Annotated in this window: 25 protein-coding genes and 2 pseudogenes; 1 reads left to right on the forward strand and 26 read right to left on the reverse strand. The window is 43.3% G+C overall.

Features of this window, described 5'->3' with window-relative positions:
• Positions 1-757: 757 nt before the first annotated feature.
• The 16 genes from DXA15_RS12065 to DXA15_RS12130 all read right to left on the reverse strand — a co-directional run bounded on the left by DXA15_RS12065 (position 758) and on the right by DXA15_RS12130 (position 27,737).
• Entirely contained in the window at positions 758-2,362 is a 1,605-nt protein-coding gene (locus tag DXA15_RS12065) for a RagB/SusD family nutrient uptake outer membrane protein (protein WP_128134182.1), read from the reverse strand.
• Between the two features lie 12 nt (positions 2,363-2,374).
• Positions 2,375-5,452 carry a TonB-dependent receptor gene (locus DXA15_RS12070; RefSeq protein ID WP_128134183.1) on the reverse strand — a complete coding sequence of 1,026 codons (3,078 nt, stop codon included), beginning with the start codon at positions 5,450-5,452 and terminating at the stop codon, positions 2,375-2,377.
• A 257-nt stretch (positions 5,453-5,709) separates the two neighbouring features.
• Positions 5,710-5,928, reverse strand: coding sequence for a DUF2007 domain-containing protein (locus DXA15_RS12075; protein ID WP_128134184.1), 219 nt, complete (start codon positions 5,926-5,928; stop codon positions 5,710-5,712).
• A gap of 444 nt (positions 5,929-6,372) precedes the next feature.
• Complete coding sequence (locus tag DXA15_RS12080) at positions 6,373-8,715, reverse strand: glycoside hydrolase family 3 N-terminal domain-containing protein (RefSeq protein WP_128134185.1); 2,343 nt, start codon at positions 8,713-8,715, stop codon at positions 6,373-6,375.
• 22 nt (positions 8,716-8,737) lie between these two features.
• Positions 8,738-10,123 (reverse strand): alpha-L-fucosidase, encoded by a 1,386-nt coding sequence (locus DXA15_RS12085; RefSeq protein WP_128134186.1) that lies wholly within the window; start codon positions 10,121-10,123, stop codon positions 8,738-8,740.
• A 212-nt stretch (positions 10,124-10,335) separates the two neighbouring features.
• Positions 10,336-12,291 (reverse strand): glycoside hydrolase N-terminal domain-containing protein, encoded by a 1,956-nt coding sequence (locus DXA15_RS12090; protein ID WP_158579656.1) that lies wholly within the window; start codon positions 12,289-12,291, stop codon positions 10,336-10,338.
• Positions 12,292-12,301: 10 nt separating this feature from the next.
• Positions 12,302-12,727, reverse strand: a complete 426-nt coding sequence (locus DXA15_RS27625) for a glycoside hydrolase N-terminal domain-containing protein (protein ID WP_128134188.1) — start codon at positions 12,725-12,727, stop codon at positions 12,302-12,304.
• Positions 12,728-12,812: 85 nt separating this feature from the next.
• Positions 12,813-15,101, reverse strand: coding sequence for a glycoside hydrolase family 95-like protein (locus DXA15_RS12100; RefSeq protein ID WP_128134189.1), 2,289 nt, complete (start codon positions 15,099-15,101; stop codon positions 12,813-12,815).
• A gap of 23 nt (positions 15,102-15,124) precedes the next feature.
• On the reverse strand, positions 15,125-15,532 hold the full coding sequence (locus DXA15_RS12105; RefSeq protein WP_128134190.1) for a hypothetical protein: 408 nt from the start codon (positions 15,530-15,532) through the stop codon (positions 15,125-15,127).
• Positions 15,430-18,288: an endo-alpha-N-acetylgalactosaminidase family protein gene (locus DXA15_RS12110; RefSeq protein WP_128134191.1), complete on the reverse strand. Its 2,859-nt coding sequence runs from the start codon at positions 18,286-18,288 to the stop codon at positions 15,430-15,432. The genes DXA15_RS12105 and DXA15_RS12110 overlap by 103 nt, the downstream gene beginning before the upstream one ends.
• Before the next feature lie 8 nt (positions 18,289-18,296).
• Positions 18,297-18,503 (reverse strand): hypothetical protein, encoded by a 207-nt coding sequence (locus tag DXA15_RS12115; RefSeq protein ID WP_128134192.1) that lies wholly within the window; start codon positions 18,501-18,503, stop codon positions 18,297-18,299.
• 170 nt (positions 18,504-18,673) lie between these two features.
• Entirely contained in the window at positions 18,674-19,570 is an 897-nt protein-coding gene (locus tag DXA15_RS26425; protein WP_233567218.1) for a hypothetical protein, read from the reverse strand.
• On the reverse strand, positions 19,462-20,025 hold the full coding sequence (locus DXA15_RS26430; protein WP_233567220.1) for a hypothetical protein: 564 nt from the start codon (positions 20,023-20,025) through the stop codon (positions 19,462-19,464). Before DXA15_RS26430 ends, DXA15_RS26425 begins: the two co-directional genes overlap by 109 nt.
• Positions 20,022-21,842: a sugar-binding domain-containing protein gene (locus DXA15_RS26435; protein ID WP_233567223.1), complete on the reverse strand. Its 1,821-nt coding sequence runs from the start codon at positions 21,840-21,842 to the stop codon at positions 20,022-20,024. Before DXA15_RS26435 ends, DXA15_RS26430 begins: the two co-directional genes overlap by 4 nt.
• A 188-nt stretch (positions 21,843-22,030) precedes the next feature.
• Positions 22,031-24,175, reverse strand: coding sequence for a TIM-barrel domain-containing protein (locus tag DXA15_RS12125; RefSeq protein WP_233567224.1), 2,145 nt, complete (start codon positions 24,173-24,175; stop codon positions 22,031-22,033).
• A 142-nt stretch (positions 24,176-24,317) separates the two neighbouring features.
• Entirely contained in the window at positions 24,318-27,737 is a 3,420-nt protein-coding gene (locus DXA15_RS12130) for a glycoside hydrolase family 2 protein (RefSeq protein WP_128134194.1), read from the reverse strand.
• A gap of 368 nt (positions 27,738-28,105) precedes the next feature.
• Between DXA15_RS12130 and DXA15_RS12135 the strand changes: the two genes are divergently transcribed.
• The gene (locus tag DXA15_RS12135; RefSeq protein ID WP_007653338.1) at positions 28,106-28,351 is read left to right on the forward strand and encodes an RNA-binding protein; all 246 of its coding nucleotides are present in this window, start codon (positions 28,106-28,108) and stop codon (positions 28,349-28,351) included.
• A gap of 679 nt (positions 28,352-29,030) precedes the next feature.
• On the opposite strand, the gene DXA15_RS12140 is transcribed toward DXA15_RS12135, so the two are convergent.
• The 10 genes and pseudogenes from DXA15_RS12140 to DXA15_RS26440 all read right to left on the reverse strand — a co-directional run.
• A complete protein-coding gene (locus tag DXA15_RS12140; protein WP_128134195.1) occupies positions 29,031-31,388 on the reverse strand; it encodes an ABC transporter permease in 2,358 nt (785 codons plus the stop codon).
• Between the two features lie 159 nt (positions 31,389-31,547).
• Positions 31,548-33,920: an ABC transporter permease gene (locus DXA15_RS12145; protein ID WP_128134196.1), complete on the reverse strand. Its 2,373-nt coding sequence runs from the start codon at positions 33,918-33,920 to the stop codon at positions 31,548-31,550.
• A gap of 37 nt (positions 33,921-33,957) precedes the next feature.
• Positions 33,958-36,329 (reverse strand): annotated as a pseudogene (locus DXA15_RS12150) (ABC transporter permease).
• A gap of 156 nt (positions 36,330-36,485) precedes the next feature.
• Positions 36,486-38,860: pseudogene (locus tag DXA15_RS12155) on the reverse strand (ABC transporter permease).
• Between the two features lie 88 nt (positions 38,861-38,948).
• Positions 38,949-41,303 (reverse strand): ABC transporter permease, encoded by a 2,355-nt coding sequence (locus DXA15_RS12160; protein WP_128134197.1) that lies wholly within the window; start codon positions 41,301-41,303, stop codon positions 38,949-38,951.
• A gap of 42 nt (positions 41,304-41,345) precedes the next feature.
• Complete coding sequence (locus DXA15_RS12165; RefSeq protein WP_128134198.1) at positions 41,346-43,733, reverse strand: ABC transporter permease; 2,388 nt, start codon at positions 43,731-43,733, stop codon at positions 41,346-41,348.
• A gap of 162 nt (positions 43,734-43,895) precedes the next feature.
• On the reverse strand, positions 43,896-46,226 hold the full coding sequence (locus tag DXA15_RS12170; RefSeq protein ID WP_128134199.1) for an ABC transporter permease: 2,331 nt from the start codon (positions 46,224-46,226) through the stop codon (positions 43,896-43,898).
• A gap of 200 nt (positions 46,227-46,426) precedes the next feature.
• Complete coding sequence (locus DXA15_RS12175; protein ID WP_128134200.1) at positions 46,427-48,769, reverse strand: ABC transporter permease; 2,343 nt, start codon at positions 48,767-48,769, stop codon at positions 46,427-46,429.
• Positions 48,770-48,792: 23 nt separating this feature from the next.
• Positions 48,793-51,165 carry an ABC transporter permease gene (locus tag DXA15_RS12180; RefSeq protein ID WP_128134201.1) on the reverse strand — a complete coding sequence of 791 codons (2,373 nt, stop codon included), beginning with the start codon at positions 51,163-51,165 and terminating at the stop codon, positions 48,793-48,795.
• A gap of 194 nt (positions 51,166-51,359) precedes the next feature.
• The coding region (locus DXA15_RS26440) for a hypothetical protein (RefSeq protein WP_233567230.1) at positions 51,360-51,567 on the reverse strand (208 nt) is incomplete at its 5' end.

A 51,567-nucleotide genomic window follows, 5' to 3' on the forward strand; every position in this document is an offset into this window, starting at 1 on the left:
TAATATAAGCTTACAGATAATAAACAATATATCGAATAAGGTTTTAGGACTCTGATTTTTCAATTGCCCTGTTCCTTATTCTGTATAAACTCTAATATTTACTAATAATTGTCACGATTATTATAAAAAAGGCTGTAGTTCTACTAAGACTCTAGTTGTTTCTTTCCCGGTTAAAGCATAAAAATCACATTGCTTTATTATGCAATTAACTAGATTTTCCTATATAACAATTTGTAAATACTTACCTGAATCAAGTAAAAACTAAGTTTTAACACTTTACTCTACCGTATCCGAGTAGCTTTAGACTTCGTTTTATATTGCAAACTCATCCTACAGCATAAGTCTTATATGATGTTCGTGTTCCTCAAACTGGGATTTTACGTACGATTTCTGATTCCACTTCACAATAATACCCCTTGCTGTTCAACTAACGGTTAGTTGCTACCGCCCCCATACTAAACTTATACCACCAAATAAAAATTATGCAAGGCATATAATAAAAAAGAAATCACTTCACAAGGAAATGATTTCTTTTTTTGATATTACTTCTCTTTTCTACAATTATAATGCAGCACTTTACCACCAAATTATATTCTTCAAAATCATCATTTTCACCCATCGATCTCCTTATTCATTTATATTCTCTGTTGACGCTCCTAGTGGCTTCCACACCTGCCACTAGAAACCCAACAGTGTTTATTCACCTTTCCAAGTACTACATATACTTCCGAATAGAATGTTCTTTTACCAACTAACTTTAGTAACCAGGATTTTGTTTCATATTCGGATTCCTATCCAATTCTGTCTGAGGTATCGGTAATAAATAATTCCGTTGAACTTGAAAAATACGCTCTTCCAATTTTATATGACCATCTCCCCAAGTGACTTTTCCTGTTTTGGAATCAATTGTTCCGTTCCGACTTCCAATAGCCCATCCATTTAATAAAGTCGGTCCAAGATCCCAACGCTTCAAATCAAAATAACGTAATCCTTCAAAAGCTAATTCTACACGTCTTTCATAACGAACCAACCTTTCTGTAAGTTCTGTTGCATCCGGCATGCCTACACGATTACGAATTTTATTAATATAATTCAAAGCTTTACCCTTATCTTTTCCAGTCTGTAAAGCACATTCTGCAAATGTGATATACATTTCTGGCAGACGTATCACAATAGCATTGCCATCATGATTGTTAGCATCCACTACAGACATAGGATACGTATATTTTTTGACAAGTAATCCACCACGAGACGCTGCAGCTTCCTCATGATAATCAAGATTTTTACGATCTGATTGTCCATCAATAAATTTATCTAAAGGATTATAGAAACGTCCATTATATTCTTCTCCTGGACATAATACTATTTTAGTCAAACGTGGATCTCTATGCTTAAACGGTTCATCTGGATTATATCCGGAATTAGGTTCATCTATAAATTTACCATTATCTACTTGAAAAGCATCTACAAAAGACCAAAGAGCATTTAAAGCAGACCAGCCACCTTCTGTTGCCGGAAGAGTTAATTGCGGCAACATACTACTATAATCATTTTTCATATATTGAACTTCCAAGATAGATTCCTTATTCGATGATTCTGCTGACGGCCAAAACAGTTCTTCATAATCTGGATATAATTCATAACACGACATATTAATAACTGTTTCCGCTGAATTTTGCGCCTGTTCATATTTTCCGAGATAAAGTTCCAATCGAGCTTTTAAAGCCAAAGCTGCCCCTTTTGTTATATGCCCACTTGATTCTAGCATATTTTGTACAGGTAATATAGCTGCAACTGCTTCCAATTCTTTTAAAATAAAATCTTCTACTTCCGCTTTTGGCGTACGAGACAAATTCGCTTCCTCCGCAGAAGTTATTACTTTATCTATCAAAGGTATATCCCCATAAAACATTACTTTATTAAAATAGTCATATGCTCGTAGAAAACGGACTTCAGCTTTATATTGTTCCTTTTTACTTTCATCCATTTCCACATTTTCTATTTTCTCCAGGAAATTATTATACTTTCGAATACGATCGTATCTAAACCAAGTAGTCGCATTTCCATCTACCCAAGTAGCATATAATCCGGGTGAAGATGTCGGTAAAATCTGTCCATTACCTATCTCCTGAAAGTTATAATTAAACTGCTCATAACCATTATCCGAGGCAGCGTCCAAAAAAACGATATTAGTTATAGCCTCCCAACCTTTATAACAACCGTTCAACGCCATATCTACATCTTTTTCACTTTGCCAAAATGTAGCATCAGATAATTTATCTTTTGGTGTAACATCCAAAAAACTATCACCACATGACACCAACCCCATCGCCAGTGTTAATCCTAATATAATCTTTTTCATAATGTATACGTATTAAAATGTAATATCCAAACCTATAGAATAAATTGCGACCTGCGGATATGAATATCCACCATTACCACTTTTAACTTCGGGATCAAAGTCATTTGGGAATTTAGTAAATGTCAATAAATTTTGCCCACTCACATATAATCGTGCTCGATTCAAATGTATACTTTTCAAAAGACTTTGAGGCAAATTATATCCGATTTGAAGATTTTTCAAACGCAAATAACTGGCATTCATCACAAGAAAAGAACTCATGACACGGTTGTGAGACTGATTGATCAATATACGCGGATAATGGCCTAACTGCGTTACCAGTCCGTTCTCTACGATCGTACGATCGAGGTGTTTTTCCTGCGCATTCGCTCCATCAATAAATCCCCACATCGACTCACGATCGACAGTACGATAAACGTCCGCCGCTCCCTGGAAAGAAGCCAGAAAATCGAAATCACGATATTTCATATTCAGATTAAATCCGTAAGTAATGTTCGGAATCGTATTTCCTAAAACGACACGATCTTCTGCATCTATCTTTCCATCATCATTTTGGTCTTTAAATTTCAAATCGCCAGCTTTAGAGTAGACAGAATGAACCGGACTATTTTTAGCTTCTTCGTCCGACATAAATATACCAGTACATTCATATCCATAAAAAGAATCCCAGGAATAACCTTCCATTTTAACATTATCCCCTTTCTCTGGGTTTGGATATTTATCAACCTTATTCTTATTATATGCCATATAACCATTGATATCATATTCTACATTTCCTATTTTATAAGAATGTCCCAACGATACCTCTACTCCTCTGTTTCTCATGGCTCCGGCATTAGATACGGGAGCATCCAGTCCAAAAATCAATGATACAGGTACTACTGCCAAAATATTATCGGTATACCGGTCATAATAATCGAAAGAAACATTGATCAGGTTATTCTTAAAACCGGCATCAAAACCTAAATCCAGTTCTTTAGTCGTTTCCCAGGTTATATTGCCGTTATTCGCTTTTGTTTGTACGGCACCATCAGCCACGACATTATTAAAATTATAGTTCTGTCCTAAAGCGATAATTGCAATATATTGATAATCATCCGTACGATGGTTACCCAGCTTACCCCATGAACCTCGAATCTTCAGATTATCCAACCAATGGATATTTTTCATGAAAGCCTCTTCGGAAATACGCCATCCGGCAGAGAAAGAAGGAAATGTTCCCCAACGATGTCCTTTTGCAAACTTGGAAGAACCGTCGCTTCGCAGATTAAATTCCAACAAATATTTGCCTGCATAATCATAGTTGATTCGTCCGAAATAAGAACCTATATTTGTTTCAAGTGCACTACCGTTATTACTCCATCCATTTGTTGAACCACCATCCAACTCAGTCAACTCATTACTTGGAAAATTCTTACGGTATGCTTTCGTCAGATTCTTTTTATAAGATTCCCTCGATACTCCCAACATTCCTTTAAATGAATGCTTACCTATTTGTTTCTGATAGTTCAACAATCCCTGGAGAGTGACTGTCATCCAACGATCCAGATAATCTTCTACACTGTTAGGACCTTGTACGGAACCATCCCCATAAGTAATTTCTTTAATATGTGTTTTTCCATCATCAAAATTGTAATCAATACCGGCAATACCTTTTAAGGTCAGCCCATCAATGATCTTAAGTTCACCGAACGCACTACCTAATGCATGAGTATAAACCGATGTTGCTTTTCCTCCGGCTTCGATCCAGGCGATCGGATTACCATCGATATGACGCCCGTAAGTTCCGTCGGAATATTGATTGACAAAAGTATTAGGAATACGATTGGCCTGACGGAAGAACTGACCCATACTATTCGAAAATGGATTTGTCGGTGCTACAATCTCCCTGCGGGACAAACTTGAATTTATCCCGAACGTCAACCATTCAGTCACTTTGCTATCCAAATTGATACGGACATTATATCGCTCATGTGAAGTATTTTTCGTTAAACCATCCTGACTATAATAAGCCAAAGATACGGCATAACGAGTATCTTCTGTTCCTCCATTTAAACTTATATTGTGATTATGAGTAAATCCACTACCTTGCAAAAGCAAGTCCATCCATTTGGTATTTGGATAATTATCCGGATCAGAACCATTTCTATATTTTTCAATATCTTCTGCTGTATATGCGGGAGCGGCACCTTCATTTATTCTTCCTTCATTATACAATTCAGCATATTGGGCAGAAGATAAATGATGAGGTTTTCTAACAGCTTTTTGCCAACCTACATATCCATTATAAGTCAATATGGGTTTTCCTACTTTTCCTCGTTTAGTAGTTATAAGAATCACACCATTTGCAGCTCTAGTCCCATAAATTGAAGCCGCTGCAGCATCCTTTAAAACACTTATATTTTCAATATCATTGGGGGTAACATCATTCATTGAACTTTCCAGCCCATCAACCAAAATCATAGGATCAGAATTATTCATCGTCCCAACACCACGAATACGAATAGAAGTTCCTTCACGACCAGGCTGACCGGTTTCTGCAGTAATTGAAACACCTGGCAATTTCCCTTGCAACATATTAGCTACATTAGTTGCAGGTAATCCGCTTAGTTGTTCTCCGGAGACAGCAGAAACAGCTCCCGTCAAATTAACCTTCTTCTGTGTACCAAAACCAACAACTACAACTTCATCTAGTTTTTGAGTATCCTCCCGAAGAGTAATCTGAAAAGAAGATTTATTTCCTACTGGCATAGACTGAGTTAAATAGCCGATATAGGAAACTTCCAAAATGGCATCTTCTGGAATATCCAAAGAAAAACGTCCATCTATATCTGTAATGATCCCGTTTGTGGTCCCTTTTTGTACAACATTCGCTCCAATAACCGGAAGCCCTGTTTCATCAACAACTGTACCGGATATTTTCTTTGTTTTTTGCTGGCTTACATCATTGTTCAACTCGGTGTCTGCCGAGTTGAACTGATTATAATCAGTTCCGGATTTTGCATAACTGGAGAAAGAACCCGCACCTAATAAAGTTGCGAGAAATAGATATCTTCCTCTTTTCCAAACATACATTTTCTTGTTTTTCATAATAACAATGTTTAATAAAAACGCCTTTATACTCAAATTGAATTTGATAAAGATTCACAATTGCAAAGTAAGTTATGATTTCATTCACGGCTGGTATCACATTGATAGCAAGATGTTTTAAATACGGAACAGATCTTTTAATAATGTATCAGATTGGGAACTAAACAATATATCTGTAGTCGTGGTAAAAATAGATAAAAAAAGTCGGATGTAACTTACTCACACCCGACTTTTAATTTACCACACAAAACTCTGCCCTATTCTTCTCCGACCAATTCAGGGAACTCCTGTTTCAGTATTTCTTTTGCCTTCTCGTAATCTTCTTCCATGACATATATCTCTCTTTGGAAACCTGGGAGCACGGAAGAAACGATCTCATTTTTCAGAAAAGACTCAATACCATCATTTCTCAACAGATCCTGCAACAAGGCTACAGGGAATCCATCATTTAATGTTGCCAAATAAATTGTTTCCATACCTTTACGAATTTAGAGGTTCTTATTTCCCAAAGGTATGTCTTTTTATTCTGAATTCCACCTTCACACAGAAAATATTTTTCCCCTTCCATATCCGGATTCAAAAAGTCTGGCACTATCAAACCATGGTGATTCCGAACCTTCATTGAATCATAACCGCATAAGTCGCATGCGGATAACGGCAAGAATAATGTCTTTGCATTCCTTAGTGCAAGGTTTTGCATTAAGGAATGCAAACTTCTGCACTACCGAATGCAAAGACTTGCACTACCGATTGCAATTGTATAAGCAGTGGGATACAATACAGCTTACAGCTTATGCCATTCGTAACAGTCAAAAACCGATATCTCTTTTCCAATCCACATCGTATTAAATACAAAAAAGCTGGACTCTCCTTGTATAACAAGAGAATCCAGCCTTTTCTTTTAGATATAGAAACTTCTATTACAATGTAAACTCTCCTTCCAACCGGATATCGTCCGAAGCTGCTCCAACCATGACTTTGAAGTCTCCCGGTTCTACCACCTGTTTCATTTCCATATTATAAAGAGACAGTTCTTCTTCACCCAATGTGAAAGTAACTTTCTTGCTTTCGCCTTTCTTCAGGGAGATACGTTCGAAAGCCTTTAACAGGATTGGGGACTGAGAAACAGAGGCTACTTTGTCACAGACGTAAAGCTGGACAACTTCTTCCCCATCACAGTCTCCGGTATTGCTAACCGTACAACTGACTGTTTGCAAGACATCTTTTCCATTACCTTTCTGTAGCTCCAATTGACTGTAATCAAACTTAGTATAGCTCAATCCATAGCCAAATGCATAAAGAGGCGTTCCTTCTTCTTCGACATAGGCACGCTGTTTTCCCTGTGAATAGAATAAGGGTAACTGACCTTCGCTGCGGGGTACGGATACTGGCAAACGTCCGGCAGGATTATAATCGCCAAACAAAACATCTGCTATAGCTGTCCCACCCTGTTCACCCGGATACCAAGCAGTAAGCAACGCCTGTGCCTTTTCCGAAGCCAGGTTCATATTTAATGTACGTCCCTGGATATAAATAACAACTAATGGTTTGCCTGTGGCAGCTACCGCCTCCAGGAGTTTTTCCTGATCGCCCAGTAAACGCAATGTGCTACGGTCATATCCTTCGCCACAATCCATATCCGACAGGAGTTGGTTTCCATCATTAGAAACATCCGCTGCACCTGTACCTATATATTTTGTCTTGAAATCGCGGGCACTCGAACCACCGACAACCAAAACAACTGCATCGGCAGCACGGGCAGCTTCCACCGCTGCCGGGATATTACTGGTCGTTACATCACGGATTGCACAGCCTTTTACATAATTCACTTTCGTTGAAGGAGAAACGGCTTTTCGTATACCATCCAGTACTGTAACAATCTCTTCACGTTCCTGAGGAGCCGTGTAGTCACCCAACTGGTTATACATCATATCCGCATTCGGACCGATTACAGCTATACTTTCAATATTTTTTTTCAGAGGCAATACACCTTCATTTTTTAGTAAAACAATCCCTTCACGGGCAACTTCGCGAGCCAGTTCTTTGTGAGTTTTTGAACGTACCACCTGTTTAGCCTGTTCCGGTGAAACATACGGATTCTCAAACAACCCCATGCGGAATTTCAGACGAAGGACATTAGCGACCGCTCTGTTGAGGTCATCCATGGTAATAGCACCTTCTTCCAAAGCTTTCTGAAGATTCTTTCCATAAGCATTTCCTCCCAGGTCCATATCAAGACCGGCTTTCAAAGCCAGAACGGCAGCTTCCTTATTATTTTTCGCCACTCTTGCCCCGACAATGCCTTCGATACTTGTCAAATCCGAATAAACGAACCCTTTAAAACCCCATTGATCACGGAGAACATCCGTCAATAAATATTTATTAGAAGTACAGGGAATACCATCGATAGAATTATAGGAAGTCATAATCGTTCCAACCCCTTCTTCCACTGCTTTCTTGAAAGGAGGCAGATAATCGGAAAATAACTGACGCATACCGACATTGGCACGTGCACCGTTATGTCCGGCTTCAGGAATGCCATAAGCGGCAAAATGTTTCAAGGTAGAATACAAATGCTTTCCGTCATTCTGCGATTTCCCCTGCATACCTTTCATAAAGGCAACCCCCAGATGAGTTGTCAGCACAGGATCTTCACCGAAAGTCTCTTCCATACGTGACCAACGTGGTTCACGGGCAATATCCAGCACCGGACCATAACCGATGTTGGCCCCCTGTGAACGTGCTTCCAGGGCAATAGCTTCTCCCATCCGATGCATTAACTCTGCATTCCAGGTACTTGCCTGAGACAAAGATGTCGGGAAGACAGTGGTACCAATCGCCATATGTCCGTGAGGACATTCTTCTGCAAACAGCACAGGGATTCCCAGACGGGTTTCTTCTACAGCATATTTTTGCAAGGCATTCAATGCTTTAGCTGACAGTTCCGGATTTAATCCTGTCTCCAAAGTCTTTTGTGTCCAGGGATCGGCGCGGAGGACTGCCCAGAATGAACCGATAGGCATCGTCTTCATCCGTTCTTTATAGAGGTCGGAAGCAACAACGCCGTTTTCCGTTTTAGTATACATTTCCCAACCAAGCGGACAACATAACTGACCGACTTTTTCTTCAACCGTCATACGTCCTATAAGATCGTTTACTCTGTCTTCAACAGGAGCCGTAGCCTGCTTGTATAACGGTTGTTGCGCCACGGCCTGTCCCGCACAAATGGCAAGGCCGATAATTAAAGTTGTTGTTTTACTCATATAACAAGTTATTTTATTTCAGTTATTTATCAGAAGTAAACTGCAAAGCAATCGGTTCGTTTTTCAACCCTTTCGGAAGGGTGACTCTTACCTTACCGTCCTTGCTGGTATATTTTACTGTTTTGTTACCTTTCAGCATTTTCATTTTACCTGTCGGAATGTTTCCTGTCCATTCAATTGTTTCAGGCAAATTCTCTCCTTCCGGCAAAGCATAAACAGCATATAATGTTTTACCGTCCTTATCAGCTGTAAACCAGACATTTCCATCATTATAAACCGGAGTGATACGAGTGTTGTAAATGGCCTTTCCATTGGCTCTCAGCCAGTCACCGATCACATGCAGACGTTCTGTAACAGCATCTTCAATAGTACCCTGTGGCGTAGGACCGACCCCCAACAGCAGACATCCGCCTTTTGCCGTGATTTCAGCCAGCAGACCGATTACTTTCGTCGGAGATTTATAAGGAGCATTAGGAACCCATCCCCAATCGTTACTCAAAGTAATACAACTTTCCCAGGGATTATTCAACTGAGTCTCAGGAATACTACGTTCCGGAGTTTGATAATTTTCATTTCTTCCACGGATAGTACGGTCTACGGAAATCAGTCCGGGTTGAGTAGAAGTACGTACCTTGTTCAATAATTTATCCAGATGGACATCTTCACCGGTCACCCAGCCGCCATCCAGCCAAAGGATATCAAAGTTGCCATAATTAGTCATCAGTTCATCCATCTGGTTATAGGTAAATTCCTGGTAATTTTTCCACCAGTCCGGATGACGGTCTATCTTATAATTCTGTCGACGGTTGGGAGTTGCAAAATAAGGATTCCAAAACCATTCGCAATGCCAGTCCGGTTTGGAGAAATAACACCCGATCATGAAATCCTTCTGACGGAATGCGTCAAAGACATAACGGGCCACATCTTTTTTGGGGTTATTGGCAAAAGGACCGTTTGCAATAGAAAAATCTGTATATTTTGAATCAAACATACAGAAACCATCATGGTGTTTGGTTGTAAAAATCATATATTTCATTCCGGCATCCTTCATAATATCAGCCCATTTGTCCGGATTGAACTGTGTCGGGTTCAATGATTCCTTTAAACCGAAATACCACTTCTTGTATTCATCATAGGTCATATCCTTTTTACGGGAAATCCAGTCTACATCCTCTGAACAAATAGACCATGACTCTACAATACCCGGAACCGAATAAAGCCCCCAATGGAATAACACACCGAATTTCTGGTCCTGCCATTTATCAAGTTTATCCAAGATCTGTTGATCTGTAGGCCATTCATAATCAGTAGAACGTTCATGAACGAATCCTTGTACTTCTTGGGCGTTTACATTCATAGACAAAGCTACACCAACTAAACATCCGAATAGTGTTTTCTGGAATTTCATAAAATGATTGTTTTAATTATTGTACATTCTTAATTTTTCGTTTAAGTCAAATCAGATTTAGTATTAAAAATCACGGCAAGTTATAGAAAATATCCCAAATGTCAAAATGTAATCCAGACAATATGTAACAAAAAAAATGTATGGACTGAGCGAGTGATTGATTTGTCAGACGACATTCAATCTCAGCCCGGTCCATACACTTTCTGTTCTATTTATTCCAAAGAACTATCCAATACGATAGTCTGCCCTTTTGCCAACTTAACTGATTTCACCAAGCCTGCATAACGCACTGGGATAATTTCATCCCCCTTCGTCCTATCCGCTTTAATCACTGCTTTAGTCAATACTCCGTCTTTCCAGAAAATATCGACCTCATAACCACCACGTGCCCGCAATCCGGTAACAGAGCCTGTCGGATATTTTGCCGGTAAGGCTGGCAACAAGCTGATTTCCCCTGCATGACTCTGTAAAAGCATTTCGGTAATAGCGGTAGTAATACCAAGGTTTCCATCTATTTGCCATGATTTCATAAATTCGCAAGTCAGATTCGGAGATAAAGCCAGGTCAAAATGACGGTCTATCACACGTTGCACACTATCCGGTTCTTCAAAACGGGCCCAGTAAACAGCCGGAAATGTTCCTGTCCAGCTACCGCTATTATAAGAATAACCCGGGCGCCGGTATTCTATCGTTTTTCTGAAAGCCTGGGCCAGTTCAGGCGTCCCGCGCAGCGTTATTTGATTTCCTACGGCAAATGCCCAGCCATGCCCGACCTGTCCGCTGGCCGGATTGGAAGGTTCCCAATCATCGTTCCATTCCTGTAGTTGTCCTGTTCTTGGGCTGATCTTCATCGGAGGCAGTTTAGCATATGCTTTTGCCACTTCTTCTTTAAAAGCTCCGTCATTCAGAATTTCAGCAGATTTCATCGTATTTTCAAACAAAGCACGAACGATCTGCATATCCTGAGCGGAACCGATACAGGCCCATCCCTTCTCGCCATTCGGTTTGATATAACCATTCTCAAAAGATTCGGACGGACTCGTTACCAGATACCCATCCCGGTCTGTTTGCAGGTTGTCCAGGTAAAAGATGGAAGCGCTCTTTAATAAATCATAGTGATCGCGAAGGAAATCCTCATCCAGGGTAAACAGATAATGATCCCAGATATGCTGGCAAAGCCAGGCACCTCCTACCTGGAACAAAGAATATAATCCGGTTCCTCCAACCATCCAGGTCGTACGCCATATATCGAGATTATGATGGGCAACCCAACCACGGGAGTTATACAGGTTCTTGGCTGTCCTTGCACCATCGACAGAGGTTTCCCGGATCATATCGAACATCGGGAAATGGCATTCGGAAAGATTGGTGATCTCAGCCGGCCAGTAATTAATCTCCGCATTACAGTTAATCGTCCAGTTTGCACTCCAGGCGGGTTGCATGTCCTGATTCCAGATACCTTGTAAGTTTGCCGGCTGCGAACCTGGCCGTGAAGCCGAGATAAGCAGATAGCGTCCGAACTGGAAATACAAAGCAGTAAGGGCCGGGTCTATGCCGGGTTTATAATTTTTTATTCGCTGGTTAATAGGTAAAGTTGATTCCGTAGATTCACCCAAGTCGATACTTACCCGTCCGAACAGGGAAGAGTAATCTGCCAGATGCGCTTTATATAAATCAGGATATTTCTTCGTTTCCAGAGAGGAAAGATATTTTTTGCATATTGCTTTTTCATCTTTCCCATTTACAGCAGGATCTTTATCGAAGCCGTTAAAACTGGTGGCTGCAACAAAAGTAATAGTGGCAGATACTGCATCTTTTACATGCAATTTATCATCTTGGGCAGAAATTGTTCCTCCCTCCTGCCTGATTAATAATCGTCCTTCGAAACGCATGCCTTTTCCTTCCTTGTACACCGGAGGATGAACGCCTGTATAATTAGGATCGGTATGCCAGGGAGCCTGCCCATTAATTACAATCTGATTACCTTCCACCTTTGTCTGGTTATTGATCTGACTGCCCAGGCCGGCGAAAAACTCAACAGCATTCTTTTTATCCGCAGAGATATTCATTACAATGGCCTGGTCGGGATATGAAGCAAACAGTTCCCGTTTATAATTAACTCCATTCTGCGTATATGTAATCGTGACAACTCCCCGATTCAGGTCCAACTCTCTTCTATTATCCGGAGACATTCCCGTCGCCAGGCCATTCCAGCAGAATATCGGCTAAAGGCATATAATTCTGGTTCCAGGGACCGAGCATATGTTTATCGATCAGCTCTTGGGCCTCCAGGTTCTTTTCTTCCAACAGTAATTTTCGTATTTCCGGAAGACATTTATAAGCTCCCGGCCGTTGCAAATCTCGTGGTTCACCGCTCCAGAACGTATCATCGTTTGTACGGATGGTATCTTTGGTTACTCCTCCATAAACCATCCCTCCCAAACGGCCATTGCCTATAGGAGTCGCTTCATACCAGGAGGCGGCAGGCTGGTCCATATAAAGGATGGTCGAAGACAGGTTCTTTGCCGGAGGCTGACCTCCGGCACAAGACAATAATGCAACCGGTAACAGGTACCGGATAACTTTTATAAAAGTGTTTTCCATAATATCTCTCAATTATTTATAATCGGATTTCAGAGGATTAACATCCATCTCGCTAAGCGGGAATGGTCATAAATGAATAATAAACTTAACCTGCCGGCTTTATATCTACCCATTCACCTTTACGGGTTTCAAACGATAGTATGCCGTCTTCGTTCGTAACATCTCCGGCATTACCTGTTACTACTGCTTCATCTGTTCCGAATGGAGATGCGAGACGTAATGTTCCGCCCTGTTCAGGATAGATGCGAAGTTTGGTGATCTTTCCATTCTGTTTTTCGGCAGAGATAAGGAAAGCACCCATGGCACGAAGGTTATCAAAAGAGACATTCGACCAGTCGGAAGGGATCGCCGGGAACACACGGATGATTCCGGTATGACTTTGCAAAAGCATTTCCTGGATACCGGCAGCGAAGGCAAAGTTACCTTCCAGGGTAAACGGACGGTATGTGAATTTGGACTTCCCTGTTTTTGTCTGGTCGCCGTTGGCATGGAATGTATTACGCAAGCAAAAACATTCAGCAAATGTACGCAATTCCCGGGCAGCACCATCACCGTCAAATGCACGGGCTTTCATATTACCAAACCAACTATATGAATAACCGGTCCAGTAGTCGGGACCATAATCCTGCAACTTCTTTATTGTAGCTTTAATGATCTGTTGGGATTTCTCACCCTGGCTCCAATCCAGCAAACCTAGCGGATGGATAGCCATCGCATGAGAGAAATGACGGTGGGACTGATCGTATGAGAAACCTTTGGCAAACGTCAAGGCACCATCTTTATCCACATCTAATTCCGGCAGTTGTTCATTCAGTTTTTTCCAATGAGCGGCCTCTTCCGGGATCTCTAATTCCCCGGCAAGTTCAGACGCGGCACTGAAAGCGAACTTCATCAAAGCCAGATCATAGTTTGTCATATCCTTAAACCAGGCGTTGATCGAATTATCGTATATCTCAGGACTGGAACTCATGGTCAGTTTACGAACACCCTGAGCATCCACCACGGATATTTGTTCCAGGTATGTAGCCACATCTTTCAGGAAAGGATAAGCACGGTCTTTCAGGAAATCACGGTCCATCGAATATTTCCAGTGAAGATAAAAATGCTGTGCCAGCCAGGCTCCGGCCGTCTGCGACATGGAATATTGAATCCATCCTCCCATCGGAACGCCTAACAATGTACATACGCCGGGGACATTCATACCATCCGTTTCAAAATACTGACGGGTATATTCCTTATAGACATCCCGCTGATTCCAAAGCGTATTCAGATAACCCAGACCTTCCGTCAGATGGTTACCGGTATAAGTCGGCCAGTAGCTGAGTTGAGTATTCAGGTCATGATGATAATCACCTTTCCAGGGCGGGAGTTTACCGTTATCGGCAGTCCATACAGCCTGCAAAGAGATGGGATAAGAGTTTTCGCGGGTGGCAGAACCGTATTTATACATTTCATTATCATATTGTTTCTGCAAAACAGGATCCGGAAGTGTGACGGATGACTGTGCCCAATAATTCTTCCAGAAATTCAGGTGAGACTGATAATCCTGATTCACTCCGCGTGTCATGGCTTCCTGTGTTTTTTCAGTTGCCTTATCAGATTCCAATGAAGAAGTCACGCTCCAGACACCATACAGGGTCTTTCCCTTCTGCTCCCAGCGAACATTCACATCATACGAAAAACTATTCCAGCCTTCCTGATGATAGGCTATCTGATTCGCATCTTCATGAATAGTACCCTGCTTGTAACCCAGACGGCGCAAATCCTGCCCTTCTACGGAATTTCCGGCTTTATCTCCTCCTGTACTGTATTTGGGAGAAATTAAGGTAGGAGTTATCGACGAGGGTAAATTCTCGAAAACAAACCAACCGACCGGTTCGGTGGCATGGACAAAAGTTTTCAATGTGGTTCCGTTATCCCACGTCGCTTCACAAAGCGCATCATTCAAATAAAGACGGACATCGGAAGGAGAACCCAGTTCTTCCAGAGAGAACTCCAGCGCCGCCCCCGGTATTTTGGACGGAGCCGGTTGACGGTCATACGGATGGTCGTATTTCTGCTGAACCGGAAGATAATCCTTTTTCTTCACTTGTTCACGAACCCAGGCAAACCGGTTATTCGGACCGGAGATACTATCCATCGGACGCAAATCCCAGAGGTCTGTCCTGTCCAGGGATAAACGTAATGCCGAATCCCGCTGCCAAACCAAAGCCCCGACAGTCGCATTTCCTAACGGCATCCCTTCATCCCAGGTAGTTGCCAGGTTGGAGAATCGCAAATCGCTTTCGGAAGGAGTAACAGGCAGATCGACCTTTCCACCATTACAGGCTGCTAATAGCCAGACTGTCGATACGAGTAATAAATGTTTCATCATTATATGTATAAATTGGTATTATTTTATTGCATAAGTTTTCCTTTAATACCGAAATCATCGATAATCAGCATACCGTTTCCTTGCTTCATAATGGCAATATAAAAGTCTGTACATGAGGGAACCGTAAAGCACACCCGGCATTTACCCGGACGATTCAGATCGTAAGAAAACACAGGAACTTTTTCCGATGGAGAGATTCCAACGACCTTATAAACATCACGAGCGTCTACTTTATAATCGAATTCGATCTCATACGTCTGACCGGGCACAAAACGAATCATAGCCGGAGAGGTTCTGTACACTTCGCCGTTCCGTTCACGCCAGGTTGCTAAAGACCAGTTACCATTAATCGTATTATCGGTATAGATGCCATGCTTTTCAGATAAATGTGTTGTAAAGGCACTGGTTGGCAAGGGATAAAAGGACCCCATCCTTCATCTACATGCTCAAAGTCTTCGTAATAATCATATCCTGCTTTTTTAGGAGACTGATAAGCGATGACACGTACATCGTCAAAGGCGACAACAGACGTATCACCCGAAACAGCAGCACATAAAGATAATGTAACGCTACTTTTACCGGCCGGAACCCGGAAAGGAAGTTTCAAACGCTGCCATGTCGTTTTGAAACGATCGGTATTATCGGTATAATTAAAGACATTACTTTCTTCAATAGAAACCTGTTCATTCTGTTGGCTACCGGTCTGTATACTTAATGCAGCTCCCTTCCGACCGGTTACATTAACCCACACGGATGCAACATATTCCTTACCAGGAGCCAACCCCTCAATCTGCTGGCTCACACTAGCAGCTCCTCCTCCTTTTACAGATAAATAACTTTGACCGTAATCCGTCCTTTCAACAGATACTGCGGCAGCATCTCCTTCCACTTTCCAATGATCGAATGTATGGCTATCAAAGCCCATATCTTTAACGAGACTACCTGTACTCCATTCCATTGCCGGCGATGGTTTTGCTTCTTCTTTATATAAGACATAACCGATTTCCGGCAATGCTTCGATCTCTACTCCACCGTTGCGTACGGGCAGTTTTGCCACAAATGATTTTCCGGTATCTCCCAAGCGATATAACCAAACATATGTAACCGATTTCCAGGAAACAGGAAGTAGCCAGGATGTCTTACCGCCTTTTAGATTATAATGATATATCTTCTCTTCCGTAGCCGGATTCCAGGGAATAAATACGCTACCGCCGGACATCAGTATCCGGTCGCCTTTACGAATGACAGTTTCCTCTTTTTCATCCCAGTAAGAAGTCAGGCCGTCTGCCAGTACGGCACGAACGGTGTCGAGTTGCATAACCGGATAATGCATCAGATAACGATAAGGCAATTGTTTAGTAAAGAAATTACGTATCACGCCATTAAAATCACGTCCTTTCTGCCATCCCATAAAACCTATCTCGGCCCCCCGGTTATACCCCCCCAGCAATGCCGGATGTTTAGCATATCCGTCGCGATATTGGTGATGCACAAAACGATGTATCAAGCTCTTGGCCTCAGGATTATAATGAATCCAGGTTGCTTCTTTATCGAAGACATTGGCATCTTCCGTCCAGATCGCCCAACCGTTCTGATTGAAAATCCGGGCAGTCTGATAGGCTAGCCAACGATATTCACGATACGTATCGAGATAGACAAAAGAGAGATCGGGCACATCTTCCTTCAGCTGATTCAAACGCTTCTCAAAAGTTCCGGCCAGCATATCTGCTTCTTTATTGATAAAGAATGCCTGATCCAGCCAGCTCCAACCGGGCATATCGGTGACGATCTTGTCGTTGAATGCTCTTGCTTCGGGATACGATTCGCTATGATTGATATGGACACCGATGTGAGCATTATATTTGCGGGCTTCTTTAGCGAGGAAAGCCAGGTCGTCTTTACCGCCTGCCCGCTCGTTATAATTGCCGGAATAGTCCGGGTGAGCACTGTCATGTCCTTCACTCTGGTAGCCTTTCAACTCGAGCATTTGTCCGAAACCGTCGGTTGCCAGATAGAATTTCTTTATGTTATCCAGCTGACGGAGGAAAGGGTATTGAGCGCAACTGGCAAAATTCATCGTAATGGTAGCATATGAATTCTGCAACTTTTCTACGCCGGAAGGTGCCGGATAGACTTTCTGCAAAGCAACCGCCCCATCTTGCCAGTCTACCTGATTATCCTGATTACAATCATCGGACAGGATTACTTTTATATAAGGCAGTTCAGTCACTTCTCCGTCATGTCCGCGGTAAATCCACTCATTCCCCCATATACCGGTAACGACTTCCCCCGGCAACTGTACCGACTGATATAAAAACTGACGGGTACCATAAATAGAATTACTTTCAAGTGTTGCCACCAACTTATCTGAATTCAACAAAAGAATGGAACCATATTGACAGGTATTATCAACAGCCTTATCCTTTAGCGGATAGAATATATCGGAATGTACATTATCGGCGATAGCCAAAGAGGCATTCGGAGTGGATGCGGAAACAGATACCAGGTGATGGTCGGGAAAGACTAGTGTCTTTACTTTAACATCGCCATCTTCTTCGATCTTTTTTACGGAAAGCTGAAATATATTATCGGTTACTTCGCAGCAAACATGTAGTGTAACACCTATTTCTTTTACTTTCAACGTATACAATATACAATCAGCCTCAACTTTACTCGTCACCTTGGGTTGATAATAGTCTCCGTTGATCGTGATACCCTTTACGTCAAATATCTGTCCGTTCAACCGAGCCTGATTATCCTTCCACGTATAGGATTGGATAGATGGAAAATCTTTATTCAGCAGGACATCCATTCGGGAAGAAGACAACTTGTAAGCACTTCTCTTTTTGGCAATTTCTTTGCCGGGCTCCGGCAATGCCCGGCAAACGACGTTAGATATTTGCACATTACCTTTATCATGTACACGAAATCCTGTCTGTCCGGATGAAAGAGTAATGTCTGGTATATACTTATGACCAATTTGTTCACCGTCTACATAAACTGTCAATGTACGTCCGATGCAGTTTACTTTGATATGCCTTAAATGATGTGCATATAATTTCGCTATATCGCGCGCAATCTCGATCTTTCCACCCGGTGTTTCCACATACCAAACTGCAAAACCCAAGTTATCCGCAGCCTCGTTGCATCCAACATACACCCAGTCCTTCGCATTCTTATAACGCAATAAGACACCTACCTGGCTGATGAGTTTTGCGGTAACAGATCAAACTCGACAGTACTGTTTACGGCAGAAAAGTCATTTACCAGAATGAGACTATCCGCTTTCGTACTCAACCGATAAACAGATGAAGGGGTCTTCATTCCCCTTTCTACCGGCGATAAGGCAACAGAGGCGACAGAGATCAAACTGAAAACCCCGATTGTAAGTATTTTATTCATGGTATCTACTTGTAATTCCTATATGATATACAATAATCAAATTAACAAAGATAAAAGGTCTATATATATAAAAGAAATATATTCCTGCTCTCTTTTCCACTATATCGTATTTTGCAAACTATTCCACAGATTATGCAAAACACAAAGCAATCGTACTTCTAATAATATGTTTATTCCTCCACGATAGCCACTTTTGAAATAACCAGATCAGGACCATTCTTCAGCTTTGCTTTCAAACGAAGTATTCCGTCATTTGAATCTTCACGCATAATATGGAGTTTTACCCATGACTCTTCATTCTCTTGTTTTACCAATTCGTAGTCACGCCCTTCGAAGACAAGATGCCCCGTGCGTCCTTTCTTATCCTTGTCGACAAAACAAACATATAAGGAACCGATGATTCCCGGAGGACATTGGATCGTCAACTCCATCTCCTTTGCCTGCCAGTCCGGAGTTATCTCGTATGTTGTCTTCTTGTTGGCAAAGGTTTTGTCCGGAGCTGCACAGTCTATATACAGCAAAGCATTGCTGAACTCACCGGTAACAGTGCTCTTCAATGGTTCCACATAAGTCAGCATTTTCTGCAAGGAGGCAATATCTTTTTCATACGAAGGATTAAAATCGTCCGAACTCATATAATGCAGAATGCTGTTCTTCAACTGGCGTGCAGCCGGATTCTTTTCATCTCTCAGATCAAAACCGCAGACAAGCAATTTTCCTTTTCCTACTTTCAACTCAAAGATGGAGGCAAGCTTATTATTCCGATGAAAATCATCGACCGGCTGCGCAATCGGCTTATAGCTTTCCGGATAGTCGTTTATATAGAAGGCACGGGCATCTTTATAAACGGATTGCCACTGCCAGTCACTATGCGAATCGGTCGGAAACTGTGCAAACAACGGATGTTTATCGCGAACAATCATACCGATCGTATTCTTACCCTGCCCGGGGAAGAAAGTCAGCGACCAATACAAAGGGTAAAAACTAATCTTATCGCAGGTTTCTTCCGTCCCCAAAGCAGATGCCTGCAAAAGAACCTTCTCTCCTTTTCCAAACGTTTCAGGCATTCGGCATCCATCCGGTCGGTGACATACACATCTTCCGCCACAACAGGTTTATCCGGAGACTTTGCAGACGGATAAACCCAGATATTCCAACGGTTAACTATGGGCCGTCCCTGCAAACCGACTTCAACCGTCAGTTTTTGAGCAGCAGAGATAGAAGAAAGATCACAATTTATTTTACCTCCCAGTTCGGAAGTACCTACGGGCCAACGGCGGGATGCAGTCTTTCCGGAAGCGACCAGATTACTGTTTCCATCTTTAATCTTCCAGTAAAGCCCCTCCTGCAAATCTTCGGTTCCGTAATGTGCCAGCTGCATTTCAGCCGTAAAAGGCTCGTTGTTTTCCCATACATATTTAGGCATACGTAACAAAGGGACTGTCGTATCATGGTGTGCACGGAACTGTTCAGGCGTTGTAATGCCTTTGCTGTCATAAAAAACATCCAGCCAACCGATCAACGCTTCGCCCTGCCCTGATAATCCTGCATGCTAAGCAACTGGATGCCGGCACAGGAAGGCGTACGAAGGAAGGACTCTATTTCATATTTGTACATGATCTGGTTCAGGGCACCGGAAGCTGCAACAAATTCCTCATTCTGCTCCTCGATCTTGTTTTTACAGGCCTGCTCGCGGAACTCTTCAAAGTTACGGGCCTTCAGTACACCTGTATATTTCTTTATCTCCTCCCATTTCGGATAAACCGGCCATTGCCCGATCTCATGCGAAAGAATGGGGATGTCCGAACGTGAATACACATCTTCAAAATCCCAGGCGGTAGAAGCACCGCCCCGAAGCCCGCGGGTTCCGCCCAATCCGTCAATATAATGAGTGACCATATATTGATCGAGCGGCATGATCTTACGAGCCGTTGAAGTTGCATACAGGCGACGCGAGTCTTTTTCTTTCAAGGGTTTCATCCACGACTCCATCACTTCGAAATCAGAGTTACCCAACTCGTTACCGATACATTGCATAATGAAAGACGGATGGTTGCCGTAAGCATCGATCATACGGGTTAATTCCTGCTGCACATACCGGTCGGCCGAAGGATTCTTACCCAATCCCTGCGGATGGCCTTTGGTATCCATCTCTTTTCGTTCTTTCTGCTCGACAGACATCCACCAGTCGATCCAAATCGTTTCTGCCTGGATATAAATACCGATCCGGTCGGCCGCGATAAAAGCTGCTTCCGGAGGACACCAGGAATGAAAACGGACATGATTCAGACCGTAGTCTTTATAAATACGGAAAATCTTTTCCCAATCTTCTACCTTACAGGACGGATAACCCGTCAGCGGAAAATGCACGCAATCGAGATTACCACGCAGAAAAACAGGTTTTCCGTTGATAAGAACTTTCGATTTGGATGTCGTCACTTCCCGGAAGCCGAACTCGATTTCACGGGTATCGTATATTTTCTTTTTATCCCGTACGGTAACTTTCAACTGATACAAATGGGGAGTGACATCATTCCATAGCTTGATACCCTCCGGCATAGATGCTTTAAAATTCAGAACATTCGCTCCTTTTTGCAGCAACTGTTCGGTCACTTGTGTAAAAACAACTGCTCCACTCTCACGCTCTGTCAGTTGCCAGGTTATACGTGCATCGACCTTTTTAGATGAAGTATTCATCAAAGTATCCATCAGTTGCAGAGAACAGGGAAAAACCTTGGTAAACACCTGCGGATTAGAGAAATGAACCGGTTCGATTGCCTTCAATTGTATGCGTCCGACAACTCCGTTCCAAATGCTTTGCGTATATTCCGTATAGACATGACCTTTATCACCGATATTATAGATCAGATCATTATTGATACGAATAGTCAACCGATGTTTACCGGGGGATAGATAACCGAGATCATGGTAATGGGGAGTAGACAAAGCATCCTGCACGGATACCTCCTTTCCATCTACAAAAACACGTGATTCCCATAAGACACGTTCCAGTTCCATCCGAATGCGTTTTCCGTTCCATTCGGATGGAATTTCAATTTCTCTCGAATACCAGGCCGGACCGTAGTATTTATAAGCACGGGTCAGGATACCGAAATCGGAACCGCACGTCTTCCCGCCATATTGCGCTTCATCGGTTGTTCCCGGCAAGGCAATCGTTTTATCATACGAACGGTCTTGCCAGTTTTCTTTCATTCCCTGATCGGTAGGGTCGAGGCTGAACTGCCAGGTTCCTGCCAACGATTGAATATTCTGCGCGTGCAGATAGCTTCCAAGAGTTAAAGAAAGTAGTGTTAGTGAAATTGTTTTGCTTAGCTTCATATAAAATTATGTTTCTGATACAGTCTATTAGCCCGGTCACAGTATGATTTACCCGCCAGTTTGTAAGGATAAACCCCAATTCTTTATTCATATCACAGCTGTGAAACAAAAGAAACTCAACTGTGATACAAACGGAATCCAACTGTGAAACAAAAGAAATGCATCTGTGATATGGAAAGAATATACGCTTATTCCGTCATAAACTTGAAATTATATTCACTGAATGACCAAATCTTTTTTCCTTTCGGTTGAACGGCTTTTCCTTTTTTCTTTCCTTTCTTATCAACCGTAACGGTCAGATCGATGCGGGTAAACTCTCCCTTTTCGTAGTTATAGGAACTTCCGTCATCATCATATAAAGAATATGTGCCCGGTTTGTTTCCATAATGCCGTACTTCCAGCGGATATTTCTGATCACCGAATTTCGACATAGCAGGCCAGAGTGGGATAATACCACCGTCTTTTACATATACAGGAATATGGCGGTCAGCCGGGATAACAGTTATGACTTCTCCCTCACCGGCAAACTTTCCGGTGTAAAAATCATACCATTTACCTTGCGGGAGAACGACTTTACGTTCTTTCTCTCCGGCAAACAAAGGAGCGACCAGGATATTCTCGCCGACCATAAACTGGTCTTTCACTTCCCGGCGTACAGCCATCGCATACGGATTCTCAGTTGCATCCAGCTTACCTTCTTCCGTCTGTGCTTCAACAGAATAACCTTCTTCCAGATTCATGGCACGTACCGGAGGTGTTCCGTAGAATGCGTAATCGGCAAAAGCGGTATATAAATAAGGTATCAACTGAATACGCAACAAAGCGATCTCACGAATATCATCTTCTACATCTGCAAAAGTCCATGGTTTCGTTCCGTCCGCCCAAGCATTCAACTGTGCAATAGGCGAAAAACAAACAGTCTGCATCCGTCGAAGCCATTCTTCCGATGTTTTGGAGGAACGAACTTCCGGTGTCCATAACACGCCGATAAAAGAACTGTTTATCAAAGCGGTGATAAAACCGCGATGGTCGTAATAGTCATTATACAGGACATAAGGATAAGCATTCGTTCCCGCATTACCGGCACGTACCTGCCCATAAGTACGCAGATTCTTTTCGCGATACATCTTTACCGTAGCCTGTTGCATCAGCGAACCATACAAGTTACGCAACTGTTCCGCCGGGATACCGGAAGGAAACGTAGCTACATCAGGCCACAACCAGGAATCATAACCATCGTTCTCATCCATCTTATATCCGCTTATTCCCAGGTCGACCTGATGTTTACGGAAGTGATCGGTCATAATTTTACAGGCCTCAGGCATGGAGTAGTCGGGAACCTCACCCAGCCAGACCGTATGAGAACCGGTATAGGGTTTTATTTTATCGTAGACTTCACTATATTTGGATACATACGGATTCATCCAAAGGTTCAACCGTATATTCCGGTCGAGCATCTCTTTGGCAAAGCCGGGAGCATCCGGGAAGCGGGTTTTATCCCATTCATAGGTACAAGGATAAGCTTTGCTATGCCATCCCGGTTCAAGACCAATCACGGAAAGAGGAAATCCGCGTTTCTCAAATTCATCCACCTCTTTCTTTACATCGTTATCGGTAAACAAAGTCGGTGTACGGTGCCAGAAACCCAGTCCCCAACGCGGAGGCAAAGCGCCACCACCATTATACAGATTGTAACGACGAACAACATCTTGCATGGTTGGCCCCGCAAAGAAAACCAATTCCACGCCTTGTGCAGGAACCAGGACTTCGATATTGTCGGAATAAGGTTGTGCAGGCCAGGTCGGATCTGTATTACGGTCTTGTTCCTCCGGGGCATTCGGTCCCTTGCGAACGGCCGTTCCTACCCATAAATCTATATAGCGGGCGGAATTGATCAGTACACCATATCCGCGGGAAGATACGAAGAAAGGAACCGGTGCATGGGTACGGCCGTTATCGCTTCCGGTGTAATGATCCATATGCAGCCGCATGATACGGCCCCGTTGTTCGACAGTTTTGAAGTTAAGCCCCAAACCGAATATCTTCTCCCCTTTTTCCAACGGGAAACTGATATACGTTTTGCCATCCCTTAACTCTGTTTTTACATCAGCCGGTGATATAGGCAACCGACCTTCCGCCATCTGCTGCAAGGCTTCTTTCTTCGGAGTTATATCGAGTTCGCTCAGCAGGTTGATCTTTTCGGGTGTGCCTACTGAAAGTTTCCATATTCCGGCATATTCATTATTGCCCCATTCTTTTGGGGTTACGTTCGGTTGACTATAGGCTGTCATGACTAAGCCGATAGACGCAAATAATAAGGTAAGTCTTCTCATGGTATTGTTATATACGTATTTACTCCGCAAAATAAGAGTTTTTCTCTAAAAGAACAAATAGACTATATAAGATAAAAGATGGACAATCATTCGATAATCCATCTTTTAATCTATTTTCAACGTCACTATTCATAACCTTATTTTACTCTGCATGTAAGGTTATTGTCCCTCCAATCGTATCCCCTGCCTTTAACGGTTTCCTGAACGGAGCATAATAGCTACTCAGGAACATTTCGTTGCCGGCAGTGACGAAATCAGCCACCAGGAAACGGATACGGTCTTTTTCCAACCATGAACGCCAGTGCTGTTTGCCATCTGAAACGGCGGTTACCTTATTGCCTGCGGCATTGGTTAGGCCGGCGTACCAGATATTACGACGGGTAGAGCGGAAATCGTTGCTTCCCAATTCATTGTAATCGAGGCTCCACGACCAGGTCGGCTCCACTCGCGGATTGAGATACGAGGGTAAACCGGAATAAAACAGATCTGCCTCTCCTACCGGACGACTGATATGGTCTTCCGGATAAACACTCCACAGGCCATCGCGACGCCAGAATGTTTTATTGAAGGTTGCCGGAGCTTCAAAAACCAATCCCCATTGGCGGGGATTTACGTCAGCCAGCGCATTAAATGAATAGCTGACAGAAAGTTTTCCGGCCGCATTGACAGTCAGTTTATAGCTTCCTTCAAATTCTTTATAGCTTCCTTTTACCGTGACAATGACATCGTCACCGACTTTTGCCGCATCGATTTCCGTTGGGTTCCATTCCGTACAAATATCATTAAATAAAGGAGTATTTGCATTATGGTTCGGATAACAACCGCCGCCATTCAAAGGAAGCGCCATCAGCCACGGACCGCCGTTCAGTATCTCCTGCTTTCCCTGTTTCAATGACAGGATTTGTCCGGTCGTGCGGCTCACTTCACAAATAAAGTTTTTACCGGTAATACGGTAACGGTCACTTGCCTTCTTCAGCTGTGTCGTAAGCGGCTGCAATTCCGGTAATTCATTCTGAACTTGTTTACCTACCGGGATGATATACTCGTCGGCAATGAAACCGCGCGGATCGGTAAAAGAAAGATACAACTCGTTTGCCTGATCCGGATTCATAATCGGAATACGTATCTGACCGCTCTCTCCCGGCTTAATAGAGGCAAAGGAAACTCCTTGTTCATCCCCATATTTCCAGTTGAGCTGCAATTCATTGAAATCAGTATAGGTATATCTGTTTTCCAAATGAATAACCAACTCTTTAGCTGGCGACAACCGGTCCGTTTGCACACGAATCGGACTATATATCTTTTTCATATCCCAATATTCCGGTTTCGGACGACGCCATCCGTCTATCGGTCCCCACGGACCGTAACCCACAGCATCCCCATTCGGCAGCTGGAAAATATCGTCGATACCCGACCAGATAGAACCACCCAGCACGCCATCGGTCTTATACATATTCTCCCAGGTCGGAGACAGTGCCAGCGCCCAGTCGCTACGTACACCGGGATCGGCCACCAACTCGCTGCGGTTGTAAACATTCAGGTGGCAATATTCCCCATACACCATCGGACGGTCACTCTTGGCGGCAACCTTATATCCGCCCGGTCCGGGATAGTGAATATTGGAGATTGGAGCCGTACTTCCCTGGTTGTTGAAACCACCGTATGCCTGATCATGGAAAGTATGCGGACGAGTCGGATCGGCTTTCTTCACATACACCTCAACCTGGGCAAACTCCTTGTTCCAATACGACTCGTTGGCAATCGACCAGAAGATAACGGACGGATGATTTCGGTAGAAATGGATTGTCTCCATATTTGCCTGCAAGACATACGGATAATATTTACTATCCTGATAATCGAGTTCTTTCCAGTTCTCATTCGCATGATGACCAATCCAGCAAACAGGCGCTTCCACTTCGACAAACATTCCCAGTTCATCACAGATTTCAAGTAATTCTTCGCAAGGAGGATAATGTGACGTACGGATAAAGTTACAGTTAGCGGCACGATATAATTCCACATCTTTCCGTTCCAGTTCCGGAGTCATGACACGCCCGGTAAGCGGATGCGCTTCATGACGGCAGACGCCTCTTAACTTTACCGGCTTGCCGTTTACCAGCAGACGGTTGCCTTGTACTTCTACTTCACGGAAACCGAAACGTTTTTCTATCTGTTCAGTGGTTACGTCCGCATTTCCCAATTCTATTTTCATCGTATATAAATAAGGATGCTCATTATCCCATTTCCGGGGATCGGCCACTTTTCCGGTTAACCAGCCGGTCCAGGTTTGGCCCGGAGACAATTCCGGAATTGCCTGATCGAGAACAACGGGAAGGCCGCCGATAGAAAGACGCGCTGCTATATTCTTCTCCGTCTCCCTTCCGGCATTTGTCACAGCCAGATACACGTTGAGTTCGGCATCCTTATATTGTTCATCCAACTCCGTCACGATACGGAGATCGGAAATATGCACATCGGGTACGGCAAAGAGCGTGACTTTGCGCGTAATACCTCCCAGTTGATGAGCGGCATACTGCGTCAGGCTTCCCAGCATATCAGCCAGCGATTCGCTACGGACCTTCAGTGCTAATCTGTTTTCTCCCGGTTGCAAAGCTGTGGTAGCATCCAACTCAAACGCAGTCATACCTCCCATATGGATTCCTATCTCTTTTCCGTTCAGCCAGACAATACATTCGCTGGATACACCGTCGAAACGCAACTTCACCTGCTTGCCTTTCCAGTCCGCCGGCAACGTAAAAATAGTCTGATAACCTCCAAAGCCGGCAGAATCGACTTTGAATCCCTGCATCGACCATTGTCCGGGTACGACAATCGGATGCCATCCGTCCGTATCGGCCTTGCGGGTATAAAAATCAGCTTTCGGAGACGGGTTAAACTGCCAGGTCCCGTTCAATGAGAGAACCGGATTGTACACGCCCGGCACACTATACGGAACAGTTGTATAAACCGGAAGATGTTCTTCCACATTCACGGTCGTATCCACCCGATAACTCTGTGCCTGTGCCAGCGCCAACTTTTTATCCCCTTCAAACGGAATCGGTTTCTTTGGATTGGATGAATAAAGATTCAATTCTGAAACAATGGCATTCGGTCCTTTCAATACTTCGAAAACCAGTACCAACTGCCCATAGGCAAATGCCTTTTTCGGCAGGTCGATACGGCAACGCTGTTCCTTCCCTTTTTCAAGAACGACAGGAGCCTGTACCTCGTTTCCATCGGCTACGATCCGTTGCCGGCGCTCGCTATCCGCCAGATAGACTACCTCCAACTGGTAATCCGCCTGTATATCCAAACGGTCGAAAGCATAGATAACAGTCCCTCCGAAATTGCAGGTTCTTGCCGTCATACTTCCTCCCGTTTCATCGGGCATGGTATAATTATCGCCTTTCACCAGAAACGGTTGCTTGCCGTCCACACCACAGTCGTTGGAAGCAACCGGATGCAAGGTCGTTGTTTGTGCGCTCATTGTTACAATCGAAAGTAACAAGATCAAGGTACTCAGAACAGGCCTCCTGTGCCTGGATCGTTCAAGGTTATTCATGCTATATCATATTTAGTATTTCTACTGCAATATTACGAATATATGTCCGCTTTACCCGTATATTTTCCCGATAGAAAAAACGAGAGGATGGAACTAATACCGAATAAACTTATACAAAACGGAATAACGGCATATTACTAAATTAATGGCCTTATTTCATAATAATAATATATTATAGAATAATAAACAAGATATATAGTTCATTATCCGAATTATTTCCGTTCCTTTGCACTAGAAACAATAAGAGATTTATTTCGATCTTACTTTCACATGTATCTCCTCAGTAATAAGCATTGAGTATTTCCATCTCTGATAAAGACCTTCCTAAAGTTTTATTGTTATATTATTAATTTTTTATTTTTATATTTATGAACATGTATATTGGTAACCTTAGCTACAATGTTAAGGAATCAGATTTGAGAGATGTAATGGAAGAGTTCGGAACAGTTGATTCTGTAAAACTTATTGTAGACCGCGATACCAGAAGATCGAAAGGTTTTGCTTTTGTTGAAATGCCGGAAAATGCAGAAGCCTTCAAAGCTATCAACGAATTAAACGGTGCAGAATACGAAGGCCGGGCAATGGTAGTGAAAGAAGCACTTCCAAGAAACTAATTGACTGACATTATATTTATTATATATCAGTAGGAGAAAGGATATTCCATATGGGATATCCTTTTTTTGCGTTTATAGTACAGGGTTTTCTACAAATCAACTATCATACTATCATTCCCTCGTGTAAGTATCTATATACAGGCACATTAACCTATGACAGTTACCGCTTTTAACTATCACTAATCTATCATACAACCATCATTTTAACGATATTTTAACGATATTTTAACCAAAGAACAGTCATTTCAACTCATAAAAAGTACCTGTAACCGTTCGATACCACCTCTTATAATTCGTCGCCCTACTACCTTTTTATCTCAAACCTATGACTTATTTTCATCCGAATACCTATTTTTTGTTGCCGGCATGCCCATTTCGACCTGTTTCACACCCCCATCTCAACGATGCTTACACCCGGGTGTCGGGCATATCAAGACCCGGGTGTCAAGCGACTTATATTACTATCAATCTGATTTTGAACAGTATACTTACTGAAAAGAAGTACTTATCTATCCGTCTTTTCAAGCAGGCTATGATAGTTGCATGATAGATAAGTGATAGTTAAAAGCGGCAACTATCATAAGACAGCACACACATATACAACACATTACATAAACAAATGATAGTATGACAGTTAATTTCAAAAAAACATGGTAGTAAATCTGTTTAGTTGAAATACTTATTGCGCCTTCAAACTATCTACCGGATTGGCATTTGCCGCCCGCCAACTCTGGAATGTGACTGTTCCTATCGTAATGACCAGCACAATTGTCAATGCGGCCAGATATACCCACCAGTACATCGGTGTCTTATAGGCAAAACTTTCCAGCCATTTCTTAATGCCATAGTAGCCGACCGGCGCAGCCAGGGCAAAACAAACTAGTACAATATAAATATATGAACGGTTAAGCATCTTCAGAATTTCACTGTTAGTCGCCCCATGTACCTTACGCACACCGATTTCTTTCCGACGATACTGTGTATCGAATACGACTAATCCGAATACTCCTACAAGCGATATGATTATTGCCAATATGCTAAAGACAGTAATCAGGCTACGCAAATTCTCTTCCTTATGATACAAATGATTAAAGATCGTATCATAAAACTGCACATCAAACGGATAGGCCGGATCAAGATCCGCCAATGTCTTACGGATATGATTAACAGCTGCATGCACATCGGATCCCGCTTTCAGACGAATATAAGAGACAGACATCGGATATGGCATTTTTGACACCACAAAAGCAATATTGTTCTCTCCGTTGCGAAGAGAGGTAAACTTCACATTTCCGGTAAATCCGATAATACGTCCGGGAACCCATGACTGAAGAATATCTCCCTGTTCCATATTTACCGCCAGTTTGGCTGCCTCATTAAATATATAAACAGGTTCTTCCGATAACTCATCGGACAAAGAGAAATCGCGCCCCTCTTCAACCGGAATACCCATCACCCGGAGGAAATTGGAAGAAGTCATGATCATAAAAAATTGAAACTCCTTTTGCTTCAAAACAGCTCCATTGGTACTGTAACCATCTTTTGAAGCCACTTTTTCCATGGCAAAGGCAACATCCTCGATATCCGGAAATTCCTTCAACCGGTTTACATATGTCTCATGATGTTTTTTATAAAGTTCTCCGCTTAATTCCACAATAGCGATCTGATCCTTATCGAAACCAAGCGAGAAACTACGCATATAATCATTTTGTAACTGCACAAAGCTAGCCCCGATAATCAACAGGATAGAAACTATAAATTGTACACTGACCAAAATGGTACGCAGTTTACGACCGGACGGAGAAAGTCCGAAACTGCCTTTCAGCACCAGTGCTGGCGGAAAAGAGGTTACATACCAGGAAGGATATAATCCGGCGACCACTCCGGTCAGCAATGCCACCCCACCCGTAATCAAAATAATCGGCAGATTCTTCAGGATACTCAAATCAGCTTCCACAAAAGGTAAAGCGGTTGCCCTGCCAAGCATCCAAACCAGAACCAAACTGATCGACCAGGCTATAAGACTGACAATAGCAGCCTCCGCCAGCAAAGCGTTTCGTAATAATCTATCAGAACTGCCCAGTACCTTTTGGGTGTTGATACTCTTAATACGAAGAGGTGTCAGGGCCGTACTGAAGTTGGTAAAATTGATAGCAGCTACGATAATGATCAATAAAGCGATAAAAAATAACAACAAGGTCACTTCGTTATTTCCACTGCGGAAAATCATTCCGTCCTGGCTTTCATTCAGATAATAAATAGCTGTGAGAGGGGTAAGTTTGAGCTGTTGACCTTTATTTCCTATTTTAGTAAAATCAAAATTTGCATTGAAGTTATCAACCACATCCTGTGCAGATTCCGCTTTATCCAGCAACACATAACAGGCAAAATTACTCGCCCCAAAATTATCCCACTGAAAAGTCGGTCCGATAGCCGTATAGATCAGATTCCTCATCTGGGTGTTCCCGGGGAAATCTTTATAAACGGCACCTACGGTATATTCACGGTTATCTTTGGTCTCAACATACTCTTCGGCATGCAACATTTTACCTACAGCCGGTTGGTCTCCAAAAATTTTCCGAGCTATGCTTTCAGGTAAAATGAGCTTATCGGGATCTTTCAAACAATCGATATCCCCTTCCAATATCGGGAAATCAAAGACACGGGTAATCTCAGGGTTACAGGTATATACCGGTTCACGGTAACCTATCTTTTCTCCATTCTCTATGACAGAGAAATAAATAGCCGGATTATAAGGATAGATCAACGACCCGGCTTCAATATGCGGGGATGACTGGATAACAGTTTCTACAAATCCACGAGGTAAAATAAGACCGAATGTACCGGGAGTTTCCAACTCCACTCTGAAAACTCTTTCCGCCGTCGGATGGCAACGATCAAAACTACGTTCATAATTTACCTGTATCAGAATAACGATAAAGGCTGCAAATGCAACAGCCAGTCCCGCCACATTCAAAAAGGTTGCCATCTTGAACCTACGCAGTACGCTTAAAAAGTTTCTTAGTATTGTTTTCATTATCATTTATGTTTGCTTTGGTAATTCAAATTACATGCCAAAGCAACAACACGCAGAATAACAGAATATTAGCCCAATCGCCAGAAAAGAACAATGTCTAATAATTAGACAATACTGTCAAATTATTAGACATTGAAACAGATTCTATGTAAAACGCTGTTACTCCGACTTCAAACTATCCACCGGGTTAGCATTAGCTGCCTGCCAGCTCTGGTAAGTCACCGTACCGACAGTAATAGTCAGTACAATAATCAAAGCCAGCGGATAGACCCACCAAAACATCGGTGTCTTATAGGCAAAACTCTCCAGCCACTTACTGATCCCATAATAACCAATCGGTACTGCCAGCACAAAGCAAATCAGGACAATATAAATATAGGAACTGTTCAGCATCTTCAAAACCTCACCGATAGTCGCACCATGCACTTTTCGGAGACCGATCTCTTTCCGGCGATATTGTGTATCGAATACCACCAGATTAAAGACACCCACAAGTGAAATAATGATCGCCAAAAGGCTGAATACCGTGATCAGGCTACGCAAATTCTCTTCCTTATGATATAATTCGTTGAACACAGCATCATAAAACTCGATCTCGACCGGATAAGCCGGATCTATATCAGCCAGTGTTTTATAAATATGTGAAACGGTTGCATCGACATCTGCCCCGGCTTTCAGGCGTATATAAGAAGTAGTTAGCGGATAAGGCAGTTTCCCTGTCACAAAACCGATATTACTTTCTCCCTCTCGAAGCGAAGTAAACTTGACATTGCCTGTCAACCCGACAATATCACCCGAAGCCCACGAATCCATTTTATCCCCCACTTCCATGCCTACTTCCTGTTTTGCCGTACAATTAAAAATGTAAGAAGGCGTTTCAGCCATTTCATCGGCCGGATAAAAGTCACGCCCCTCTTCTACCGGGATTCCCATCACACGCAGGAAATTTGCGGAAACAAAGATCATAAAGAAGTGGAAATCATTTTCCTTGACAGAACCGCTGTTCGTACTGTAACCATCCTGCGAACCGACCTTCTCCAGAGAAAAAGCCACATCTTCGATACCGGAAAATTCCTTCAGGCGATTAACATAGGTCTCATGAGAATTAATATACAGGTCACTGCTCAAAGGAACGATCGCGATCTGATCTTTATCAAATCCCAGCGAATAACCACGCATATATTTATTCTGCAAATGAACAAAACAAGCACTGATAATTAATAAAATAGATACCACATATTGGATACCGATCAACACCGTACGTAATTTGCGTCCCGACGGTGAAAGCCCGAAACTTCCTTTCAGCACCAGGGCCGGAGGAAAGGAGGTCACGTACCAGGAAGGATATAATCCGGCCAGTATGCCGGTAACCAATGCGATAACACCGGTCAATAAGACAATCGGCAGGTTATCTATTATACTCAAATCGGCCTCTATAAACGGCATGGTACCGGTCGTAGCCAGCACATGCACAATGAACAGGCTCGCCAGCCAGGCCACCAGACTGGTTATAGCAGCTTCGGCCAATAAAGCCCGACGTAATACGCAATCCGGACTGCCTAACACTTTCTGGGTATTGATACTCCTGATACGCATCGGCGTCAACGAAGTATTGAAATTCGTAAAATTGATGGCAGCCACTATAATGATCAGTAAGGCAATAAAAAAAAGCAGCCAGGTCACTTCTTTATTACCGCTGCGGAAAATCGTACCATCCTGGCTTTCATTCATATAATAAATGTCCGTAAGAGGCGTCAACTTTATCTGTACCTTCCCACTTCCCAACTTGGAAAAGTCGAAGTTCGCATTGAAGTTGTCCGTAACAAGCCGGGCCGATTCCGGATTATCCAGTAAAAGGAAACATATAAAACTACTGGATCCGAAATTCTCACGCATAGTATTATCGATACCCGTATAAATAAGGTTACGAATCTGCGTATTTTCCGGGAAGTCTTTATAAACGGCTCCGACAGTAAAATTCCTTACATTCTTGCTCATTATTTGCTCTTCAGCATGTAATGCCTTACCTACAGCCGACTGTTTTCCAAACATCTTACGAGCCATACTTTCCGGTAAGATCAGTTTCTCAGGATCGTTCAGGCAATCGATATCTCCTTCGATGATCGGGAAATCGAATACATGGGTCAGTGCCGGATGGCAAGTCTGAATCAATTCATGATAGCCTTCCCGTTCGCCGTTCTCCGTCACCGTAAAATAGATGGCCGGACTATAAGGAAAAATCAGGCTACCAGCCTCGATATAGGGAGATGATCCTATTACAGCCTCGATCAATCCTCGCGGAAGAATACGGGAAAATGTCCCGGCCTCCGCTTCTATCTCCTCACCACTCAATTCCACCCGGTAAATACGGTCGGCCGTCGGATGACAACGATCGAAATTACGTTCGAAGCTGATCTGTATCATAATAATGATAAAGGTTGCAAAAGCAACAGCCAACCCCGCAACATTCAGGAAAGCGGCCAGACTGAAACGGCGCAGCACGCTGAAAAAGTTCCTTAATATTGTCTTCATATCAGTTTGTTTTTACGGCATCCATTCCAAAGCCGGATTATTCCGACTTTATACTTTCCACCGGATTCGAATTTGCTACCTGCCAGTTCTGGTAAGTAACGGTTATAAAAGTAATGGCCGAAACAATAACAAAGGCTGCCGGAAATACCCACCAATAGATCGGAGTACGGTAAGCAAAGTTCTCCAACCAGCGATATACGCCATAGAATGCAACCGGAGCCGACAGCACAAAACAGATCAACAGGATCAACAGATAACTTTTGTTGAACATAAACAGTATCTCCGAGGTAGAAGAACCCAATACTTTCCGTACCGCCACTTCCTTACGCTTATGCTCGCTTTCGAAAACGACCAGCCCAAAAACACCGACAACAGAAATAAATATGGCTATCAGACTGAACAAGGTTATCAGGTTACTTATCTTCAACTCCTTGTCGTACGTATGTTGCAACACCTCATTGTAAAAAGAGACTTTAAACGGATAGACCGGATCGATCTTGCCCAACGATGCTTTTACATGTTCCATGGCAGCCCACAGGTCGCTACCGGCCTTTACTTTGATATAAGCTGCACTGTAATACCGGATTCCGTCATTTCCTTTCCAATACTTTCCACCGATGTAAAAAGCCATTGGCGACACTTCGTTACGGAAAGAAGCAAACTTGATATTAGGAATAATTCCGGCAATCTCTTCGCCTTCGACCGATTCACCCACCACAAGATCATACATATCGCGTGCCTTTTCATTAAATATATACGTTCCTTTATCTTTCAGATCATCTTCCGGCCGGAAATCACGGCCATCGATTACATTTATTCCCATGACATGCAGAAAACTCGGGGAAACCGGGATACATTGAAAATCGATAGGTTTGTCGTTATAATTCCGTCCCCAGCCCATATAATAGTCCCGGCTCGACAATATCTGGTCGGCACACGTGATAGCTTCTATTCCTGAAAATGTTTTTATTTCACTTTCCAGCACACTCAGGTTTTTATTGATCTTACTGTTCAGCTCGACAACGATCAGTTCGTCCTTATCATATCCAAGCGGCGCACTTTGCATATAATGGTTTTGCAGGAACATGAACAGAGAACCGATGATCAGGATAAAGGATGCAATAAACTGAATACTGACTAATGTACTCCGCAGCACACGTCCTTTAGGCGACAACCCAAAACTCCCTTTCAGCACCAGGGCCGGCGGAAAAGAGGTGATGTAACAAGCCGGATAAGCCCCTGCCAACACACCGACTAGCAGGGCAATGATTCCTGTGACACCGAGAATTTTCCATTGCACCACCAAAGACATATCGGCATCCACCAAAGAAGCAATAAACGAATCTTCAGCCAGATGCAATACGACCAGTGAAATCAGGAATGCCACGAAACTGATAATGACAGCCTCTCCCAATAAACTCAGCCGTAGCAGGCTATCCGGACTACCGAGCACCTTCTGCGTATTGATGCTCTTAATGCGCATCGGTGTCAATGCCGTGCTGAAGTTCGTAAAATTGATACCGGCAATCAGCAGGATTATGAAAGCGATGGCAAACAACACCTGTACTGTCTGACGACTGGCTTTCGGCATCGAATCGTAAGAAGCGTTGGTCAGGAAATGTAATTGGGTAAGCGGAGTGATATGCAGGTCGATCTTATCCCTTTCCCAATCCAGATCGGAACCGGCCATTTTTGTTTTATCGAAATTCTTTTTGAAGTTTTCCTTCACATCTTCCGCATTTGCCGGATCATCCATACGGAAAAAGAAAAAATAATTACTGTTACCCCACTCATCATAATTTTCCTTCGGATCCATCTGGAGGTAAATGATATTGCGGACAGAAGAATTACGGGGGAAATCTTTAAAAACACCGCTGACGATCGCGACTACCTTTCCCGATGTCCCACCCATCAACTGTTTACCGATAGCCGATTCATTACCGAACAGGCGATTAGCAATGCTTCGGGAATCATGGCCGACTTCGGTTGCTCCAGCGCCGTTTCATCGCCTTCCACCATATCGAAATGGAAAACACGGGTAAAGTCGGGGGTTACCGTCGCTATCGGATCCTGAAAGTTTTGTATCTCACCGCTCCGTTCGACACTGTAAAACCCGTCGGAAGTCCACGATGTCATAAGGGTTCCTACTTTGATATGCGGCGACGATTCTGTAAAAGCCCTCGCCAAAGGACGGCTCATAATGGCTACCTGTTCTCCCTGATATTACATATCCATCCGATAGATCGCTTCTGATTCCGGCTGGCAGGAATCGAACGTATAATCATAACTTACCTGCATCATGATCACCATAAATGCGGCGAAAGCAATGCTTAATCCCAGAATATTCAACAAAGTCGCCATCCTGAAACGGCGGAGTACACTGATAAAGTTTCGTAATATCGTTTTCATATTGACCTCTTTTTATCCAATTCGTTCAAATAACATGCCAAAACGATAACTCTTTATCTATCAAGAACATTTGGCTCACGCCTTAAAAATGAATGTCTAATAATTAGACAGTCGTGTCAAATTATTAGACATTCATAAAGGAAAATAACTTCCCGGTCACTCCGACTTTATGCTCTCCACCGGATTTGAATTAGCGACATGCCAGTTCTGAAAAGTTACGGTTATAAAGGTGATGACCGAAACAATAATAAAGGCTGCCAGAAATACCCACCAGTACATCGGCGTGCGATAAGCAAAGTTTTCCAGCCAACGATATACACCATAGAAAGCCACAGGAGCCGACAAGATAAAACAAATAACCAGAATAATCAGATAACTCCTGTTGAACAGCACCAATATTTGCGGAGTGGACGATCCCAATACTTTGCGGACAGCCACCTCTTTACGTCTGTATTCACTCTCAAACACCACCAGTCCGAAGACTCCCACTATGGAGATTAAGATCGCAATAACACTGAAAAGGGTGATCAGGTTACTGATCTTCAGTTCCTTCACATAGGTACGTTGTAATATCTCGTCATAAAAAGATACTTTAAAAGGATAAACCGGATCGATCTTCTTTAATGAAGCCTGAATATGTTTCATTGCCGCACGCAAATCACTGCCGGCCTTTACCCTGACATAGGCTGCTGCATAATATTTACTGTCGACTTCCCCTCCCCAATAGTATTTTCCCCAGACATAGAAAGTCATCGGTGAAACTTCATTGCGGAAAGAAGCAAACTTGATATTAGGCATAAAACCAATAATCTCGCCACCGTCAATCTTATCCCCCAGTTCCAAATCGTACATCTCACGGGCCTTCTCATTAAATATATAGCATCCCGTATCTTTCAGGTCATCTTCCGGACGAAAATCACGTCCGTCGGTCACTTTAATCCCCATCACACGAAGGAAAGAAGGAGACACCGGGATACATTGAAAGTTAATATCCTTATCTTTATACTCGCGCCCCCAGCCATATAGAAGTCCCGGCTCGATAAAACCTGTTCGGCAAAAGTGATATCTTCAATCCCGGAGAATGTTTTTACCTCACTCGCCAATACATCCTGGCTCTTATTCACCTTACCGTTCAGCTCCATCACGATCAATTCGTCCTTGTCATATCCAAGCGGTGTATTCTGCATAAACCGGTTTTGCAAAAACATGAACAGGGAACTGATAATCAGGATAAATGAAGCAATGAACTGGATACTGACCAATGTACTTCTGAGCAACCTCCCTTTTGGAGACAGTCCGAAACTGCCTTTCAGTACCAGTGCCGGCGGGAAAGAGGTAATATAACAAGCCGGATAAAGGCCAGCCAACGCACCGACAGCCACAGCAATAACCGCCGTAGTAGTAATAACTCCCGACTGTGCCGAAAAAGCCATGTCGGCATCCACCAAAGAGGCTATAAAAGTCTTACCGGCTATAAACAACATCCCCAGCGAAATCAGATAAGCCACCGCACTGACGATAATTGCCTCCGCCAGTAAACTCAAACGAAGCACACTATCCGGACTTCCCAGCACCTTTTGCGTATTGATACTTTTGATACGCATCGGTGTCAGTGCCGTACTGAAATTGGTAAAGTTGATACCCGCAATCAGTAAGATGACAAAAGCTATGGCAAACAAGACACGCACTGTCTGACGGCTGGCCTTCGGCATTGAGTCGAAAGAGACATTTTCCAGGAAATGTAACTCGGGAAGTGGTGTGATACGCAGGTCAATACCATCTTTCTCCCAGTCAAAATCTTTACCGAACTGTTGGGATGCATCAAAATTCTTCATAAAGTTTTCTTTCACATCCTTCGTATTGGCAGGATCATCCATTCGGAAAAAGAAGAAATAATTCTGATTACTCCAAGTATCGTAGTTTTCTTTCGGATGCATCTGCCGGTAGATAATATTCCGGATAGAAGAGTTAAGGGGAAAATCTTTAAAGACGCCGCTTATTGTTGCTACCGTACTTCCCGTCTCCACATTCATCAGCCGTTTTCCTATAGCCGACTCGTCTCCGAACAGGCGACGCGCCATACTTTCAGGGATGATGGCAGTCTCCGGCTGATCCAGTGCCGTTTCATCTCCTTCCAGCATATTGAAATGAAAGACACGGGTAATCCCGGGCGAAGCATTCACGACCGGATCCTGAAAATTCAGCCTCTCCCCTTGCCGTTCGACACTATAAAAAAGTTCGGAATTCCACGACGCCATAATCATGCCGGCCTTAATATGGGGCGATGACTCTGTAAAACCTCTCGCAAAAGGACGGCTGAAAACGGCACTCGCTTTTCCCTGAAAATCCATGTCCATGCGGTAGATTGCATCTGCTTCCGGCTGGCAGGAATCGAACGTGTAGTCATAATTCACCTGCATCATAATCACCATAAAAGCAGCAAAAGCGATGCTTAGTCCAAATACATTCAGCAACATTGCCATTTTGAAACGGCGAAGCACGCTGATAAAGTTTCTTAAAATAGTTTTCATATCAATTGAATTATTACTCCGATTTAAGGTTGTTCACCAAACAACTTTTTAATAAATACGTAATAAATTCAGAAATGTTGCATGATAGCTATTCTGTTTTTATACTTTCTACCGGATTTTCATTGGCAGTCTTCCAGTTCTGGAAAGTAACCGTCAGGAATGTTATAACGGAAACGACTACAAAAGCGACCGCATATACCCACCAATACATCGGAATCTTATAGGCAAAATAAACCATCCAACGGCTCACCCCATAATAGGCAACCGGTATTGCCAGAACGAAACAGACAATCAGGATACGGACATAGACTTTATTGAACATAAGCAATATCTGCGAAGTGGTAGCACCATGAACTTTCCGGAGACCGATCTCTTTCTTTCTGTATTCGCTCTCAAAAATAACCAGTCCCAACACACCGACAACCGATATAAACACAGCTATCAGGCTGAATAAAGAGATCAGCCACCCGATGCTCAGTTCCCGCTTATAGAGATTATTCAATATCGTATCATAAAACCTGATCTCGGCGGGGAAATTCTTATCTATCGAAGTCAAGGCTTTCCTGATCGAAGCCACTGCATCCCGGATATCCGCCCCCGCCTTTATTTTGATATAGGCATACCTCGGCCGATACCCAGCCGCAGGCGAAACATAAAAAGCCATCGGTGCCACTTCCGTACGGAACGAAGCATACTTAATATCATCTATAAACCCGGCAATCAAGGCGGGAGGAGCCTCATACCATTCATTTCCCGTGATATATTCACCGGCAACCAGATCATATTGCAATCTGGCCGCTTCGTTAAACAGGTAAACGCCCCCAACCGATTTACTGTCTTCCTGAAGGAAATCCCGTCCCGAAATAACTGGAATGTTCATCAGCCTAAGAAAATCAGGTGAAACGACAAACACTTTGAACTGTACGTTATTCTCCCTGTAACCACGGCCAAAGTCGGTATATTCATCACTTGCCGAAAGTAAATCTGCCGCAAAAGAAACTTCCTGCACAGAGACTTCCTGCTCTAATCGATTTTCCACGGCCTCTATATTTTTAATCAACTGGCCGTTCAATTCCACAATAGCCACATGCTCCTTATCGAAACCTAAAGAAGAGGCCAGCATGTAATGATTCTGCAAGTAAATAAACAAAGCGGCAATAATCAGAGCAAAAGAGATGACATACTGGAAAGAGACCAGCAAACTTCTCATCCTTTTACCGGAAGGAGACAATCCAAACGATCCTTTCAAAACCAAGGCAGGAGAAAACGACGTTATATGCCAGGCAGGATATGCTCCGGCCAGCAAACCGGTAAGAGCAGCCAGAACTCCCGTCCCTATCAATAAAGGAATGTTGGCTTCCAATGAAAGTTCTCCACTGATCATATCTGCCAACCAGGTATTAGCCATCCCTTTAACAATAAACAAGGAAAGGATGAAAGAAAACAGACAGATCGCTACCGCTTCAACCAACATGGCACAACGCAACGTATTATCCGATCCTCCCAGAACCTTTTGTGTATTGATACTTCGGATACGCATGGGAACAAGTGCATTGCTGAAATTCGTAAAATTAATCCCGGCAATGACAACGATCAATACAGCGATGGTAAACAACACGAATACCATCGTTTTATTACCTTTGTCTTTCTGTGAATCAAAACGGGCATCTGCCTCATAATAAATATCGGTCAGTTGGGTCAGTCTCACATCTTTCGTTTTCCAATCATAATATTCATGGTTGAAATGATTCTTGAAGTCAGCAATTATCTGGTCTTTTTTACCGGGATCATCCAGTAACACATATAACTGGTAGCCGTTGGCATTCCAATTATCCTGATTCTCCTTTTCACCGATTCTCCTGTATACGGCATTTTGTACCACTGAATTTTGAGGAAAATCCTTATATACGCCACCCACAACAAAAGATAACTTATCGGCTGTCAACTGTTTGCCGACAGCCGGTTCATCTCCGAAAAACTTTTCAGCCTGGCTCTGTGCTATCAAAACATACCCCGGATTATCCAGGCTTTCTATCTTCCCCTCCAGCATCTGAAAGTCGAAAACAGAGGCATATTCAGGAGTTATTGCATTTACCGGACACCAGAAACTCGTTTCATCCGTATCATTTCCCCTTTTTAATGCAAGCTGACTACCCCAGGAAGAAAGTAATACTCCCGTCTCTATATGGGGAGACGATTGAACGAAAGCCTCTGCAAAAGGGGGAGAAACAACCACCTGGTTCCCCCAATCCGGAGTATAAAGTCCTACCCGGTAAATCCGTTCTGCATTCTTTTGGAACCTGTCGAACCCCCAGTCATATTGTAACTGGATCATTAAAATTATAAAGGCAGCAAAGGCTATACTTAAACCCATCACATTCAATAGAGTCGCCATTTTAAAACGACGGACAACTCCTAATAAATTCCTGATAATTGTTTTCATGATAGTATCTGTACTAAGTTTATAAATCTAATGACCCATCCGCTATTCTGTTTTTATGCTTATCACCGGATTTTCGCTTGCCGCCCGCCAGTTCTGGAAGGTAACAGTAACGATCGTCACAGCCGACACCAGCAGGAAAGCCAGTATGAACACCCACCAATAGATCGGAGTACGGTAAGCAAAGTTCTCCAACCAGGCATGAATGGCATACCAGGTCAACGGAGCGGCCAGCACAAAGCATATCAACAGGATACGGACATACGTTTTGTTAAACATAATCAGAATCTGCGACACGGAAGACCCCATCACCTTGCGGACACCTATTTCCTTTCTGCGATACTGGCTGTCGAATACTACCAGACCAAAGACACCCACCATCGAGATAAAGACGGCTATCAGACTGAATAATGTGATCAATGCTCCCAGACTCGTTTCTTTTTCATATAAATTATTCAGCACTTTATCAAAGAAAGTGATATCGAAAGGATAATCCGGATGAATCTCGCTCATTACATTCTTGACATGCGTCATGGCAGCTCCCATGTCCGAGCCGGCTTTTACCTTGATATATGCAAACGCCGCACCTCCCGAATAACTTTTACCACGCACTAAGAATGCCATCGGAACCACCTCCGTACGGAAAGAAGCGAACTTGATATCCGGAACAAAACCAATCACCTCCATATCACCGATCTTATCTCCCAGCTGAATGTCATAGGTCTTTCGCGCACGTTCATTAAATATATAGGCACCATGCTCTGTCAAAGTATCTTCTTCCCGGAAATCCCGCCCGTCACTTACTGCAATATTCAGTACCTTCAGGAAAGAAGGATCGACCGGCATCACCTGATACTGAATATTTTTACCATTCAGTTCACGTCCCCAGGTCATATACTGATCCTGGCTGGCCAACAGAAACTCCGCACAGGTCACATCCTCAATACCGGAGAACGATTTCATACGATTCGTGAAAGCCTCTTTACTGTTTAAGACTGTAGCCGTCAGGTCTGTCACGATGATTTGATCTTTGTCATATCCCAACGAACTGGTTCGCATAAAATTATTTTGCAAATACATGAACATAGCGCCCATAATCAAAACAAATGAAGAAATGAACTGCACACTGATCAGCACGTTCCTCAATACCCTTCCTTTGGGAGAAAGTCCGAAATTACCTTTCAGCACCAGCGCCGGCGAGAAAGATGTCATATAATAAGACGGATAAATCCCGGCCAGCACTCCGACCAGCACAGACAGCAGAGCCGTCAACGAAATCAACACCGGATGAGCGGAAAAAGAGATATCCGCATTGATCAGGCCGGTTATGGGACTGCTCGCCGTCATACGGACGATCCATAATGCCAGCAAGAAAGCCACGACACTGATACAAACCGCTTCCATCAATAAAGAGAACTGTAATGTTGCATTAGAACTACCCAGCACCTTTTGCGTATTGATGCTTTTCATACGCATTGGAGTCAAAGCCGTACTGAAATTGGTAAAATTGATACCGGCAATAAGCATAATAACAAATGCGATGGCAATCAGAACCAATATCGTCTGGCGGCTAGTCTTAGGAACCATGTCATAAAGAACATCCGTTACATAATGAAGTTCCGTCAAAGGAGTCAACCGCAAATTCAGGTCATCGGTAAACCACGGCATATTTTTCCCTATCTCATGTTTTTTATAATAATCCAGAAAGTCGTTTGTCAAATCCTTTGCCGCTTCGGGGCTATCCAGGCGGATATAAGCATAATAATTAGAACTTCCCCAATCATTCAGGCCCTCCTTATCATCCAGTTTCACATAGACAGCATTCTGAAGGATACCGTTTACCGGAAAATCCTTATAGACACCTCCCACTGTATAATCCATCTCAGGTATGGTAAAGAGGCCAGCCAACCGCCCTCTGGTATCTTTCGCTTTCATCCTCCGCCCGACAGCCGATTCCGTACCGAATATCTTTTTAGCCTGACTTTCCGAGATCAAGATCTTTTCCGGGTCCTTCAGGGCATCCTTCGTTCCTTCCAACATATCAAAAGTAAACACATCGGTAAAGGAAGGATAAATAGTCATATTCGGTTCCATATAACTATCCTGTTTCCCGTCCTTATCTACAATAAAAACCGTCTCACTATAGATAGGATAGCTAATGGCTCCGGCTATGATATGCGGTGAAAAGTTGAAAAACACATCCATCAGGGGCCGGCTTACAATAGCCTGCGGCGTTTCCTTACCCCACTGTAGCTCCACCCGGTAAATATTATCGGCTTCATTATGGAAAGTGTCAAAATTCTTATCATAATCGACCTGCATCATAATGATCATAAATGCAGAAAAAGCCACTGAAAGCCCTAAGATATTAAGAAGCGTTGCCATCTTAAAACGACGTAATACACTGATGAAATTTCGAAGAATTGTTTTCATTATATATTTATTTTTACCCGAATAGGTTCAAAACGCATGCCAAACATGTAATCATCTAATAAATAACGCCTTGACGAATCAAGGCGTTATCAGATGTGTCTAAATTTTAGACACTGGTGTAAAATAATTAGACAAAGAACAATACAAACCCTTAGCCTCCGCCTAATTATCTTTTATACTTTCGACCGGATTTGAAATAGCCGCCAGATAACTTTGAAGAAACACCGTCACGAATGAAACAAGCAGGCAGAACAATCCCGACGCAGCGTATATCCACGGCGATAAAACAATACGGTAAGAATACTCCGACAGCCACCCATTCATAAAATACCAGATCACCGGTACCGAAATAATGAACGCTATTCCTACATAAGTCAGGAAGGCCTTTACCAACCGTACAAGCACCTGCACATTTGTCGAACCGAAAACCTTACGTACCGCTATCTCCGAAGAACGCTGCTGGATAAAATAGGTCGACATCGCCAGCAATCCCAATAAAGAGATCAGGATAGCAATCAGAGCAAAGATCGAAACGATCTTCAACGTCCTTTCCTGGTCGGCGAACGAAAGCTCGATCTGCTCATCGATAAACCGACCGGTAAACTCCAACCCTGTCAGTTTCTCAAAGACAGCCGCCACTTCCTTACGGGCGGCAAACGGATCGCCTTTTACTTCCACCAACACATTGCGCGGATGCAGGTCTTCCCTGTTTATATAAAGCATCAGGATAGTCGGTTGTTTGTCCATCAGGATATTGTTCAACTGGAAATCCCTGACGATACCGGCCACAGTCACATCTTTCCACCCTCTGTATTTATAAGCCATAACATCTTCCGGCAGTTCCTGTACCCTCATCGTTTCCTGGGACAGATAATATTTAACCGTTTCGGCCACATTATTATCGCGCAGAATTTCAAAACCGAGCATATCCCAATAATTCTTATCACCGCTAAACTCCTGGAAACTGATATTCTTATCATCGAAACGGCCTGTAAAGTTCATCCCCATATTGAACGGAGTACCTTCCGCCACTCCTACCCGTTTCACACTGGCCAGTTGTTCCAACTCGTTTACCAGGGTAAAACAAGTCTGCCGGTTCGACAATGCTTCTCCGCTTATATCGATGATGTTCTCCGAATTATATCCCAACGGCGCTTTAACCAAATGCTTCACCTGCAAAAACATAGTAATGGAGGCGGCAATAAGGCAGATCGTGATTATGTTCTGGAAAATGATGAAAAACTTGCTGAACACCATCTTCGTCTGTTTGCGGAAAGTCCCGCGCACCACTTCGATCGGTTTGGCATTAGAAATGACAATCGCGGGTAGCAACCCGGCAATAAATCCGATAAGCGCGATCAGAAGAATGACAATGATCCCGTTCAGCGGGGTGATCATTTCAGACGGATAAATCTGTTTTTGTACCAGATCGCCGGCATAAGGAGCAAAGAGGAAAGCCAGGAACAAACCGATACAGAAAGAAATAGCTGTCAGCAAAGTCGACTCTATAATCAGCCTCGAAAACAATTCTTTGCGTGAAGACCCCAACAACCGCCGGGTAGCCATCTCCTTTGCCCGGAAACCGGTCTGCGCCACCGTCAGGTTAATATAATTAATGATGGCAAACAGGAGGATAAGCAAACCGACCGATAACAAAATGATCACGAACTGGCGGTTGCCCCTCTCTATGCCGGGCGAATATGTATGATTCCAGAAATACAACTGTTTCAAAGGAACAAACTCGACAACTGTCGATAAATCTCTTTCATATATCCAGAAGAATGTCTTGAACCAGTTCCGGATATCATCCGATTTAGAGGCAAGATCAGCTCCTTCGCGTTTCATCACGAAAACATTCACAGACCCTGCACTGTTATAATCGTCAAACATATTCTGCCCTACCGCCCTGATGTTATCGATGCGGCACATGATATCTTCATTGGGGATCACGGAATGGCGTATATCCTTCAGTACGCCGTTGACAACCACCGTCAACTCATCATTGACACGGATCGTTTTCCCCATCGGGTCTTCATTGCCAAAAATCTTATTGGCAAACGACTCGGAGATCACAGCATAGTTCCTGGCAGCAAAGGCCTGGTCTCTGTTTCCTCTTATCAGAGGGAAATTGAAAAAGTCGAAAAAGGTCGTATCGACAAGCATCAGGCCGGCATTCAGCTTATGCTCTCCGCTTTGAACCGGCAGGTAGAATGCCCGGGCCAGCACATGGCAACTCTTCTCAATCTCCGGATAACGTTCTTCCAGGCGATATCCTATCTGGTAGGCCGAACCCGTCGACTCGCCATTCGTCAACGCATAGATACGGTCTCCCTTCTCATGAAAACGGTCGGTCGATAACTCACCGACCACATAGGTCGCGATCAGGATCACAAACATCAGCGACACGGACAAACCAAACAGGTCGATAGCCGTATACCCCTTGTTCCTTCCCAAGAAATTAAGGAAAGATTTAAAATTCAAAATATTACTCATGGTTCATCAATTATTGGGTTTTACTCATTCCCTGTACTATATACTATTCATTAGATACTCTTTTCAACTCAAAATACATGCCAAAAGAACCAACTAACTAATTGTCAAACAAATACTCACAAGGTCAAAGTTCCGGTATTGTCTAATAAATGGACAGTCCTGTCTAATTTTTTTACAGGACTGTCCTCATTTACAAATAACTAATTATCTTTTATACTTTCTATCGGATTGGCTGTTGCTGCCTGGTAACTCTGGATAAAGACAGTGATAAATGAAATGATCAGGCAAAACAGTCCGGCAACTGCATAGATCCAGGGAGAAAGTGTGATACGGTACGAATAACCGGTAAGCCACCCGTTCATAAAATGCCAGATCAATGGTATGGCAATAATAAAAGCTACTGCCACATAGGTCAGGAAAGCCTTTACCAACCGGAGAAGCACCTGTGCATTTGTCGAGCCAAAGACTTTACGGACGGCTATCTCTGCCGCACGCTGCTGTATAAAATAGGTCGACATGGCAAGCAACCCCAGCAATGAGATCAGTATTGCGATAGCAGCAAAAATCATGACGATCGTAGAGGTCCTTGTCTGAACGGCAAATGATTCCTCGATCTGCTCATCCAGAAACTTACCGTCAAAGTCCATCCTTGCCAGCTTTTTATACACAGCCGCCACTTCCTGGCGGGCGGCAAACGGTTCCCCGTTCACCTCCACTACGATATCATGCGGACTAAAATCTTCTTTATTCTCGTGAAGCATCACAATGACCGGCTTATTCTCCAGCATCACATTACGCAACTGAAAATCTTTGACGATGCCGGCAATAGGATGCTTACCCCAGACATTAAAATCAAAATCCGTTGCATCTTCATTCAGTTCCAACGCCTTCATCGATCCTTCGGACAGAAAATACTTGACAGGGTCAGCTACATGATTGTCCCGCAAAGTTTTAAAGCCCAAAATATCAAAATACTCCTTATCACAACGAATACCCTGAAAACTAATACTCTTATTATCATAACGGGCCGTATAATTCATTCCCATATTGAAAGGCGTTCCGTAACCTATCCCTACCCGGCTGACACAAGACAATTGCTTCAACTCGTTTACCAGCGTATAAGCCATATTTTTATCCGGCATCTCTTCACCGTTTATATTCAGAATATTCACCGAGTTATATCCCAACGGAGCTTTGATCAGGTATTTTACCTGCAAAAACATCGTAACGGCGGCAGCAATCAGGCAAATAGTGATCGTATTCTGAAAAACAATAAAGAACTTACTGAATACCATCTTCGTTTGTTTACGGAAAGTCCCCCTCACCACTTCGATCGGCTTCGCATTCGAGATGACGATCGCCGGCAACAGTCCGGATATAAATCCGATCAGAACGATCAAAACGATAACGATCATGCCATTCAACGGAGTGATCATATCAACCAGATCTACCTGCTTCTGCAACAGATTGCTCGCAAAAGGCGCAAAGAAAAAGGCCAGCAGCAAACCGGCAAAGAAAGAAATCGTTGTCAGCAACGTCGATTCCATGATCAGACGGGAAAACAGTTCTTTACGCGAAGACCCCAACAATCGCCGGGTAGCCATTTCCTTTGCCCGGAAACCGGTTTGCGCCACAGTCAGATTTACATAATTAATAACGGCAAACAAAAGAATAAGCAAACCAACCGATAGCAGGATCATCACAAACTGCCAGTTCCCCCTCTCTATGGTAAACATTCCGAACGGATTGCTCTGCTCCCAGAAGTATAACTTTTTCAACGGGACAAAATTGACTTCCTTAAATGATCCTTTTTCATATATCTTGAAAAAGGTCTTGAACCAGTCCCTTATATCATCGGAGCGGGAAGAAATATCAGCCCCCTCGCGTTCCATCACGAAAACATTGACAGCTCCGACACTATTATAGTTGTCGAACATACCCTTTCCAATTGCATCGACATTGTCGATCCGGAACAGGATATCTTCATCAGGGATAACTGAATAGCGAATATCCTTCATTACAGCGTTAACAATCAGCGACAAGTTATCATTGATGCGGATCGTTTTACCCATCGGGTCCTCATTTCCGAAATACCTATTGGCAAAAGATTCGGAGATCACAGCATAATCCTTTGCAGCTAACGCCTGTTCCCAATTTCCTTTTACCAACGGAAAATTGAAAAAGTCGAAAAAAGTCGTATCGGCAAGCATCAGGTTTGCCGTCAGGTTATTCTCACCGTTCTTCAACGGGGTATTGTCGAAGACACGTGTCATGACATGGCACACTTTCTCTATCTCCGGATAACGTTCTTCCAGGCGGTAACCGATCCGATAGGCAGAACCTGTATATTCACCGTTACCTAAAACATATATCCGATCGGCTTTTTCATGATAACGGTCAGTCATCAACTCCCCGGTGACATAGGTAGCTATCAGGATCACGAACATCAGCGAAACCGACAGGCCGAACAGGTCGATGGCTGTATATCCCTTATTCCGTCCCAGGAATTTAAAGAATGATTTTAAATTTAAAAGATTACTCATGATATATTTATTGTTTAGATTAGTTATTCACTTTTTACACTGTTCACCGGATTCTCATTTGCCGCTTTCCAGTTCTGGAATGTAACCGTCAGCATGGTTATACCGGCCACAATGCCGAAAGCCAACACAAACACCCACCAATAGATCGGGGTCCTATCGGAAAAGTTTTCCAGCCATTTATGTACACCGTAATAAGCAAACGGGACAGCGATCACAAAACAGATCGAGACAATACGCAGATAAGACCTGTTAAACATATTCAAAACCTCCCCTACCGTAGCACCGAACACTTTACGCACTCCGATCTCTTTACGCCGGTATTGCGTTTCAAAAACAACCAGTCCAAAGACACCCACGATCGACAGCACGATAGCCAGCAGGCTGAACAAAGTGACCATCTTTTTCAGATACTGTTCTTTATGATACAGATTATTGAATACCGTATCATAAAACTCCACCTCGAACGGATATGCCGGATCGATATCGGCTATTACCCGGTGGATATGGGCGACGGCATCTTCCACATCGGCTCCGGCAACCAGGCGGATATAGCAGACAGGCGTTACCTGTTTTTTGGTTACTATAAAAACCAGCGGCCGGGTTATCGAGCGTAGCGATGAAATCTTTATGTTATCGACAAAACCGGCAACACGGCCTATCCCCATCCAACTTTTCTTCAACAGATGCCCCGGTTCCATATCAGGAGCCAGTTCCTGTACCCGGCGGGTAAAAATACAGGTATAAGTAGAATCACTCTCTGCATCCGAGTGGTTGAAATTATGTCCGCTGATAATCGGAATCCCTACGACATCGAGAAAGTTCCACGAGGTATATACTATTTCAGTATTGAACTCTTTATCGTTACAAACGAAATTATTTGCGGAATAGTTATTCGATGCTCCCACTTTATCGCTGGCAAAGCCTACATCTTCGATGGCGACATGTTCTTTCAGCCGGTTCATCAACAGATCGCCTGACTTTTCGACCATCTCGGTACTTAAAACGGCCATTGCAACCTGATCCTTATCAAATCCCAGCTTGTAGGAACGCATATAATTATTCTGAAGTTGTATGAAGAAGGAGCCGATAATCAAACCGATCGAGACAACGTACTGGAAACCGATCAGGACCATACGCAATTTCCGTCCCGAAACCGATAACCCGAAACTCCCTTTCAGGACCAATGCCGGCTGGAAAGAGGTCATATACCACGCCGGATACAGTCCCGCTATCACTCCCAGCAAAACAGCCATTCCTAGCATCATAAATAATAAAGGTATATAATGCAGCATATTCGTATCCGCCTCCACAAAGGTAAGAACTCCCGACCTGTTCAGCATCCAGGTCAGCAAGAAAGAGAGCAGACAGGAAAACAGACAAATGGCAACCGCTTCGACCATCAGGCTGATTCGCAGACTGGCTGTCGAACTGCCCAATACCTTCTGCGTATTGATACTTTTGATGCGCATCGGTGCCAGTGACGTACTGAAATTCGTAAAATTGATTCCGGCAATGATAATGATCAGCAAAGCGATCAATACCAGCAACCGCATCGTATCGATATTTCCGGCTTTGATCATATCTTCATACTGGCCGGCCGTATAATAAATGTCCGTGACAGGAATCAGATGCAGGAATGTCTTATCCTGGGTTCCATATTTAGAAAAGTCGAATGTCTTGTTGAAGTTATCTTCCACCTCCTGTCTCGATTCGGGCGAATCCAGCAAGATATACCCCATAAAGTTCTGAGAATACCAGTCATCTTTCCCCCAATCTTCCTTCATACGAATATAAATGCTATTTTTCATCTGTGCATTCTCCGGAAAATCTTTATAGACGCCACCGACGGTAAAGTTCTTCTGGTCTATATACCATATTTCATCCTTACAATAAATGTTTTTTCCCACGGCCGGTTCCTTACCAAACATTCGCCGGGCCATGCTTTCCGGTATGATTACCTTCTCTGGATCTTCCAGGCAGGAAGCAGTCCCCTCCAGTATAGACGGTTCGAAAACATGTACAAAATCCGAATAACAGGAGATGATTGATTCTTTAAAACCTTTCTCATTCCCCTCCTCTCCCACGGTCACATAGTAATGTCCACTGGAGGGGCTTAGCAGTACACTGCTTTCTATATGAGGGGATGAAGCAAAAACAGCATCTGCCAGTGCACGGGGCAGTATCGATGCATAAATATCCACTTCCCCATGATTCACGTCCACCCGGCAAATGCGTGAAGCGGTCGGGTAACACCGGTCGAAAGTCTGTTCATATTCAACCTGCATCATAATCACCAGAAAAGCGGTAAAGGCTACCGACAGTCCCACTATATTCAGGAAAGACGCCATCTTGAAGCGGCGCAGCACATTCAGAAAGTTTCGCAATATCGTTCTCATTGATATACTATTTTTTGTTATTTCGGTTATTTACACATTCCAACGACCAAAATACGTGCCAAAACAATAAAACATTAAATATCAACAAAATAAAGGACAGCCAAGCATCAAGGTATGTCTAATAATTAGACAGTCCTGTCCAGTTTTTTTACATCCTATCCGACATTCTCCCGGAAGTATTCACATTCCACGTTTCAGGTTTCAGCTGCAACAATATTCGGCTGTTTATTTAGAAATAATTGAACTATTAGTTTTGTGACTGGTTGTAACTGGCTCCCCTCTCGAGAGGGGGCAGGGGGTGTGTTAAAGCCAGTCAATAAAACAAGCCTTGTTACAAGTTTATTTGCCGTCTGCTTCAGCTGACGGATTAGTAAAGGATCTATCTCATTGGACTTTAGTCCC

This window comes from Parabacteroides sp. AM58-2XD, from assembly GCF_003463685.1.
In the GTDB taxonomy this organism is placed as follows: Bacteria; Bacteroidota; Bacteroidia; order Bacteroidales; family Tannerellaceae; genus Parabacteroides; species Parabacteroides segnis.

What these genes read in the sequence shown, in the direction of transcription:
- DXA15_RS12065 (WP_128134182.1), bottom strand. Translation starts at nt 2,362, where the DNA reads ATGAAAAAGATTATATTAGGATTAACACTGGCGATGGGGTTGGTGTCA.
- DXA15_RS12070 (WP_128134183.1), bottom strand. Translation starts at nt 5,452, where the DNA reads ATGAAAAACAAGAAAATGTATGTTTGGAAAAGAGGAAGATATCTATTT.
- DXA15_RS12075 (WP_128134184.1), bottom strand. Translation starts at nt 5,928, where the DNA reads ATGGAAACAATTTATTTGGCAACATTAAATGATGGATTCCCTGTAGCC.
- DXA15_RS12080 (WP_128134185.1), bottom strand. Translation starts at nt 8,715, where the DNA reads ATGAGTAAAACAACAACTTTAATTATCGGCCTTGCCATTTGTGCGGGA.
- DXA15_RS12085 (WP_128134186.1), bottom strand. Translation starts at nt 10,123, where the DNA reads ATGAAATTCCAGAAAACACTATTCGGATGTTTAGTTGGTGTAGCTTTG.
- DXA15_RS27625 (WP_128134188.1), bottom strand. Translation starts at nt 12,727, where the DNA reads ATGGAAAACACTTTTATAAAAGTTATCCGGTACCTGTTACCGGTTGCA.
- DXA15_RS12100 (WP_128134189.1), bottom strand. Translation starts at nt 15,101, where the DNA reads ATGATGAAACATTTATTACTCGTATCGACAGTCTGGCTATTAGCAGCC.
- DXA15_RS12105 (WP_128134190.1), bottom strand. Translation starts at nt 15,532, where the DNA reads ATGGGGTCCTTTTATCCCTTGCCAACCAGTGCCTTTACAACACATTTA.
- DXA15_RS12115 (WP_128134192.1), bottom strand. Translation starts at nt 18,503, where the DNA reads ATGAATAAAATACTTACAATCGGGGTTTTCAGTTTGATCTCTGTCGCC.
- DXA15_RS26425 (WP_233567218.1), bottom strand. Translation starts at nt 19,570, where the DNA reads ATGCCTGAAACGTTTGGAAAAGGAGAGAAGGTTCTTTTGCAGGCATCT.
- DXA15_RS26435 (WP_233567223.1), bottom strand. Translation starts at nt 21,842, where the DNA reads ATGAAGCTAAGCAAAACAATTTCACTAACACTACTTTCTTTAACTCTT.
- DXA15_RS12125 (WP_233567224.1), bottom strand. Translation starts at nt 24,175, where the DNA reads ATGAGAAGACTTACCTTATTATTTGCGTCTATCGGCTTAGTCATGACA.
- DXA15_RS12130 (WP_128134194.1), bottom strand. Translation starts at nt 27,737, where the DNA reads ATGAATAACCTTGAACGATCCAGGCACAGGAGGCCTGTTCTGAGTACC.
- DXA15_RS12135 (WP_007653338.1), top strand. Translation starts at nt 28,106, where the DNA reads ATGAACATGTATATTGGTAACCTTAGCTACAATGTTAAGGAATCAGAT.
- DXA15_RS12140 (WP_128134195.1), bottom strand. Translation starts at nt 31,388, where the DNA reads ATGAAAACAATACTAAGAAACTTTTTAAGCGTACTGCGTAGGTTCAAG.
- DXA15_RS12145 (WP_128134196.1), bottom strand. Translation starts at nt 33,920, where the DNA reads ATGAAGACAATATTAAGGAACTTTTTCAGCGTGCTGCGCCGTTTCAGT.
- DXA15_RS12160 (WP_128134197.1), bottom strand. Translation starts at nt 41,303, where the DNA reads ATGAAAACAATTATCAGGAATTTATTAGGAGTTGTCCGTCGTTTTAAA.
- DXA15_RS12165 (WP_128134198.1), bottom strand. Translation starts at nt 43,733, where the DNA reads ATGAAAACAATTCTTCGAAATTTCATCAGTGTATTACGTCGTTTTAAG.
- DXA15_RS12170 (WP_128134199.1), bottom strand. Translation starts at nt 46,226, where the DNA reads ATGAGTAATATTTTGAATTTTAAATCTTTCCTTAATTTCTTGGGAAGG.
- DXA15_RS12175 (WP_128134200.1), bottom strand. Translation starts at nt 48,769, where the DNA reads ATGAGTAATCTTTTAAATTTAAAATCATTCTTTAAATTCCTGGGACGG.
- DXA15_RS12180 (WP_128134201.1), bottom strand. Translation starts at nt 51,165, where the DNA reads ATGAGAACGATATTGCGAAACTTTCTGAATGTGCTGCGCCGCTTCAAG.